The sequence below is a fragment of the Ruegeria sp. G10 genome (assembly GCF_056533645.1).
Genome location: NZ_JBQFOQ010000001.1, coordinates 56714 through 111439, shown reverse-complemented (window position 1 = coordinate 111439; position 54726 = coordinate 56714). Strand labels below are relative to the sequence as shown.

Sequence of the window (54726 nt, the reverse complement as noted above, 5' to 3'; positions counted from 1 at the left end):
GTTGTTTGGCCTGCTCTCGCTGATCGGCGCAACGCTGACGCTGCCGGGTATCGCAGGCATCGTTCTGACGGTCGGTATGGCGGTGGACGCCAACGTGCTGATCTTTGAACGTATCCGAGAAGAGCTCAAATCCGCCAAAGGCCCGGCGCGTGCTATCGAACTGGGTTATGAAAAGGCACTGTCGGCCATCCTGGACGCCAACGTGACCACCTTCATCACGGCGACCATCCTGTTTGCCATGGGCAGTGGCCCGGTGCGCGGCTTTGCAATCACACTGGGGCTGGGGATTCTGACCTCGGTCTTCACCGCGATCTTCGTGACGCGCCTGATGGTCGTCATGTGGTTCGAACGCCGCCGCCCGAAAACGATCGAGGTTTGACATGAGACTGAAACTCGTACCCCAAGGCACCTCGTTCGATTTCTTCAGCCGCTGGAAAGTCTGGTTAGGCATTTCCGGCCTGATGATGGTTATTGCGTTCGTGTCGTTCTTGCTCCAGGGCCTGAACTTTGGCATCGACTTCCGGGGTGGCACCACAATCCGAACGGAAAGCACGCAACCGATCGATGTCGGCACCTATCGCGACGCCATCGCGCCGCTGGAGCTGGGTGATATCACGATCACCGAGATCTTCGATCCGACCTTTGGCGAAGATCAGAATGTCGCGATGATCCGCATTCAGGCGCAGGACGACGCCGAGTCGGTGGCTGCAAGCACCATCACTGCCGTCGAAGGCGCGTTGCAGGTTGCCGTGACGGACATTCAGTTCGTCTCTGTCGAATCCGTAGGACCCAAAGTCTCGGGCGAACTGATCCAAACGGCCGTCATCGCCGTCGCTTTGGCGATCGGCGCGGTGCTCGTCTATATCTGGTTGCGGTTCGAATGGCAGTTTGCTCTCGGGGCCGTGGCCGCGCTGGTGCATGACGTGATCCTGACCATCGGTATTTTCTCGGAACTGCAGATCCGTTTCGATCTGGCCATCATCGCGGCGCTCTTGACCATCGTAGGCTATTCGCTGAACGATACCGTGGTCGTCTTCGACCGGGTGCGCGAGAACTTGCGGAAGTACAAGAAGAAAGACCTGAAAGAGGTTCTGAACATCTCGATCAACGAAACGCTCAGCCGGACGGTCATGACCTCGGTCACCACGCTGTTGGCTCTGATCTCGCTCTATGTGCTGGGCGGGGACGTCATCCGTGGCTTCGTCTTCGCGATGATCTGGGGTGTGATCGTGGGGACCTATTCGTCGGTCTTCGTGGCCTCGACCATCCTGCTGTGGCTGGGGGTGAAACGCGACTGGTCCAAGCCATCCAACACGGCAGGCAATCAGTTCGCCAATATCGATGCCTGAGTATTTCGGCCAGACCCCAACCGGTCTGGCCGTTCTCATTTCCGCGGCCCTGATTGGCGGCATCGTGCGCGGGTTCTCGGGCTTTGGCACAGCCCTGATCTTCCTGCCTATCGCCAGCCCTTATCTGGGCCCCTTCGGGGCGATCATCGCGCTGACCATCATGGACATCTTCGGCCCGCTGCCCAACCTGCGTCGGGCGTGGGCTGCTGTCGACAAGGCTGATCTGACACGCCTGTTGCTGGGCTGCGCCCTGATCCTGCCCGTTGGCCTGTGGCTGCTGACGCGGTCAGACCCTGAAGTGTTCCGCTATCTGGTCAGCCTGATCTCTCTGTCCATGCTGGCGACTCTGATCCTGGGCCTGCGGTACCGTGGCCGGGTTGGGCGCGGTATGGTCACCGCAATTGGCGGCGCGGCAGGCTTTCTCGGGGGCATAGCGGGGATCCCCGGCCCGGCGGTGATTCTGTTTTACATGTCACGCCCGCTGCCTGTTGCCGCTATCCGGGCCACGATTCTCCTGTTCCTGTTTGCCTTCGATTTCCTGATCCTCGGCTACCTCACCGGTATGGGCCGTGTCACTTTTTCGACCGTTGGAATGGGGCTGCTGCTGGCTCTTCCCAACATGGCGGGCAACTGGCTGGGAGGCTGGATGTTCCGGCCCGAACGCGAGAGGCTCTACCGCATAACCGCCTATATCGTGATTGCGGCGGCAGCCTTGTCCGGCCTGCCGGTTTGGGGTTAAAACCGCACCCATGCGCCTGAATGAGATTACCTACACCAACGCCCTGCCCATCGACGGCTATGGCCCGGGATTTTTCCGTATCGGTGGCCAAGTCCACCAAGGCGCGGTTCTGACCGGCCCCACGGGAACCATAGCCTGGGGCGGCTACACCGACGAAAGTCCGCTGCTGGCTTTGTCCGACCAGATCGATGTCCTCTTCATCGGCACCGGCAAAGACCTGACCCACATCCCGGCCACCCTGCGCACAAAGCTGGAAGAGGCAGGCATCGGCGTCGAAATCATGAACTCCCCCGCCGCCTGCCGCACCTATAATGTGCTTCTCTCCGAAGGCCGCCGTGTCGCGCTCGCCCTGATCCCCGCCTAAGGATCCATTCTTCATCTGGCTAAAAATATCCCGGGGAGCCGCCATTGGTGCGCCATTGGTTCAAGCGCCAATGGCGGCGGGCTGGCCCCTCGCTCCAACCTCACCACAAAAAACGATGCCAGCACTCTGCGGCATTTCCGACCTTTTGCCGACACCCACAATCCGCTAAGCGGGCACCATGACATTGAAAGTAACCGATCTGGCCATCGCCCGTGGCGGCGTTCCTGTGCTCGAAGGCCTGAGCTTCTCGCTCGAACCCGGGCGGGCGCTGATCCTGCGGGGCCCTAACGGAATCGGCAAGACAACCCTGCTGCGTACGCTTGCCGGGCTGCAGCCGCCGCTGACCGGGGAAATCGAAGGAGCAGAGGACCAGATCGCCTACGCCTCGCATTCCGACGGGCTGAAACCAACGCTCACAGTGGTCGAAAACCTCAACTTCTGGGCTTCGGTCTTCGGGACCAACGATATCCAGACCGCCCTGGATGCGTTCGCCCTGAACGAACTGGCGGATCGCCACGCGGGAAACCTGTCCGCCGGACAAAAACGCCGCCTCGGGCTGGCGCGGATGCTGGTCACCGGTCGCCCGATCTGGATGCTGGACGAACCCACGGTGTCACTGGACAAAACCGCAGTGCAGATGTTCGCGGACGCTGTCCGCGCGCATCTGGGGCAGGGCGGTTCCGCCCTGATCGCGACCCATATCGACCTTGGCCTAGACGGAGAGGTTCTGGATGTCGGCCCCAACAAGGCCAAACCCAAACCCATCGACGATTTCGACGGAGGCTTCCTGTGATCGCCCTTCTGCTGCGCGACCTGAAACTGGCCTTCCGCGCGGGCGGAGGGTTCGGCCTCGGTCTTGCGTTCTTCCTGATCGTCACCGTGCTGGTGCCCTTCTCGGTCGGCCCGCAATCCTCGCTGCTATCGACCATCGCCCCCGGAGTGCTGTGGTTGGGCGCGCTACTGGCCTGCCTGCTGTCGCTGGACCGCCTGCTGGCGCTGGATTGGGAGGACGGCTCGCTCGACCTGCTGGCCACTGCGCCGCTGCCGCTCGAGGCCGTGGTAACCATCAAGGCGCTGGCACATTGGCTGACCACCGGCCTGCCGCTGGTTCTGGCGGCCCCGTTTCTGGGCGTTCTGCTGAACCTGCCCGTTCCCGGCTTTTCATGGCTGGTGGTCTCATTGCTGATCGGCACCCCGGCCATGAGCGTCATCGGCACCTTCGGCGCGGCGCTGACTGTTGGCCTGAAACGCGGCGGCCTGTTGCTGTCGCTGCTGGTCTTGCCGCTTTACGTGCCAACCCTGATCTTCGGGGCCGAGGTCGCCCGCCGTGGCGCCACGGGGATGGAGACGCAAACACCGCTGCTGATGCTGGCCGGGATCACCGCGGCCACGGTCGCGCTGCTGCCCTTCGCCAGTGCCGCCGTTCTGCGTATCAATCTTCGGTGACGGGGAATGAAGATTGACCAAGGTCAATTGAGAACCACACCGACTCGGACTAGATAAGGCCCATGACAATCGCAGCCAAAGCCAATGCCCTCTGGGAATACGCCAACCCACGCAAGTTTCTTGCCACCAGCGAGCGTGTCCTGCCGTTTTTCTGGATCACGTCGACGGTTTGCATCGTCGTCGGGCTGATCTGGGGCTTTTTCTTCACCCCGGATGACTACAAGCAGGGCTCGACCGTCAAGATCATATACCTGCACGTTCCCGCCGCGCTGATGGCGATTAATTGCTGGCTGATGATGCTGGCGACATCATTGGTCTGGCTGGTGCGCCGCCACCACGTCAGCGCTTTGGCCGCCCGCGCCGCTGCTCCGATCGGCATTGTCATGACGCTGATCGCATTGGCCACCGGCGCGATCTGGGGCCAGCCCATGTGGGGCACCTGGTGGGCCTGGGACCCGCGCCTGACCTCGTTCCTGATCCTATTCCTGTTCTATCTGGGTTATGTCGCCCTCTGGGAAGCAATCGAAGATCCTGATACGGCGGCTGACTTGACCTCGGTCCTGTGTCTGGTGGGATCGGTCTTTGCTATCCTCAGCCGCTATGCGGTGAATTTCTGGAATCAGGGGCTGCATCAGGGGGCTTCGGTCATGCGCGCTGCAGCGATCACCGGGACCGATACCGAAGAGAAGGTCAGCAACATCTATTTCTATCCGCTGCTGTTGTGCATTATTGGCTTCGTTCTACTTTTTATCGCGCTGGTTTTCTACCGCACGGGCACGGAAATTCGCGCGCGCCGGATCAAGGCGCTGCTGGCACGGGAGAGGGCGAAAGGATGATCCCAGATCTTGGTAAATACGCCGATACGGTTCTGTGGTCCTATGTGGTTTCGATCGTGTTGCTGGTCGCGTTGGTCGTTTTCAGCGTGATCCGGGGCCGCAAGCTGCGGGCCGAGATGGAAAAGGTCGAACAGAGGATGTCGCGCCATGGCTAAAATCTCGCCTCTAATGATTGCGCCGCCTCTGATCTTCGGTGCTTTCGCGGTGCTGGCTGGCATTGGCATGTTTCGCGACGATCCCAACGCGCTGCCATCGGCGCGCGAAGGACAACCCGCGCCGCCGGTCGTTCTTACCGAGTTCGCGGGCAAACCGGGCTTTGATGACGCCACCCTGCGCGATGGTGAGGTCAAGCTCGTCAACTACTGGGCCAGCTGGTGCGCGCCCTGCCGCGTGGAACATCCCAATCTGCAGGCGCTTTCGGACGAAGGTATCGCGGTCTATGGCATCAACTACAAAGACCAACAAGACAACGCCGAGGCTTTCTTGACCGAACTTGGCGATCCCTACACCGGCATCGGGCGGGACGAACAGGGCCGCATGGGGCTCGACTGGGGTGTCTACGGTGTTCCCGAAACCTATGTGATCGACGGAGAGGGCACAATCATCCTGCGCTTCGCCGGACCGATCACTCAGCGCGTCATCGAAAGCACGATCCGCCCCGCGCTCGAGAAAGCGGCCGGCGGTTCATAACCGATAGCCGCCAGTGACGGCCAGTACCTCTCCGGTGATAAACGACGCGGCATCCGATGCCAAAAACCGCACCGCCTTGGCGATATCCTCGGGCCGCCCGGCCCGGGCGAGGGCTGTGTCCTTCACGAACAATTCTGTCAACTCGTCCGACCGCGGCGCTTCTGGAATGTTGATCGCACCCGGAGCCACCGCATTGACACGTATCCCGTCCGGCCCCAACTCCTTGGCCATGGCACGCGTCCACAGGTTCAGCGCGGCTTTGCTGGCCCCGTAGGTGACCGCGTCGCGCGGTGGCAACACCGCGTTCATCGATGAAATGCTGACAATCGCAGCATCCCTCTTCAGATGTGGCAACGCCGCCGCCAGCAGTGCGGCAGGCACCAGTAGGTTCAGGTCCAGAATGGCGCGATGCGCGTCCACCTGAAACGCCTCTTTCGGCGTTGATCGCACCAGCCCCGCATTGTTGACGATCACATCGATCCGCCCAAACCGTTTCATCACCTGCGCCACCACCGCAGCCGGCTGATCGGCTTCCGTCAAATCCGAACGTATCGCCAAAGCCCTCTCGTGCAGTAATGCGGGCACGGGCTCCGTGGAAAGCCACGTAAACGCGACCTTATGATCTATACTCAAATCCTCGACGATCGCGCGTCCAATGCCGCGCGCACCCCCTGTCACCAATACCACCTTTTCCATTCCAACCTCCTCAACGGGGATTCCGCACCGCTTCAACTTCATCTTTTCCAAAATACTTCGGAGCGCGAGGCAGAGCCTCGCAAAAGAAAAGGACGCCCGAAGGCGTCCTTTAATACTGTCCCTTTGACGAAACCTTAGCTCGCTTTCGCCAGATTCCGCAGCACGTAATGCAACACGCCACCGTTTTCGATGTATTCGATCTCGGGTGCGGTATCGATGCGGCACTTCAGGGTGATGGTCTTCTCGGTCCCGTCAGCATAGACGATTGTGCACGGAACCTCCTGCAGCGGCTCAATCGTATCCAGCCCGTGGATGGAAACCGTCTCATCCCCCGTCAGACCCAAGGACTTGCGGGTGTCGCCGCCGGTGAATTCGAACGGGATCACGCCCATGCCGACCAGGTTCGAGCGGTGAATACGCTCAAAGCTCTCGGCGATGACGGCCTTAACGCCCAGCAGCGCGGTCCCCTTGGCCGCCCAGTCCCGCGACGAGCCGGCACCATACTGTTCGCCACCAAACACAACCAGCGGAGTGCCTTGTTCCTGATAGGCCATAGACGCCTCATAGACCGAGGTCTGCTGGCCATCGGGACCCTTCGTATAGCCCCCCTCGACACCGTCCAGCATCTCGTTCTTGACGCGGATGTTGGCGAAGGTGCCGCGCATCATGATCTCGTGGTTGCCCCGGCGCGAACCATACGAGTTGAACTCGCGCGGTTGGACCTGACGGTCGGTCAGATACTTGCCTGCGGGTGTGGTGGTCGCAAACGAACCAGCGGGCGAGATATGGTCGGTGGTGATCATATCGCCCAGGATCAGCAGAACCTTCGCCCCGTCAATGTTCGAGATCGTGCCGGGTTCAGCGCCCATACCTCGGAAATAGGGCGGGTTCTGGATATAGGTCGAGGTCGCAGGCCAGTCATAGGTCTCCTGCTGCGGAACATCGACGCCCTGCCACTTCTCATCGCCTTTGAAGACGTCGGCATATTTCGACTGGAATGCCTCACGGGTCACTGTGGCCTCAACCAGTTCAGCAATCTCGCTCTGGGTAGGCCAGATGTCTTTCATGTAGACATCATTGCCATCCTTGTCCTGTCCGATCGGTTCCGAGGTCAGGTCAATATCCAAGGTCCCGGCGAGCGCGTAGACGACCACCAGCGGAGGTGAGGCCAGATAATTGGCGCGCACATCCGGAGAAATCCGACCTTCGAAGTTTCGGTTGCCCGACAGGACTGACGTCGCAACCAGATCGCCCTCGGCGATGGCATCGGAAATCTCGGCCTGAATCGGGCCCGAGTTGCCGATACAGGTGGTGCAGCCATAACCCACGAGGTTGAAACCGATCTTGTCCAGGTCTTCCTGCAGGCCCGCAGCCTCAAGATAGGCGGATACGACCTGAGACCCCGGAGCCAGCGAGGTTTTGACCCATGGCTTGCGATCCAGTCCCAAAGCAGCGGCCTTGCGTGCGACCAGACCAGCACCGATCATCACATAAGGGTTCGACGTATTGGTACAGGACGTGATCGACGCGATCACGACCTTGCCCGATTCCATCGTGTAGTCCTCGCCCTTGACCGCGACTTCCTTGCCCATTGGGCGCTTGAACGTCTCGGCCATTTCTTTGGTGAACGCGGCCTTGGCATTGGTCAGTGCGACATAATCCTGCGGACGTTTCGGGCCCGAGATCGCGGGGACGATGGTGCCCATATCCAGTGTCAGCGTATCCGTGTAGATCGGCGCATAATCCGCGCCACGCCAGAAGCCGTTTTCCTTGGCATAGGCTTCGACCAGTGCAATACGGTCTTCATCCCGTCCGGTGTTGCGCATGTAGCGCAAGGTTTCACCGTCGATCGGGAAGAAACCACAGGTCGCGCCGTATTCGGGGGCCATGTTGGCAATAGTGGCACGGTCAGCCAATGGCAGACGGTCCAGACCCTCGCCGTAGAACTCAACGAATTTGCCGACCACACCTTTTTCGCGCAGCATCTCAACGACCTTCAGAACAAGGTCAGTACCGGTTGTCCCTTCGACCATCGAGCCAGTCAGCTCAAAGCCCACAACCTCGGGGATCAGCATCGAGATCGGCTGCCCCAGCATCGCGGCCTCAGCCTCGATCCCGCCGACGCCCCAGCCCAGAACGGCCATGCCGTTGACCATGGTGGTGTGGCTGTCGGTACCAACCAGCGTGTCGGGGTAGGCGACTTCTTCGCCGCTCTGATCGGTATCGGTCCAGACGGTCTGGGCCAGGTATTCCAGGTTCACCTGATGACAGATGCCGGTGCCGGGCGGCACGACGCGGAAGTTGTTGAACGCGTTCTGGCCCCATTTCAGGAACTGGTAACGCTCCATGTTGCGTTCGTATTCGCGGTCCACGTTCATCTGGAACGCGCGCGGGTTGCCGAACTCGTCAATCATGACCGAGTGGTCGATAACCAGATCAACCGGGTTCAGAGGATTGATCTTCTGCGCGTCGCCGCCCAGACCCTTGATGCCGTCGCGCATCGCCGCAAGGTCCACAACCGCGGGAACACCAGTGAAATCCTGCATCAGAACGCGGGCAGGGCGGTAGGCGATCTCACGCGGGTTCTTACCACCATTCGCGCCCCATTCTGCAAAGGCCTTGATGTCGTCGACCGAGACGGAAAATCCGTCATCCTCGAACCGCAGCATGTTCTCCAGCACCACTTTCAACGCGGCGGGCAGGTTCGAGAAATCACCCAGACCGGCCTCTTGCGCGGCTGGGATGGAATAATAGGAGATGGACTTGCCATTCACGCTCAGGCTGCGGCGTGTCTTGGCGGTATCCTGTCCGACTTTGATGGGCATCTGATGGCCTCCCTCTCAAATGACTTGGAATAGGGGAATCGCTAACGCTTATCTGTATCACGATTGTTGACGGTTCAAGGACCAAGAGGCGATCTGCGTCAATTTTTGTATACCATCGCACACATATTTGCGAAATTCTGCTGCAGAACTCTCAAGAAACCTTGATTGGTGGTTGAGTGCAAACCGGTTTAGACATTTCCCAACGCCGACCAGACCGAGAGATTTCATGCTCAGATCCGCCGCACTCACCGCTATTGCCACACTCTTTGTTACCGCCGCCACGGCCGAGACAGATCCTGTGGTCGTCGAGCTGTTCACCTCGCAGGGCTGTTCATCCTGCCCGCCTGCGGATCGAATCATGGAGCAGCTGGCACAACGCGAGGACGTCATCGGTCTGGCGTTGCATGTGGATTATTGGGACTACATCGGCTGGAAAGACGAATACGCCAAACCGGATCACACCTTGCGCCAGCGCGCCTATGCGCGCGAGGGCGGGCGCTCGATGATCTATACGCCGCAAATGGTGGTGAACGGCCAGCAGGACGTTGTGGGGGCGAAAGCGGGTGAACTGGATCGTTTGATCACCGCCCATCTTACCGCTGCACCCGAGGCAGAGGTCAGTGCCAAACGCACCGGCGATGATCTGGTTGTGGATGTCGCCCCGGTCGAACTGCCTGCGGGCCAGACCTATGAGGTACGCGTGGTGCAATACTCGCCCATGCGCCACGCATCGATCCGGCGCGGAGAGTTGGCAGGGCACGAACTGGATTATGCCAATGTGGTCGAAAGCTGGCAGATCGCCGGGCACTGGGACGGTGTTGCACCGCAGGAATTCAGGACTTCCCTGACCGGAGATTTTCCCGCTGTCGTGTTGATCCAGCGGGTCGGCCACGGGCCAATCGTGGCCGCGACACGGGTCGAGTGATCAGGGCATGTCCTGAGGCTGAACCCCCAGCTTTTTCCACGCTTTCCAGCGGCGGTGAATCCAGAACCACTGACCCATGTTCTGCCGCACCATGGCCTCAAGGTCGTCATTGGTGAACTGGGTCATGGTCTTCGGATCGGTGTGGGGGACGGGGTCGTGCAACACGATCTCGAAATCGATACCGTTGGGCTGACGCACGGCGTAAACCGGGATCAGCACCGCGTTGTACTTGATGGCCAGTTCGGCATTCAGAACCGAGGTGACGGCGGGTTTGCCAAAGAATGTCAGCTCTTCTCCGCCATGGGCGTGCAGGTCTGACACGATCGCAATGATGCCGCCCTTTTTCAGCGACCGGACCATCTCGACCATGCCGCGGCGACCCTGTTCGAACATCGGGGCGCCGGTCTGATAGAAGGCGTCGACATACATTTCGTTGAAATAGGGATTGGCCATGCGCCGATAGAGACACCCGATCGGCTGACCGCTGCGCGCCTGCAGCGCGACGCGTGCAGCCAGATAATGCCCGAAATGCGCGGTGATCATCATCACCGGCTTGCCCTCGGCCACCGCCTTGTCAAACGCCTCAATCCCCGAGCCAGATACTTTGGCCTTGCTCTGCCGGTCGATGAACCCATCGGCCGAGAAATGTTCCATGATGGCACGCCCGGCGTTGTCGGGTACGGCGCGGCAGATACGCTTGACCTCATCCTCGGGCAGATCGGGGCAGGTGAGTTTCAGATTGCGCCGCACCCGTGTGCTGAACCCCACGACAGGAGCCAGCCAGCGGGTCAAAGCCCCCATCGCACCAATGCGCCGCTCATAGGGCAACAGGCGCATTCCGCCGATCACAGCTTTCAGAAACAGGTTGGCAACGTAGTATTTTCCAAGCTCAAACCGGCTCAGTTCCGACTTTTCGACGGGCATGGGGAGGGACACCTGGGTGTTGTGAACTGCGCGACCAGACATACAGGCCCCGTTGTTTGATCACAAGTGGGGCTAGGCGTCGTCCTCGGCAGTCTCGACAAGCGCAATGGTCCCGTCGTCCAGCAACGCGCGAATGGCCGCTACGATCTGTGCCATGGCCTCTTCTGCCTCGGATTGCTTGACCTTGCCGCGATCCGCCATCTCTTCGCGCAGATTGTCCGCCATACGCGACGACATGTTCGACAGCATGAATTCGACCGCAGCTGCATCGTCTTCGGTGCTTGCCCCCGCTAGGGCGGTGACCAACGCCGGCTGGTCCACGCCGCGCAGGATCGCCGGAATGTCGCGCGACTGAATGCGGCTGGGGATATGCGCAAAGATAAATATCGACTGCCGCACGCTGCTTGCGAAATCGGCGTCTTCTTCATCCAGCGCGGTCAACAGGCCATCGCGAGTCGCGGCGGCGGATTGGTTGAGAATCGCCCCGACGCGCGCGCCCGGGCCATCGCGAAACGCGGGTGTCGGGCGCTGGTCCAACTGCGCGGCCAGCGACCAGCCGATGCGTTCCACTGCCTCCGGTGTGACATTCGCGGTTTTCGAGACCGCATAGGTGATACGCCGCGCCGTAGGCCCGGGCAGGTGGCTCAGCAATTGCGCCGCCGAAGCTGTTTCCAGCTTCGAGAGCATCACCGCCGCCACCTCGGTGCTTTCGGCCTTGGCCATTTCAGCGAGTTCTTCGGGTGGAACTTCGCGCAGGCGTTGCCACGGATCGCCGATTTGGCGCACACCAGCCAGCTTGCGCAGCCGAGCGGCGGTGGCTGGTGCAATTTTGCCATTTACAGCATCCAAGGCCCCTGCCAAGCCATGCGGGAAAGACAGTCCCACACCGTCAAGTGCATCCGCGAATTCCTGTGCGACAGCGGCCAGTGTCACCCGGTCAACAAGACCCATCTGGCCCAGTTGGTGGGTCAGCTTTTCTTGCAGGGCATCGGGCAGTTCCTCAAGCGGGATATCCGCGCCTTCGTTCAACAGCAGTCTCACCACGACCGCCGCTTTTTCCCTGCTGCTCAGCGTACGGGGCACGACCCGTGGTGGCCCGTCATCCCGATCAGCAACAGGGGCCGCAGCCCCCGGTGCCATCTGTACCAATGCGTGTGTATCCTGCATCTGCCTGCAATGCCTAATTCGCGTTGCAGGCAGGATAGAGCGAGTCGGGTAAAGAAACCCTGAAACTCAGTAGCTGTAAGTCAGCCCGGTGCGGATCGCCTCGCGCAGGGACGCCTCGGCCCAGGTGCCTTCGCCGCCACGGGCCTTGATTTCGCGCCACTGGGCGATGGCCAGCTCGGTCTTGCCCTCGGCGACAAAGCCCTGACCCATGTAGCTGCGGGCCAGAATGTTGTCAGGGTTGCTGTCGATGGCTTTCTGGTAGAAGGCATTTGCCAGCTCAAGCTCGCCCATCTTGCGATAGGTGAAGCCCCAGTAGGTCTGAACCCGGTCATCTTCCTGATCCATGATGCGTAGAATACCCTGAGCATTCTCGAACTGCCCGTCATAGGCCAGTTCGCGCACGGCTTCGTACAGCTGATCTTGGGTGAAATTGGATTGGTTCGGCTTCACACACCGGCCAGCAGCTTCGTCGTAGACGCGGCCGAACAGGCATTTCTTCGTGGTGTTGGTCGGCTTGGGCGGGCTGCTGTCGCCGCCGCCTGCGGCATGAACCATGGGGGCGAAAGTAAAGGCCTGAAGGGCAATGGCGGACGCGAGTACGAGGCGCATGGTTGGTCTCCGTTCGTTGAGCTGCTTAGGTGAAGCATAGTGTGTTCTGTACAAAAGCTAACAACTCGCTGATCGCTTTTATTCACAACCGGGCAAATCCCAAAGGAAACGGGTGCTTTTCTACGGAAAAGACAAAGGCCCGCGCAGCGCGATGCAACGCGGGCCATTGCTTTAAAAATTAGCCCTTAGTCACCGAAAACACGAGAGAAAATGGTGTCGACGTGTTTGGTGTGATAGCCCAGATCGAACTTCTCCTCGATCTCTTCGGCGCTCAGCGCGGCGGTCACGTCTGCGTCAGCCAGAAGCTCGGTTTTGAAATCTTTGCCTTCTTCCCAGACCTTCATCGCGTTGCGCTGGACCAGACGATAAGCGTCTTCGCGGCTGACACCGGCCTGGGTCAGGGCCAGCAGCACGCGCTGGCTCATCACCAGACCGCGGAACTTGTTCATGTTGGCCAGCATGTTTTCGGGGTAGACGACCAGCTTGTCTACCACGCTGGTCAGGCGCGCCAGCGCGAAGTCCAGCGTGATCGTGGCGTCGGGGCCGATGTTGCGTTCGACCGACGAGTGCGAGATGTCACGCTCGTGCCAGAGGGCCACGTTCTCCATCGCGGGCACGACGGCCATGCGGACCAGACGCGCCAGACCGGTCAGGTTTTCGGTCAGAACAGGGTTGCGCTTGTGCGGCATCGCGGATGAGCCCTTTTGACCTTTCGAGAAGAACTCCTCGGCCTCCAGCACCTCGGTCCGCTGCATGTGGCGCACCTCGATGGCGATATTTTCGATGCTGCTGGCGATCACGCCCAACGTGGCAAAGAAGGCCGCGTGACGGTCGCGGGGGATGACTTGCGTGCTGATTGGCTCGGGCACCAGCCCCAGCTTGTCGCAGACGTGTTCCTCGACCTGAGGGTCGATATTGGCGAAGGTGCCAACCGCGCCGCTGATCGCGCCGGTGGCGATTTCCGCACGGGCATCGCGCATGCGGGACAGGTTGCGGTCCATCTCGGCGTAGAAACGGGCGAAGGTCAGGCCCATCGTGGTCGGCTCGGCGTGGATGCCGTGGCTGCGTCCGATGCGGACGGTTTCCTTATGCTCGTAAGCGCGGCGTTTCAGGGCGGCCAGCAGACCTTCGAGATCGGCGATCAGAATGTCGGCGGCGCGGGTCAGCTGCACGTTGAAACAGGTGTCCAGCACATCCGAGCTGGTCATGCCCTGATGCACAAAGCGTGCCTCGTCGCTGCCCACATGCTCGGCCAGATGGGTGAGGAAGGCGATGACGTCATGTTTGGTGACGGCCTCGATCTCGTCGATGCGGGCTACGTCGAACTCAACATCCTTGGCTTTCCAGACGGCCTCGGCATTTTCGCGCGGGATCACGCCCAGATCGGCCATGGCGTCGCAGGCATGCGCCTCAATCTCGTACCAGATGCGGAACTTGGTCTCGGGCGACCAGATGGCGACCATGTCAGGGCGGGAATAGCGGGGAATCATTGGCGGCAGCACCTTTTTGTGATTGGGATGAGGCGTTGGCGCGGGGTTTAGCCGCGCATTCAGATCGGAACAAGGCGCGAGTGCTGTTATGAGACGGTTTGCCCTGATTTTTTCCCGCTCGGACCGGCAAGACGGGCGCTCGGCATGACAGCCCCGGCCCGATTATCAGAATTCGAGGGGCAGTGGGCGCTGACGCGCGTTATAAACGACAGACGCGCGGGGCAGGTGGTTCACGCCGACGGCAGCGCGGTTCTGCGACCTGAGGGCGACGGCTTGATCTATGACGAGACCGTCACGCTGCGTATCCCTGGGCAGCCCGAGATGACGGGAACGCGTCGATACCTGTGGCATCAGGCGGCGGGCCGGATCGCGATACATTTCGACGACGACCGGTATTTTCACGCGCTGCAACTGGGACAGGACCGGGCCGAGGATCATCATGATTGCCCGCCCGACAGCTATGATGCATTATACGACTTCTCGGGATGGCCGCGCTGGACGGTCCGCTGGTCGGTGTCGGGACCGCGAAAATCCTATGAAATGGAGACCAAATATACGCGGCGATAGCGTAATCATCTTGCAGCATCGGCCCGGAACGGGCATTGCTGCACTGCAAATAGGTCCGCAACTGGAGAAAACAAAATGAATGCGAACGTATTGGCCAACGCGATTGGCCCGCGCGAGGGGACGGCGCTGCGCGTCAAACAGGCTGTACTGGTTGTTCTGGGCATCGTTGCCCTGGCCGTTGCCGCCAAGATCAAAGTTCCGATGTGGCCGGTTCCGATCACCATGGGCACCTTTGCAGTGCTGACCATTGGCACCGCCTATGGCGCGCGTCTGGGTCTGGTCACCATGATGGGTTACCTGCTGGTTGGCGCGCTGGGCTTTGACGTGTTCGCAGGCTCTTCGGCTGAGAAATTCGGCCTGACATACATGATGGGCGGCACTGGCGGTTATCTGGTCGGGTATGTCCTCGCCACCTTGGCCCTGGGAACTCTGGCCGCGCGCGGCTGGGACCGTTCGGTTGGAAAACTGGCGCTGGCGCTGGTTCTGGCCAACGTACTGATCTATGTGCCCGGCCTGCTGTGGCTGGGTCAGCTGTATGGCTGGGACAAGCCGATCCTGGAATGGGGCCTGACACCGTTCCTGCTGGGTGATGCGATCAAGCTGGCGCTGGCCGCGCTGCTGATCCCCGCCGTGTGGAAGCTGGTGGGCAACGCCCGCGCCTGATCCACACCGGATCGTGACATCGAAACCCGCATCCGAGATACCTCGGGTGCGGGTTTTTTCGTGCCGGTTCAACGTCATGCTGGACAACCGCAACAATGAAGGTTCAATCTGATCCCCGAGACATCATCAGGTTATTGAGATATGCATATTCGATTGTTTTCAACATCTGCTCTTTGCGCAGCGCTTTGGGTTGCGGGTGGCGCCGCAGCAGACACGCCGGTGACCTACACCGACGATGGACGCGCTCTGTTTCGGTTTGAAGTGCCAGATTTCTGGGCCGTCCGCACGGGTGGTCCGCGCGAGATTGAAGATACCGAACTGGGCGATACCCGCGCCGTTACGCGCGTGATGGGGATCAGGCCGTTAACGGATGACAGCGTCTGGATGGGTTTTGTCTCACCCGCCGGGGTGGCCGATATTCAGGGCGGCATTCGGTATCTCGAGGATATCGACAAGTTTCTGGTCAACGCTCCTGCCATCACCAGCACCAGCGAAACCAGTATAGGTGGGCGTCCGGCGCGTGTGATCCGGGGGACTGGCAGGCGCGATGGGCGCGGGGTCAATTTCACCGCTGCTATCATTGATCTGCCAGGCGACCGCGTGGCCGTAGCGGTGTCAATCCTGCGCGACGGGGCTGATCCGGCATATGTAGATGATCTGAACGATGTCTTTGCATCGTTCCGACCCGTGCAGTGACGGAGGTTCGGATGACACGCAAATTGTTCAAACGCTCGGTCATTGCGCTCGGGCTTGGCGTTGCAACCCTTACGCTGAGCGCGTGTGACGGTGTTACGGTCGGGGTCGGATATGGGTATGACCCGTTCTACGACTCGATGCTTTGGAACGACTATTATCATGATCGCAACGTGAACGTTGACGTGGATATCAACCGTCCAGATCGGCCCGACCGCCCAAAGCCGCCGGTTTCGAAGCCGCCCCAGCGACCAAAGCCGCCGATCGGGAAACCCCCGTCGCGTCCGCGCCCGCCCGTCGCGCGCCCCCCTGCAGCGCGCCCGCCGATCCATCGTCCGACACCCCGGCGACGTTGACCCACAGGGGCTGCATGCGCGACCCCTGACCCGGACCCGCCCGCGTGTTTTGAGCGAAAACCACCATCTGTGGTACTATACCCTATGGGCGGGTCCGGCTGACCACCTGTAGGGTCAGATCAGCGCGTGAACCAGCGGCCCGCTCGATCCCAGTAAGATGGAGTCGACGATGCTGACTGAAGAACAGTTAAGAGCCATAGCCGCAGCGTTCTGCGGTATACTTATTGTGCCTAATATCGGGTTTCCCAACCCGTATCGGATCAATCTGACCCCGCAGGCTCTTCCTGAGGACACCGTTGAAGAGATCGAAGAACGCATGGGCGAATTCGGCTTTGCCGGTCGCCCCGGCGGACCTTTCGGTAAAGATATCCGACGCGCGTATATAGAGGTCACCTACGATCAGCGCGGCTGCCATTACAGGATCACCGCCGTGGGACGCGTGAAACGCGGGCTTGGTGCGAATAGTCGTAGAGAGCGCCACCACACCGAATGGAAGGCGCTCTGAGTCGCGCGTTGCAGGCGCTACGACAGCAATTCGGTCGTGATCTGCGCTGATCCTTCCAGAGTGCGATGCACCGGGCATCTGTCGGCGATCTCCAGAAGTTTCGCCTTTTGCTCTGAATCGAGGGGACCTTCGAGCCTGATTTTCCGGCGGAACAGATCCACCTTGCCCGCATTCGCAAGGCCCGCATCCTGTGCATGTACCTTGTCGTGGCAGACATCCACGGCGATCCCGGTCAGGGGCCAGCGTTTGCGACGCGCATACATGCGGATTGTCATCGAGGTGCAGGCCCCCAAGCCCGATGATACGAAGCCATAGGGTGACATGCCCCGATCGGTCCCGCCATAAGAGGCAGGTTCATCCGCCACCGCGTGATGACGTGGGCCGGACTGGATGTCCTGCAGAAAACCCGCAGGATCAGCCTCGGTCACCCGGACGACTCCTTCGGGTGCCCCCGGCGGCGGGGCAGGCGGGCTGAGTTTGACATAGCGCGACACCCATGCCGCAATGACATCAGCGGCATATTCTGCGTCCGCAGCGCGTGTGATCAGGTGGTCGGCGTCATCAAGTGTAACAAAGCTTTTGGGGTGTTTTGCGGTCAGAAAGATGGTGCTGGCATTGTCGATACTGACGGTCTCATCGCGCGGGGCGTGCAGGATCAGCAGCGCGGCCTTCAACTCGGCGATGGCGGTGTTCAGCGCCGCCTCCGAGATGTCGTCGACAAAGGCTTTGCCGATGCGGAATGGGCGTCCGCCCAGCGAGACCTCGGCGCTGCCTTCGGCCTCGATCTCGGGTAAGGCAGCTTCGAAGTGATGCGAGACATGGCCGGGATCAGCAGGAGCACCCAGTGTCACCACGGCCTTGACCGAAGGAATGCCAGCGCGCGCGCGCAGCACCGCAGCCCCACCCAGCGAATGCCCGATCAACAAAGCGGGGGCCATATCGCGCCCGGCCAGATACTGCGCCGCCGCGATCAGATCTTCGACATTCGAGGTGAATGTGGTGTTCGCGAACTCCCCTCCAGAATGACCCAGCCCGGTAAAGTCAAAGCGCAGCACAGCGATGCCCATGGCCGCAAGGCGCGCCGAGATGCGCCGTGCCGCCGGGATATCCTTGGAGCAGGTAAAGCAATGTGCAAACAGGGCTGTTGCCAGAACGGGCCCGTCCGGCAGGTCAAGGCGCGCGGCCAATTGGCTGCCGTCGTGACCGGCAAAGGTAATGCGTTCGGTGGCCATGGGTATTCCTTGGTGTTGGGACCGGGCCAATACTGTGTCCTAGCGCAGGTTCTCTCAACCCCTATGTCAGAAGCGTCACGGTAAGGTGAGGATTTGACATTTTAGCTTTGTGGCTGACCGAGAGATTGCAGTTTTTGTATCATTATTGGTGATGTTAAATTCAAAAAACATTCATTTTAATAATCTATCGATACAGCCCAAGTTATATTCAGCCAACAGACGTGAAACGGAGGTTTTCATGGCATACGCACCGAATATATCGTCCAGATCAACACTGCATCCGGGGATCATTGCTGCGCTTTTGCTTGCGGGCGCAGTTGGTTTTGCGCTTGGGCAGAGCTGGCCGGTTGTGGAGCCTTCTCAAGGCGCTGTGACCGCACCAGAGGACTGGCACGGCAATGTCAAACGGTCGGATTGGGGCCGGAACGGTTCGTTTTAGCCCAAGCCCATCAGTTGTGTGTCAAAGGGGTACTTGGTCAGGTTCTCATACCCGTCCTCGGTGATCAGAACCTGATCTTCCAGCTTGATCGAGAAATCCCCACCGACTTCGCCCACGGCGGCTTCGACGCACAGGACCATGCCGGGTTCGAGAGGATAATCATACGCCCCCTCGACGGCCTTGTCGGGATAGGCGACCAGCGGCCATTCATCACACAGGCCCACCCCATGCATCAGGCAACCATATTTCTGAGCCTGAAACTTTTCGTCCAGACGATGTGCATTCGCGGTTAGTTCCGGGATCATGACACCGGGTTTCAACATCTCCATGTTCGTCATGATGTGTTCATGCGCATGCTGCATCGCGTAGATCATGTCCGGGCGCGGCTTCTGATCGCCGATCCACCAGGTGCGTGAGATATCGACGCAAATGCCGTACGAGCCGATCAGATCGGTATCAAAGGCAATAATCTCGTTCTGTCGCGTGATCCGGGGGCCGCATTCCTGAAACCAGGGGTTGGTCCTCGGCCCCGATGCCAGCAGTCGTGTTTCGATCCATTCACCGCCACGCCGGATGTTCTCGGTGTGCAAAACGGCCCAGATGTCATCCTCGGATGTTTTCCCGTCGCCGACATTGGCGCGGGCAAAGCGCTCCATTTCAGCCACGGCCGTTTCGCAAGCGTGGCTGGCGCAGCGCATGGCAAGGATTTCGTCTGGCCCTTTGATGGCGCGGGTTTTTTCGGTGAGTTCTTCACCTTCCATGACGTCGAAGCCCTGCGCCTCGAGCGCGCGCAGCCCGTGCAGCATGATCTTGTCCACGCCCAGCCGCATATTGCCACCGCCATGTTCGTTGATCAGCGCCCGCACCTCGTTCGAGAACACATCAGCGGCGATGTCGATCTTGTCGCCGCGGTCGAAATAGAACAGGTCCGCACCCGAGCGTTGCTCACGTACCAGCGGGTTGAATGTCGTCAGGAAAGGTGAGTTCTTATAGTCCCAGATCACCATATATCCGTCGGCACAGACCAGTACCGCCCGAAACGGGTTGTGGGTGTTCCACAGCTGCATATTGGTGCTGTCGGTTGCATAGCGGATATTCAGCGGGTCAAAAAGCAGTACTCCACCCCAATTCCGATCGACGATGCCCTGCGTCAGTCGTTCCCATCGAAATCTGCGCATCTGTTCCAGGTTCGGAAGCGTCAGCCCGGCGGCCGCCCATTCGCCGAAGGCCAGCTGAGTCGGCCCGATCTCGATCCGGTCATTGTCGTTGGGGGTGCCATCCCCAAGGGTGGCGCCTTTGGTCGGGTCGATTTTGCGGGTATCGCGATAGGGGCTGTTCACGGCTGGGCCTTTCTGCATGCCAGACCAGCCTGCAAAGCGCGCAACGCGGCGTCTTGAAAATTTGCGACCGCAAGCGGGTCGCTTTTTGACCGACAGGCCAGGGAGGGACTGCTATGGCTTGGTCATGACGGTGATTTTACAGCAAGATATCCCCTACGACCCGCTGGCCCCGAACCCTTTGCCGGGTATACGACCCGCCGACCCTGACACTTGGCTGCACCGGGACGACGCTTTTGCGGCACAGATGCAAAAGCGGGCGGAGCTTCTGGCCAACCGCAAGCCCGAGGTTCTGGCGCAAAGCCCTGCGGCCTTGGAACCGGCGCAAGAGCTGCTGAATCTGGTTCTGAAACAGACCTATCCGGGCGGCTCTGATCTGGTGCGCCGACCCGACGGTGTTCAGGTCACGCTGGACAGGTCGCGGCCGCTGGAAACGCTGTGCCAATTGGTGCAGGAGGATTTCTGTATTCTGCAGAAGCAAGACGACGAGCATATGTTGACGGGTGCAATCCTGTGCTTCCCGGCCAGTTGGTCCTTGTCCGAGAAATTCATGCGCCCGCTGGTTGCGATACATCAGCCGGTGGACACTTACGACGCCAATATCGCGCGGCGGGTGCAACGGTTGTTTGATGGCATCCAGCCCGGTCGCCCGCTGTGGCGGTTCAACGCGTTGTGGTATCACGATGCCGAACTGTTCCAGCCCCGCAGCATGCATCAGCGCCGCGACCCGCGCGGCAGGGGCACGGCCCGCTATCTGCGCAGCGAGCGCCAGACTCTTCTGCGCTTGCCCGAGACGCGGGCCGTCGTCTTTGCAATCCACACTTATGTTTTGCCGGCCAGCCGCTTCCGGGAAACGGAAGACCCCGCCTGACGGCGGGGCCTCCTAGGAGGGTCTTGGGTCGTTTCTTTAGATGCCAAGGACGCTGGCCACCTCGGCAAAGGCGTTGGTCGAATGCAATCCGAAGATGGCCATGGTGAACGCCAGCACCTGTGTATTCAGGCGAAAGTCCTCTCCGCGGATCAGATTAACGGCCGCCAGAGAGATCGCGATGGGTGCCGAGACACTGGCGACAGCACCTGTCATTCCCCAGCTTGTGAGCCTGAGGATATCGCTGGGCCGTTCACTGGTTTCGGCAATCTGGTCCGGATCATTCGCGGGCGTTGGCACCTCTGTTTCAGTGCGAAAGGCGATGCTGAGCAGCTGTTCATCGCTCAACTGGATTGGGCGGGCGGCTTGCACTTTGGGAGCGGGCGCGGGTTCATCGAAGTCCGAGAGGCTGAGCCCCGCAAACGGACCGCTGATGGCTTCGAAAATCTGCTTGCGATCTCGCGGTTTACGCGGAGCAATTGAATCGAACGCACTCATGAATTGCTCTACTGTCAGCACCGTTTTCGGCGACAGCCATTCGACGCGCTGGGTCGAACAGATATCCACCATCCGATAAAGAATGACGACCAGCATCAGTTCAGAGATTTCAGTGTCATCCAGCAGGGAAGAGACCGGGCAGATTGTTATTGCCAACCGGTTTTCCGGCAGCGTCACAACGGGGCGATCCATGGTCTGCAATCCCGCTGCACGGTCCATCCGCTGGTGATGGGACCCTTCAGCTTCGTCCTGGGTCGCGTCCAGTGTCAGACGCACCAGGTACTGGCTGGTGACAATGCTGGTCTCGTTGGCGCTGAGGTCGGTTTTGCGTTCGATCAGGTGGCCGTAGTCCTGAAGCGTTGTGGTAACGACCTCGCAGAACCGTTCGAGCGCGCCGTCTGCAGGGCCATCAAACTGCAGGCCACCATGATACATCAGCTTTGCGGTCACAACGTGTTCCTTTGCCGTAGTCATTCTCAGCCCAGATTAACGGGCGATGTGGGGCAAATTTTGGCAATGCGGGAGAAAAGTCAGAAATTTCCGACATTGATTACGCTTTGGAAACCAAGAAACTAAAGGGTCCGGTTAATGTCTGTGGCAGGAATGTGGCTGAAATCGGGTTCGCCTATGTCAGAGCTTGGGCGCGGTCAGTTGTCGATTCGCCATGCCATGATTGCGATGGATTGCTGATAGACTGACGCGGCGTTCCACTGTTGGATCACCGCGAAATTCGGCTCTCCGGGCTGGTAGCCTTTTCCTGGCTTCCACCCTTTCTTGCGAAGAAAATTTGCGGTCGATGCCAGTGCATCGGTCATGTTGTAAAAGTCGACCTGACGGTCCCCGGTGGCGTCAACGCCATAAGTCAGGGCATTGCCGGGCAGGAACTGCGTGTGGCCCAGCTCGCCATGTTTTGCCCCTTTTGTCGCCATTGTGATGCTGCCCCGATCAACCAGTTTCAGCGCCCCGATGGCATGCGGGATGAAGAAGTCGGACCGTCGACAATCATAGGCCAAAGTGGTGATTGCTGAAACAACTGGGCTGTCGCCCATGAAGTTCCCGAACCCGGTTTCCATACCATGGATGGCAATCAGAACGCCGGCGGGCACCCCATATTGGCGTTCGAGCGCCGCGTAGAATTGGGGGTTGCGGGCTTTGCGCTTGCGCCCCTGTGCGACGATCGTATTCGCGCCCCTTACCTGCATGAACTTGTCGAGCGAGTATCTGAAGCTTTTCTGATTGCGATCCGCCGCGATGGTTCGCGTTTCGTATCTGGTCTGAGCCAGCGCCTGCAGGCCTTTCTTTTTCACACCCGCGCGTTTGGCCTGTTTTGCAAAATCCTGTTTCCAGGCATTGAACCCGGCGCTGGTATTGCCGCATGGGGCAGCGATCGCAAGGTTCGGGCTGATCAGTGCGAGTGTAAGAAGGAAAAGGCGAAGCATGATGAGATCCAACGTACAAAAATGAAAGGTTAATAAAGGTCCAATTCCCCGGCGGCTTTCAGGCTTTCGAACCATTCATCCGGGGTTTTGTCGATTTTGGCGTGTTTGACCATCATCGCATTCATATTGGGCAGGCCGGAGGAGTCTGGCCAGGCCTCGGGCTGCCACAGGTTCGCGCGGACGACGCATTTGGGGCAGTGCGCAAAGACGGTCTGGACGCGGATCAACAGTGCCAGCTTGGGCGCGTGCACGTTGACAGCCATCGACTTTAGAAGGTCAGGGTCGGCGCATATCTGGGCCGTGCCCCGCAGACGCAGTGTCTCCATCTTGCCGGGAACAAAGAAAATCACGCTGACTCTTGGGTCCTGCAGAACGTTGTGAAACGTATCCACGCGCTTGTTGCCAGGGCGATCCGGGATCGCGATCAAGGTGTCAGAGTGCACCCGAACGAAACCCGCGGGATCACCGCGCGGTGAAATATCAAGGTGTCCGGCCGGATTGGCCGATGCGATCAGACAAAATGGCGAGGTCGCGATGAAATCACGACACATCTGATCCAGTGCGGGCACTTCCTTGGCGATGATTTGCGGCAGGGGCGCGCCGGTGATGCGCTCGAGCTCTTCTGTGGTGGTCACGAAATTCGAGAATTCAGCGTCCATGCGATCTCCTCCTGCGGAGCAGTGTGGAAGATCGTGTCAAATGAAACAAGGGCGTCCGATTGGACGCCCTTGCAAGAATTTTCGTCGAAAATTCTGGATCAGCAGCTGTAGTACAGACCGTATTCTACAGGGTGCGGAGTGTGCTCGTAGGTTTCGACCTCTTCCATCTTCAGTGCGATGTAGCCGTCGATCTGGTCTTTGGTGAACACGTCGCCCTGCAGCAGGAAGTCGTGATCGGATGCCAGAGCTTCCAGAGCTTCACGCAAGCTGCCGCAAACGGTCGGGATGTCGGCCAGTTCTTCGGCAGGCAGATCGTACAGGTTCTTGTCCATGGCTTCGCCCGGATCGATCTTGTTCTTGATGCCGTCCAGACCTGCCATCAGCAGCGCGGCAAACGCCAGATAGGGGTTTGCTGCCGGATCGGGGAAGCGAGCCTCGACGCGCTTGGCTTTCGGGCTTTCGGTCCACGGAATACGGACACAACCCGAACGGTTGCGGGCCGAGTAGGCGCGCAGAACGGGGGCCTCAAAACCGGGGATCAGACGCTTGTAGCTGTTGGTCGCCGGGTTGGTGAAGGCGTTCAGCGTTTTGGCGTGCTTCAGGATGCCACCGATGAAGTACAGCGCTTCGTCCGACAGATCGGCGTATTTGTCACCAGCGAACAAAGGCTTGCCGTCTTTCCAGATCGACATGTTCACGTGCATGCCGGTGCCGTTGTCACCTGCGATCGGCTTCGGCATGAAGGTGGCCGATTTGCCGTAGGCGTGTGCAACGTTGTGGATGACGTACTTGTACTTCTGCAACTCGTCGGCCTGCTTGGTCAGGCTGTCGAAGATCAGACCCAGTTCGTGCTGACAGGACGCGACCTCGTGGTGGTGTTTGTCCACTTTCATGCCCAGACGCTTCATGGTCGACAGCATTTCCGAACGCAGGTCCTGGCTTTCGTCAATCGGGTTGACCGGGAAGTAGCCGCCCTTGACGCCAGGGCGGTGGCCCATGTTGCCCATTTCGTATTCGGTGTCGGTGTTCCACGACGCGTCGGTCGCATCAACTTCGTAAGATACCTTGTTGATACTGTTCGAGAAGCGGACGTCATCGAACAAGAAGAACTCGGCCTCGGGACCCATATAGGCGACGTCGCCGATACCGGACGCTTTTAGGTAGGCTTCGGCCTTCTGCGCTGTACCACGGGGATCGCGCTCGTAGGCCTCGCCGGTGTCGGGCTCAACAACCGAGCAGTGCAGGCAGATGGTTTTCTCTGCGTAGAACGGATCGACATAGGCGCTGTCGGTGTCGGGCATCAACTTCATGTCGGATGCTTCGATCGACTTCCAGCCCGCGATGGACGAGCCGTCGAACATAAAGCCCTCTTCCAGAAAGTCTTCGTCGACCTGATCGGCCATGATCGTCACGTGCTGAAGCTTGCCGCGCGGATCGGTAAAGCGGATGTCGACGTAATCTGCGTCTTCGTCCCGGATCAGCTGAAGAACTGCGTCCTTGCTCATTCTCTTGTTTCCTCTGATTTGAAGATGATACGTTACAGGGCTTCCGAACCGGACTCGCCGGTACGGATGCGAATGGCTTGTTCGACGGGCGAGACAAAGATTTTGCCATCCCCGATCTTGTCGGTCTTTGCGGCACCGACGATGGCCTCGATCGCGGCGTCGACCTGGTCGTCATCCAGCACGACTTCGACCTTCACCTTGGGCAGGAAGTCGACAACATACTCTGCACCACGATACAGTTCGGTGTGACCTTTCTGGCGACCGAAACCCTTCACCTCGATCACGCTGAGGCCCTGGATGCCCACGTCCTGCAGCGCCTCTTTCACTTCGTCCAGTTTGAACGGTTTGATGATCGCTTCGATCTTTTTCATTCCGGGTCACCTTGCATGGTTGTCTGGACCGCACTGATCACGTCTGGGATTGTGCAGCAATCCGATTACTGTATTGCTTGGAAAGAGGTGCGCGGAATATGTGCGAAAGATTAATTTTTGAACTCTTTGCATAAATAGTAATCAAAACTGAATCGCGCGAGGATTTGGGATGACAGAATTGCTGACCGCTGCACAGATGCGCGCTTGTGAGCGTGCGGCGATTGACGCGGGCGAGGTGACCGGGCTTGAACTGATGGAACGAGCCGGACGGGGCGTTTTGGATGCGATTTTCGAGGAATGGCCGGAGCTGGCGCAAAGCGACGGTCGCGCGACGGTGTTGTGCGGGCCGGGGAACAATGGTGGCGACGGTTTTGTCGTGGCGCGCTTGCTGAAAGACCTGGGCTGGGCGGTTGAGGTCATTCTTTACGGTGATCCGGCCAAGCTGCCACCGGATGCCAGGGTCAACTATGAACGTTGGGCCGGACCCACATTAAACCCGACGGACCCGATTAGCCCGCAGGCTCAGCACCCCGACCTTTCGATCGACGCACTGTTCGGCACTGGCCTGGCGCGGCCAATCGATGACCCGGTGTTGTGGGAGCATCTTTGGCTGCACGATGATGCGGCCGATGCGTGGGACATGCGAGAGAATGGGGCAGGCAATCAGATCACGGCTCCGCGAACGGTGGCCATTGACCTGCCATCGGGGCTGTGCTCGGATTCGGGGAAAGTGCTGGGTGGTGCATTTCCTCAGCACGGGCGCCGATGTGCGCGCTCTGCTTTGACGGTTTCATTTCATGCGCGCAAGCTTGGGCATGTCTTGGCGGACGGGCCAGCGATGTGTGGCCGGTTGGTTGTCAAAGACATTGGGCTACACCATGGCTCAGACGATGCAGAAATTGCGCGCTCTGCCAAACGCCCGACCGGTTCGAACCTCGGCAAGACCGAACATGATCATAAATATGCGCATGGCCACGCGTTCCTCCTTGCGGGGGGTATGGGCAAGACTGGTGCTGCCCGCCTTGCTGCGCGGGGCGCTTTGCGGATCGGGGCGGGCTTGGTGTCGCTTGGTGTGCCGCCTTCGGCGCAGATGGAGGTTGCCAGCCACATCACGGCATTGATGATGCAGCGCGTCGAGGATGCTGACGGCCTTGCAGAGATCTTGGCGGACGCACGCTTGAATGCGCTTTGCCTGGGACCCGGTCTGGGGCTGGAGCGTGCGCGAACACTGGTTCCGGTCGCCCTGGCCGCGCAGAGGCCCATTGTTCTGGACGCAGATGCATTAACCGCGTTCGCCGACGATCCGCAGAGCTTGTTTGGGCAGTTGCACGCGCTTTGCGTAATAACCCCGCATGCGGGCGAATTCGCGCGCCTATTTCCTGATATTGCGGAAAAGATGAAGGCCGTCGCGGATATCGGGCCGGGGTATTCAAAAGTCGATGCAACCCGCGCTGCGGCGCGGCGCGCAGGGTGCGTCGTGCTTTTCAAAGGCGCCGATACGGTCATCGCTGCGCCGGATGGGCGCGTCTTTGTGAATGCCGCCATGTACGAGCGGGCGGCACCGTGGCTTGCCACTGCGGGCTCTGGCGATGTGCTGGCCGGGTTTGTCACGGGTTTACTTGCGCGCGGGCAAGCGCCGATCGATGCGGCCACCGCAGCTGCGTGGCTGCATGTCGAGTGCGCGCGGCTGTTTGGATCTGGGCTGATCGCGGAAGACCTGCCTGAGCAAATGCCCATATTATTCAAACAACTTGATATTTAATTATTTTGTGAAAAGAATGTTCTGGCACGTAGGGTGCCAAAACCACCTGTGTGGCTGGTTTGCCCAAGGTGTCTCGCGGCTATCTGCTGGACCAAGGGCGCGGTGGCGAAATCTGTAACAGGTAAGTCGACCGCACGGCGCAAGCCTGACCCTTGACCGACATATGACCGCCTGCATTTCAACTGCCGCGTTTCGGGCCGAGCGCGAAATGCGGAATTTTGATGGTGATCGATATGGCGCACATATTCCAACGTTCTACGGTGGCTACATTTCTGGTCGCGACTACCGCGATGCCGGCTTTGGCCGAACTGAAATATGAAAACAACTCGGGCGGCTATGTGCTGCTGTACGGACAGTTGCACCCGGCGATCGTGTCGGTAGATGACGGAGCCGAGACCGAGACGCGGCTGCTGGACAATGACCTGTCCAACAGTCGGGTGGGTCTTCGATTGATGCAGCCTTATGGTGCCAATGAGTTTATGTTCCGCTTTGAAACCGGCCTGGGTTTGCCGAGCACAGGAACGGCCAATCAGGACGGAACCAACGCGGATGGTTGGTCACGGGAAGACATCCGCCATGTCGATTTCTCTTTGGCGGGTGCATATGGCCGGTTTTCAGCCGGGCAGGGCAGTATGGCCTCGGATGGTGCTGCTGAAACGGATCTGTCTTATGTCGGAACAGCCCTGTATTCCTTCACCAACGACGAAAACGGCGCGTTTTTCTATCGTGGCTCGGATGGTGTGCTGAGCGATATCACGGTGGGCGATTCAGCAAGCAACTTCGATGGCGCGCGCCGCGGGCGCATCCGCTACGATACGCCGGATTTCAATGGGTTCTCGGCAGCGATTGCCTATGGTCAGAACATCCTGTCCAGCAGCGATGGCGATGACTACTACGACATCGCTTTGTCGTACGGCAACACTTTCGCCAATGGAGTCGAGTTCGCCGCGAGCCTCGCCTACGCAGTGCGCGACTTTGACGACGGATCGGGCGAGCGGAGGGATACGATCGGGTCGGCCTCGGTCCTCTTGCCAAGCGGTTTCAGCGTCACGGCTGCGTTGGGATCGCGTGATGACACGGCTGCTGGCGCAAGCGATCCGGACTATTGGTATGCGAAACTGGCTTACGAAGCCGACTGGGTGGCCTGGGGCAAGACAGGTATTGGTATCGACTATTTCGACGGGTCGGATTTTGAGAACGCCGGCTCCAGCACCAAGTCCTGGGGCATTGCCGTTGTGCAGCGGATCGACAGCATCAACACAGACGCCTATCTGAAATATCGCAACCACGATTTTGACGACACCATCGACTTCGACGAGAACGAGGCGTGGGTTCTGGGCGCGCGCTGGAGGTTCTGAGCCTGCGTCCTCTGCGAAGTTTGCGCATCCTCTGCAGCCGGGGCGTTTTTTTGTTCAAATCGGCGGCAAAACAAGACCGATAAGGGCATTGCCCCCTTGCACGTAGGGGGCTGGGCAAATAGAAGGCGTCAAATTTGCCCGGCGCGCCCGTTTTGCGCGCCCCGAATCCTATGGGGACTACCATAATGCAGGTTACCGAGACGCTGAACGAAGGTCTGAAACGCGGTTACAACATCGTCGTTACCGCAGCCGAGCTGGACGACAAGGTCAACGAGAAACTGACCGAAGCGCAGCCGGAAATCGAAATGAAGGGTTTCCGCAAAGGCAAGGTGCCGATGGCGCTGCTGAAAAAGCAGTTCGGCCAGCGTCTGTTGGGCGAAGCCATGCAGGAAACCATCGACGGTGCGATGAACAAGCACTTTGAAGACAGCGGTGACCGCCCTGCGCTGCAGCCCGAGGTCAAGATGACCAACGAGGACTGGAAAGAAGGCGACGACGTTGAGGTCGCAATGTCCTATGAGGCGCTGCCTGAAATCCCGGAAGTTGACCTGAAATCGGTCGAGCTGGAAAAGCTGGTCGTCAAAGCCGACGATGCAGCCGTCGAAGAAGCGCTTGGCAATCTGGCCGAGACCGCTCAGAACTTCAAATCGCGTCGCAAAGGGTCCAAGGCGAAAGACGGCGACCAGATCGTATTCGACTTTGTGGGCAAGGTTGACGGCGAAGAGTTCGAAGGCGGTTCTGCGGAAGACTATCCGCTGGTTCTGGGCTCGAACAGCTTCATCCCAGGCTTTGAAGAGCAGCTGGTTGGTGTGAAGGCCGAGGAAGAAAAAGATGTTAACGTCACCTTCCCCGAAGAATACGGGGCCGAGCACCTGGCCGGCAAAGACGCCGTATTCACCTGCACCATCAAGGAGGTGAAGGAACCCGTTGCAGCTGAGATCGACGACGAGCTGGCCAAGAAATTTGGCGCCGAGGATCTGGACGGGTTGAAGGCGCAAATTGCTGAACGTCTGGAAGCCGAATACGCTGGCGCGTCGCGCGCGGTGATGAAGCGCGGCCTGCTGGATGCACTGGATGTCAAAGTGACCTTTGACCTGCCGCCGTCGCTGGTGGAAGCAGAAGCCAAACAGATTGCACACCAGCTGTGGCACGAGGAAAACCCGGATGTGGAAGGCCACGACCACGATCCGATCGAGCCCACCGACGAGCACAACAAACTGGCCGAACGCCGCGTGCGTCTGGGCCTGCTTCTGGCCGAACTTGGTCAGAAGGCAGAAGTTGAAGTGTCGGATGCCGAGATGACGCAGGCGATCATGAACCAGGCACGCCAGTACCCGGGCCAGGAACGCCAGTTCTTTGAGTTCGTGCAGCAGAATGCCCAGATGCAGCAGCAACTGCGCGCACCGATCTTCGAAGACAAGGTCGTCGACTACGTGTTCGAACTGGCGCAGGTCACCGACAAAGAGGTCAGCAAAGACGACCTGCAAAAAGCCGTGGAAGCGCTGGAAGAGGAATAATCCTCTTCCTTCCCCGCAAGGGGGGCATAAAAAAAGCGGAGCCGTCTGGAAATAGGACGGCTCCGCATGGGTGGCTTTGTACTATGAGGTGAGGGGGTCAGGCCTCATGAGCAAAAGCACGGGGGGTCTGTAACAGAGCGGTCTTTTGCTCTGTGGTGAACGTATCTGACAGGGCCTCGATCAGTTTCAGCACTGCCTGCCGTTCTTCTTCCGTTTTTGCCGCACTCATCTGCTCGACAAAGTACTTCTCGAGATCTGTGAGCGGCTTGTGGTCTCGGTTCGCCGGGCTGAGCTTTTCGGCCTTCTTGGCTTCGAACATTTCCAGCGCAGCATCTTCGTCGATAAAGACATCGTGGTGGATGTCTGCAAAATCACGCAATCCGGAAATCCGTTCCTCGCTGCAATCAAGCAGGGCTGCCATGGCCGGAACTTTGCCCATCGGAACGGTCTCGCCGACATAGTCGTACGGCGCACAGTTCGACCGTTTCAGAACACGGTTCATGACCGGGTCGATGACGGTGATGATGTCCTGGATACCTGCGTTGCGGCAATATTCCAGTGATCCGATCATCAACTCACAGGTCGCATAAGAGACCGAGTTTTTCTCTTTCCCGCGTGTCAAGCGCTGCGTGTCGACGCAGAAGCGCGTGGATTCCCACATGGTCGCACTGCGCATCGGCGCCTCGCCGCAAAGAATATCCGAGAACACATCCGATAGCATGTGCGGCCCGGTGGTCTGCAATGCACGTACTGCGGCCACGACGTTCCCCTCATCGTCGAGACCGATTACGTATGCAGGATCCAGATGGTCGAACTGGTCGATTTCTTTACCGTCTTCAATGTGAACGTCCCATCCAAGACGTCCGCCAAAAACACGGGCGCGCAGTTCGAACATATCGTCAAGAACTTCGGTGAACAGATGTCTGTTCAGCCCATCAACTACCAAAATCATTGTAACCCCCTTCGAGTGATCTGTCTGTGGATAAGACGTTACTCGGATTTCAGGGCGAATCTATTGGGGGTTTCCCGTAATCTGGGCTTTTTTGGGTCAGATTTTGGCAGAATTTTGCTTTAGCCCGGGTAGATTAGCCCGATTCCAATCGCGCGGCCCACGGCCTGCGGCGTTGTGAGTGCATTAAGCTTTTCGCGCGAAGAGCGCAAGTGGACCTCAACCGTTCGGTGTGAAATCGACAGAATGTCACCAATATCCTGTTGCGATTTGCCTGCAGCGGCCCATTGCAAAATCTCAAGTTCGCGACTTGAGAGCGTCGGGTGGTACAACATCCGACTGATGGTGTCCGATGTCATCACGTTGTCATGAATGTGGACAGCCAGAGACTGCAGATCGCTGATCACATTTGGCACAAGCTTCTTCCATTCCTCGCGGCTGCAATCGCGGGTCGCACTGAGCAAGCCGATGTCACCATATGGGCCGCGTACAGGAATGGTAACGCCCTGATCTGGGATGCCAAAATCATGCGCGTCACGAAACACGCGCTGGAAATCCTTGCCGCGTTCAAGGCGGCTCCAGTCGACGGGCGCGATGCTGCGTTGGCTCATGTGCAGGGTCGGGTCGATCAGGTGCAGGCCTTGCTCCTGATAGTGGTTTTTCCAGTCATCGCCATAGGTCACATGGCCATGGATCGTACCCGCTGCAGGGTTCATGCCGGCATAGGCTGCGTGGTCCATCTCGTATTTGTCACAGACCTGGCGCAGGAACTCATCATAGCGAGAGTCCTGTTCGGGAAGGGTGCTGAGATCAACAATATCCATACGGTAACGACCAGCTAGACCCGAGTGAGCGGGCGGATCCCTTTGGCCAGGAAAAAGGATAGTGCTTTCCCTGACGTCACATAGCACATCACATTTCCCAAATTATGACAAGAAGATGTGGGAAATGTCTGCCTTTTAGGGGAAAATGTGCCATTCATGCACATCTATTTTTCCCCCACATAGGGGATTTGTTGGGGTTTGTCTGTGTCAGCCATGGTGTCCGCTGCTGTATTTGAGTGGTTATGTACGAGCTTTAATCATTAAATTCGCGAAAATGATGCCTATTTTGTGGCGGAAACCAGACCTGTTTCGACCAACATGCCGCGTGCTTTCGCCTCAGGGTAGTATCCTTTGGCGTAAAGAAAGATCGCGCGTTTCTGATCTCCGTCCGACAATAGCCAGGCCCCGCGCAGGTATTTTCCCGCAAACTCTAGATTGGTATCCGCGTCCAGCAGGCCTTGCGCATTGCCGGTGTAGCCCATCGACCGGGCGGTGGCGGGTAGAATCTGCAGCAGCCCGTAATAGGGGCGGTTCACGGCCCATGGGCGGTGTGTGCTTTCGCGGATAGCCAGTTTGTGCACCAATTCGCGCGGCAGTTCGTAATGATCTGCCCATTTGTTGATCGAGGCACGCAGCTCAGGCGTTTCGTTGGGATAGAGCGGTGGATCGAAGGTATCCTGACGCGTCGGTGTGTCAGGACCGCCGCAGGCAACGAGGGGGGCTGCAATCATAAGGGCCAGCACTTTACGACGAAGAAGAGGGGGCATAGGGGAAACTCCGGTTTTGCAAGGGCCGATGATATGGATCATGCGACCGATCGCAAGGTCGTGCTGACGTTCGGGGCCGATTTCTGCCGTGCCGGTAGCTATGAAAGAAAAGAGCCACGCAAACGCGTGGCTCTTGCAAAGTGCAAAGCTGTGTCAGATCAGGCTTTAGCTTCGTCTTCCTCAGCCGGTGCTTCTTCTGCAACCAGCTCTTCGTCGTCCGAAGCGGCCGAGCCGATATCGTCGAACAGTTCGGCGATCTCGAATTCAGCAGCGGCTTCTTCTTCAGCAGCCAGTTCCTGAATCGATTTACCCGATGCCTGCAGTTCGGCTTCTTCTTCCGAACGGGCAACGTTCATCTGGATCTCGACCTCGACCTCGGGGTGCAGTTTGACTGCCAGCGAGTGCAGACCCAGTTCCTTGATCGGTGCGATCAGGGCAATCTGTTTCTTGTCGACGGTGAAACCAGCTTCGGTTGCAGCATCTGCCGCGTCACGCGGGGTGACCGAGCCGTACAGAGCGCCGGCATCCGATGCCGAGCGAATCACGATGAACTGCTGGCCGTCCAGCTTTTCAGCCAGTGCTTCAGCTTCTTTCTTGGTTTCCAGGTTGCGGGCCTCAAGCTGTGCTTTCTGGGCTTCGAACGAGGCGATGTTCGACTCGGACGCGCTCAGCGCTTTGCCTTGGGGCAGCAGGAAGTTGCGGGCGTAGCCGGGCTTGACGTCAACGACGTCGCCCATCTGACCCAGTTTCGCAACGCGTTCCAGCAGGATAACTTGCATGTCAGTCTCTCCTTACTTCACGGCGTAGGGCAGCAGGGCGAGGAAGCGGGCGCGCTTGATAGCACGGGCCAGTTCACGCTGCTTTTTCGCCGAAACGGCGGTGATGCGCGAAGGTACGATCTTGCCACGCTCAGAGATGTAGCGCTGCAGCAGACGGGTGTCTTTGTAGTCGATCTTCGGCGCGTTGTCGCCCGAGAACGGGCAGACCTTGCGGCGGCGGAAAAATGGTTTTGCGGCCATGGTTTAAGTCCTTTCGTCAGGCGTTGATCAGCGGCGCTCGCGGCGGCCTTCGCGCTCATCGCGCTTCTGCATCTGGACCGAGGGGCCCTCGGCATGCTCGTCGACCTTGATGGTCAGAACGCGCATGACGTCTTCATGCAGGCGCATTAGGCGCTCCATTTCCTGAACCGCACCCGAGGGGGCATCGGTTTTCAGGAAGGCATAGTGGCCTTTGCGGTTCTTGTTGATCTTGTAAGCCATTGTCTTGACGCCCCAGTACTCGCTGTCGACGACGTTGCCGCCGTTGTCAGCCAGAACGGTGCCGAAATGTTCGACAAGGCTTTCTGCCTGCGCGTTGGACAGATCCTGACGCGCGATCATTACATGCTCATACAGTGGCATGTGCACTCCTGTTTATATCAAGGCGCATTTCAAAGGCGGGGCCATATGGTCCTTCGCGACCCTGCCACGAGAGGCTGCGCGATTCATAACTCCTGCGAAGGATGGCCCCGTATACACGTTTGAGCGGACGGGGCAAGCCCCGCCACAGATGCCTTTGTGAAGTCGCCCAATTTCCTCTGACGCGCCCAATTCCTGACTTTTTTCGCGGCGAGGTTGTTCCACAAGTCGGGAACACCCGGATGATTGAGAAACCATAGACAGGGCAAGACAATGGCCGTCATGCAAACAAATACTTTTGAAAAGACAGCGCCCGGCGCAGTGTTCGATAAATCCGTTCCCGTTCTGATTACGTTTGCTCCGAACTGGCGTGCCCGGATGGTACTGCTGCGTGTCGCTGGCGCGTTTCTGATCCTCTCGGCTTTTTCGATGTGGCTCATGCCCGGCTCAGTCATGAGCGCCGAGGTCTGGCCGCTGAAACTGGTGGCGTCGCTGATGATGCTGATCGTGGGTGTCAGCCTGCTGACCATTCAGGTGATGGACGCGCGCCCCGACGCTTATTTTGACCCGATCCGCCGCGAAGTGCGTATCCTGCAAAAGAACGAAAATGGCCGCCCGCAGACGGTCCTGCGCCGCAGCTACGACTCGCTGGGCGGTGCACGTTTTGCCGATAATCAGGTCGAATTGTTCGACGTGGATGGCAGCCTGCTGATGAAGCTGCCTTTGGAATCGGCGGATGTCGGCGCAGCGCTGAAAGGGCAACTGAGCCAAAACGTAACAATTTTCGCCTGAATTCTATTCTGTTCAAATAGGAACAGAGTTTGTGAATCAAAAAAACTTGTCTGCCGCCCTTGGGCGGCACATTTTATTTCATGAGCAACCCACCCGGTTTGCAAAACCAACTTTGCGGAGATTGTTATGAAATCCACCCTTCTCGCCGCCGCTCTGGCTGTATCTGCCACGACCGCCTTCGCCAGCGCTGAAAAATACGTATTGGACCCAAGCCACAGCCAGGTGATCTTCAACTACAATCACCTTGGTTTTTCGACCACCTATGGCATGTTTTCGGGCTTTGAAGGCGAGATCATGTTCGATCAGGAAAACCCAGCCGCTTCCAGCGTGACCGTATCAATGCCGGTGGTCGAGATGTTCACCGGCTGGAAACCGCGCGAAGATCACTTTATGACCGAGGATTTCTTTGGCGTGACCGAAGGCGATCTGATCAGCTTTACCTCGACCAGCATTGAAGTGACTGGCGAGGACACCGCCAACATCACTGGTGATCTGACGATGAACGGCGTGACCAAGTCGGTGGTTCTGGACGCCAAGCTGAACCAGGTGGGTGAGCATCCGATGGCAGGCAAGCCCTGGGCCGGTTTCGATGCAACCACAACTTTGGTGCGCAGCGATTTCGATTTGGGTCAGTTTGCTCCGTTCGTAAGCGATGAGGTTCAGGTACAGATTTCGGTCGAAGCACAGAAGGCCGAATAAACCCTATTCGATAGACGCAACAAAGACCGCCGGGGTTGAACGCCCCGGCGGTTTTTTTATTCTTCGTCTCGCTCGGCTGTTAGTTCGACATCGACGTCGACGGTAAAGCCAAGCGAGTCTTCGGTGGGCTGTGACGTTCCAACGTCGAAATCCATGCGGTTGAGCGAAAGCCCGCCGGACATGGTGGCCCGATCATCCACCAGTTCCAGATCGAAAGGTAGGGTGACCTCGACGGATTTGTCGCGGATGGTGAGCGGGCCGCGGGCTTCGTATCCGGTTTCCGTTTTGAACAGATCGGCCTTGAAATTGGCCGTAGGGAATTGAGCGCTGTTAAAGAAGTCCGCGCCCATCGCCTGGTCACTGACGGTGCCCAGGCTGAGCGAGGCAATGGCGATCGTTACATCGACTGATCCCGCCAGCCCAGTATCTGCAGGATCTTGGAACGTGATCGCGGCGGTCCAATCCCGGAACTGTCCGGTGACGGGGCTGCCCAGCTGGGAGATCGTGATCGAGAGCGTGCCATCCTCGACCTCCCATTCGGATTGAACCTCGTCCAGCTCGGCGGTGTCCAGCGTGGCTTTGGAGTGATCGTCGAAGATGCCGGTGCTCCAGCCACCAACCAGCACTGCGGCCCAGATCACCAACGCAGCGAAAGCAGGCAGTGCCGAGTGGTGTTGTGCTGGCGGCTCGGGCGCATTTGCTTGGCCGGGCAGCATACGGCGTAGGGTGCTGTCCTTGTCCACGACATGGTGCTTCATTGCGCCCGCGATATGCAGAACCAGTGACCCGCCCAGTATCCAGACGAACAACCAGTGCAGGCTGGCCGTGAGTTCAGCCAGAAGCGCGGATTTTGGAACCAGCGGCAGATTTTGGCCAAACGGCCACAGGATTGGCGCGAAACCATCTGCTGCTGCGTGGTGGATCCAACCGCTGAGCGGAACCACCACAAGTGACCCGTAGAGAAGCCAGTGCACGGTTTCGGCGGCAAAAGCCTCGGGCTTGTTATCTGCGTTGAGCAGGCCGGGTTTGGTCTGTGTCATAGCCCACAGGATTCGGGCCAAAGCGACGAAGAACACGGCGACACCGATGGTCTTGTGCAACGAGAAAAGCCGAGCGGCGCGTGCGATGTCATCCTCGGTGGTTGCGACATCCGGGTTGTAGATCGCATGGGCCAGTTCGTTTGCGAACCAACCCAGCGGAATGGCGGCCAGGATCAGCAGGGCAGTCAGCCAGTGAAATGCCTTGGTTATGCCACCATAGCTCGATCGGGTGTTCGTCAGGGACATTGCGTGACTCTCTGCGTTATCATGTTGGGGACAACCTAAAGTGCTGGTGTGCCGACACAAGGCGGAGAAATGCACAGTAAGGGTGTCCTGATGCAGAACGCAGGCAATGCTTGTGCCGCGCCGTTTGTCAGTTTACACCCCGCCGAAACCTGACGTCACGCAAGAGGCACTTATGACACGCGCGTTTGTTTTCCCCGGGCAGGGTGCCCAGACCATCGGAATGGGCAAGGCTCTGGCCGATGCCTATCCCGCAGCCCGCGCCGTTTTTGATGAGGTCGATGAGGCTTTGGGTGAGAAGCTGAGCGATCTGATCTGGGACGGCGAGATCGCGGATCTGACCCTGACACAGAATGCGCAACCGGCGCTGATGGCGACCTCGATGGCGGCGATGCGCGCGCTTGAGGCCGAGGGGGCATCGATCTCGATGGCGTCATATGTGGCAGGGCATTCGCTGGGTGAGTACTCTGCCTTGGCCGCTGCCGGGGCTTTGTCGGTCGCTGACACCGCACGGCTGCTGCGGACCCGTGGACAGGCAATGCAGAGCGCCGTGCCGGTGGGTGAGGGCGCGATGGCGGCTATTCTGGGTCTTGATCTTGAAGCCGTACGCGCCGTGGCCGAAGAGGCCGCGCAGGGTGAGGTCTGTCAGGCCGCCAATGACAACGACCCAACACAGGTCGTGGTGTCGGGCGCGAAGGCCGCCGTAGAGCGTGCCGCCGAGATTGCGAAGGAAAAAGGCGCCAAACGCGCGGTTATGTTGCCGGTAAGTGCTCCATTTCACTGTGCGCTGATGCAGCCTGCGGCAGATGTGATGGCAGAAGCTTTGTCTGCTGTTGAAATCAAGGCACCTGCCGTGCCGCTGATCGCCAATGTGCGCGCCGAGGCTGTGACTGATCCGGATGTGATCCGCCAGTTGCTGGTCGAACAGGTCACCGGGTCGGTCCGGTGGCGCGAAAGCGTGCAGTACATGGTCGCGCAGGGCGTGACTGAGGCGTGGGAGATCGGCGCGGGCAAGGCTCTGTCTGGGATGATCCGCAAGATCGACCGTGCGCTGACGTGCACGGCGGTCGGGTCGCCTGATGATGTACAAAAAGCCGTTAATCCCGGCGCGTAAACGAAGGACAGTCGCCGGTTTCGGCGGCCAGAGAGGAATGCTAAATGTTTGACTTAACAGGTAAGAACGCGCTTATCACGGGTGCCTCGGGGGGTATCGGTGGCGATATTGCCCGTGCTTTGTATGAGGCAGGCGCGACCGTCGGCCTTTCCGGAACACGTGTAGAGCCGTTGCAGGCGCTTGCTGAGAGCCTCGGAGAGCGCGCGCATGTGTTGCCGTGTAATCTGAGCGACCCGGAGGCCGTCGAGGCGCTGCCGAAACAGGCGGCTGAGGCGATGGGATCGGTCGACATTCTGGTCAACAACGCTGGCATCACGCGGGACAACCTGTTCATGCGCATGTCCGATGAGGAATGGCAGAGCGTCATTGACGTGAACATGACCGCGACCATGAAACTGTGCAAAGGCGTGATCCGGGGCATGATGAAGGCGCGCTGGGGGCGGATCGTGAATATCTCGTCTGTGGTGGCGGCAATCGGGAATCCGGGGCAGGCGAACTATGCTGCGTCCAAGGCCGGTATGATCGGGTTTTCGAAGGCACTGGCGCATGAGGTTGCGACGCGTGGGATTACCGTAAATGCGGTGGCTCCGGGCTTTATCACTACGGCCATGACCGAGAAGCTGACGGACGAGCAAAAGAAGGGTCTGCTGCAGAAGGTTCCTGCAGGGCGCATGGGTGATCCGCAGGAAATCGCCGCTGCTGTGTTGTATCTGGCCAGCCCCGAAGCAGGCTATGTGACCGGAAGCACCTTGCATGTGAATGGCGGCATGGCCATGTTGTGATCGCAATTCGGGGCGGATGCGAAAGCGTTTGCCTTACGCGTTGTCTGTGCTATAGGCGGCGCGTATGCGCAGGGACCGGTCGGAAGGCCGGTTCTCTGATTTCCCGGGGACCCGGGACCCAAACCGCCCGGAACGGGCAAAACCAGTCCACCCCGAACGGGCAAGGGCAGAACCGGGCGAACCGCCCTGAAATTGAAATGAGGAATAGACATGAGCGACGTCGCAGATCGCGTTAAGAAGATCGTTGTTGAGCACCTGGGTGTTGAAGAGGACAAGGTTGCTGAAAACGCCTCGTTCATCGACGATCTGGGCGCAGACAGCCTGGACACAGTTGAGCTGGTAATGGCGTTTGAAGAAGAGTTCGGCATCGAAATCCCTGATGACGCAGCCGAGACCATCCAGACCTTTGGCGACGCCGTCAAATTCATCAGCGAAGCTTCCTAAGCTTATCGTTCTGAGACAAAAGCGGCGCTTCCGGGCAACGGAGGCGCCGTTTTTTATGCGCTGATGAAATTCGGGCTTGCCCCAAGGGGGTTACGCTCCGCACTCTGACCCCCGAGGCAAGTTATCGAGCGGGCAAGGGCATGATAAGATCCACCCCGATGATCAATACGGCGCGTCTGACCCTGTGTGCGATGCGCCCCGAGGATTTCAACCGGTTCGCCGAGATTTGGGGCGATCCGGATGTGGTGCGGCATATCGGTGGCACTCCGCTGAGCCGCGGCGAAGCTTGGGACAAGTTTTTGCGCAACGCCGGGCACTGGCAGATGACCGGTTTCGGGCAATGGGGCGTCATGCTGCAATCGAATCGCAAATTGATCGGTCAAGCCGGGTTCTTCTATGGTAATCGCGCCTTGGGAGAAGACTTTGACGGCTTCCCCGAAGCGGGTTGGGTTTTGATGACAGACATGCAGGGCCAGGGCTATGGTCATGAGGCCGCGCACGCGGCACATGACTGGTTTGATCGTGTCATACCCGGCCCTCTGGTCGCGTTGATCGACGCCGGGCACACAGCGTCACGCCGGTTGGCTGAGAAGCTGGGATACAAGCTTCTGCGTGAGACCGAATACCGCGATACCGCAGTGCATCTGTTTCGACGTGATGGTCCGCCTGCAAGGTTTTGAACGCGGCTTTTATTGCTGCGATGCCGCAAAATGCATGAACTGTGCCGATCCTGAGAAGTGATGGGCGTTACCAAAGTGATATGGTAATGTCGAACTTCCATTTGTCTGGGCGGAGGAAAAGGCACATGAGAATTTACCCTACGATGGAGCTGCAGAACGGTCGTTGTGTCACTCTGGACAAGGGCCGTCTTGAGGACGCGATGATCTGGCACGTGGATCCGGTGGAGACTGCGCGCAGCTGGTCGGCGGCAGGTGCCGAATGGATGCATCTGACCGATTTTGACGCGATTGAAGGGCGTGATACCAACGCGGCGCTGGTGGAAGAGATCATTCGCTCGGCGGAGATGCCGGTGCAATTGGCTGGCGGTTTGCGCAATCGCGAACAGGTCGAGTACTGGATCAACAAAGGCGCGGGGCGAATCGTGATCGGCACGCTGGCTGCCTGGGATCCGCAACTGGTGAAGGAACTGGCCAAGCTTTATCCCGATCAGATCGTGTTGGCCGTGGATGTGTGGCAGGGGCAGGTGATGACCGAAGGTTGGCGCAGCCAAAGTGCGTTTACGCCCGACGCTTTCATCGAAGCCTTCGCAGAGACGCCTTTCGCTGCGATTCTGGTCACCGATATCGACAGCGACATGGAAGATGTCGAGGCGCAGCTGGGTCTGATTTCTGGTCTGGCCGAGAAGTCACGCACTCCGATCATCGCCAGCGGTGTCGTGCGGACCGTCGACGATATCTCGCGGCTGGCCTACATTCCCAACATCTCGGGCGCGATTGTCGGCCGTGCGTTGTTCCGCAAGACCGTGGACCTGAGCGCGGCGCTGGAGGTCGCGAAAACTGCGCACGAACCGGTCGCAGAATTTCAGTAAGCTGTCTTTTGGCAATTGAACCCGCCCGCCGCAGAGATGCCGGGCGGGTTCTTTCGTGCAGCCATAGGCAATCACTGATGATGATCCGTTGGCAAAAATCCGGGCGCTGGTGCGTTGCCGGATCAGAATCCGCCGTTGCTCTTGCCCCCGCACCCCGGGCCGGGGTATGAGCGGTTCTCATAACAGGAAGCAGGCAAGAGGCACTTCATGCGCAGAGTCGTTGTAACCGGTCTGGGATTGGTCACTCCCCTGGCCAGTGGGGTTGAGGAAACCTGGTCGCGTCTGCTGGACGGTGAGTCCGGCGCGGGCCCCATCACGCTGTTTGATGCCGAAGGCAGTGGCGTGACCACGACCTATGCCTGCGAAGTGCCGCGCGGAGACGGTACCGACGGAACATTCAACCCCGATGATTGGATGCCGCCGAAAGAGCAGCGCAAGATCGAGGACTTTATCCTTTATTCGATCGCTGCTGCCGAGATGGCATGCAAGGATGCGAATTGGCTGCCCGAGGATGAAGAAGACCGTCTGCGCACAGGCGTATTGATCGGTTCGGGTATTGGTGGTCTGGGATCGATTGCCGAGACCGCGAACCTGATCCGCGACAAAGGTCCGCGCCGGGTGTCGCCCTTCTTTATTCCCGGCGCTCTGATCAATCTGGCCTCGGGTCAGGTTTCGATCCGCTTTGGATTCAAAGGTCCCAACCACTCGGTCGTGACTGCCTGTTCTACGGGTGCGCATGCGATTGGAGATGCCAGCCGGATCATCCGCTCGGGCGATGCGGATGTGATGATCGCAGGTGGTGGCGAGGGCTGTATCTGCGAGATCGGCATTGCCGGTTTCAACTCATGTAAGGCGCTGTCGACGAAATATGCCGACGATCCGAAAAAAGCGAGCCGCCCCTACGATATTGACCGTGACGGCTTTGTCATGGGCGAGGGTGCGGGTATCGTGGTTCTTGAGGATTATGAGCATGCCAAGGCGCGTGGAGCAAAGATCTACGCTGAAGTGCTGGGCTACGGCATGTCGGGCGATGCATATCACATCACTGCGCCCTCTGAGGACGGCGACGGGGCCGAGCGTTCGATGAAAGCTGCGCTGCGCAGCGCTGGGCTGGAGCCCAAAGATCTGGACTATATCAACGCTCATGGCACCTCGACCATGGCGGATACGATTGAGTTGGGTGCGGTCGAGCGTTTGCTGGGGGATCACGCCGGAAACGCCACCATGAGTTCGACCAAATCCGCGACAGGGCATCTGTTGGGCGCAGCGGGCGCGATTGAGGCGATCTTCTCGATCCTTGCAATCCGCGATCAGGTGGCCCCGCCGACGATCAACCTTGATAACCCGGCTGTCGAGACGCCGATTGATCTGGCGCCGAATGCCAAGCGTGAGCGTGAAATAAATGTTGCGCTGTCAAATTCCTTTGGCTTTGGCGGCACAAACGCGAGCGTGATCTTCGGAAAGGCCAGCTAAATGTGGCGGGCCTTGGCGTCGAACGCGCTGACCGTATTGGTCGTTGGGCTGTTCCTGTTGGGCGGCGTCGTCGTATGGGGGCAGTCTCAATACACGTCCGAGGGCCCGCTTGAAACTGCAATTTGTCTGCAGGTCAGGCCCGGTTCCAACATGACCCGCGTGAGTCAGGAGTTGGAAGATCAGGGGGCGATCAGCAGCGGGCTTATCTTCAGATTGGCCGCAGACTATGCCGATAAATCCCAACAGCTGAAAGCCGGAAGCTTTCTGGTGCGCGAAGGTGCGTCGATGGAGCAGATCATCGATGAGGTCACCCGCAGCGGTGCCAGTACCTGTGGGACCGAAATTGAATACCGCATTGGTGTCACCCGGATGCAAACACGGGTGCGCGAGCTTAATCCCGCCACACTGGACTTTGATGAGGTCGCATCTTTTGTGATCGGTGAGGAAGACGCCCCTGCAGTCTATGAAGAAAAACGCGGGGAGGCGGACACACGCTATCGCATTTCTTTGGCGGAAGGCGTTACCAGCTGGCAGGTTGTAGAGTCGCTCAAAGCGATGGATTTGCTGACCGGTGAGGTTGCCGATCTACCGGCTGAGGGGATGCTTGCGCCTGACAGCTACGAGGTCACGCCGGGTGCGGATCGCAACGCGATTCTTGCAGATATGAAGGAAAAACAGCAGCTAAGGATTAATGCGGCTTGGGAGGGGCGGCAGGACGGCTTGCCCTTGAGCAGCCCCGAAGAGATGTTGATCCTGGCCTCGATCATCGAAAAAGAGACCGGTGTCCCGGATGAACGCGGTCAGGTGGCCAGTGTGTTCGTCAATCGCCTGAATCAGGGTATGAAGTTGCAAACGGACCCGACGGTAATCTATGGTGTTACCAAAGGCCAAGGCACACTTGGCCGTGGCCTGCGCCGCAGCGAACTGCGCCGTGTAACGCCTTGGAATACTTACGTGATCGACGGGCTTCCGCCCACGCCGATTGCCAATCCGGGCATGGCCAGCCTTGAGGCTGCGGTTGCTCCGGCAAGTACAGATTTCATCTTCTTCGTTGCAGATGGAACCGGTGGGCACGCCTTCGCTGAAACACTTCAGGAGCACAATCGCAACGTCGCCAAATGGCGCGAGATTGAGGCCGAGCGAAACTCGGGCAACTGACGCAGCCCGTCTTGGTGAGCTTGTAATAGCGGCCTGATGGATCATCAGGCCGCTCGTTTTTTTGCTCAGGCCGCTTTCGAGCGCCGCGGACGGCGGCGTTTCTGGCCACCGGGTTTGGGCGCGCCGGAGTTTTGCGGTTTTGGTCCACGACGACGATTTCCCTGACGCCGGGCGGGTTTGGCCGGGGTGATCGCTTCGGGCATTTCACCGCTCGCCGTCGGAATTTCGATCTTCATCAGCTTTTGAATCTGGCGCAGCAGATCGACTTCTTCGGCCGAGCAGAACGCGATGGCTTCGCCCTCACGCCCTGCGCGTGCGGTGCGGCCGATGCGATGGACGTAGTTATCGGGCACCTCGGGCAAGTCGTAGTTGATCACATATGCCACACCGGGGATATCGATACCGCGCGCGGCAACGTCCGTGGCGACAAGAATGCTGATCTCGCCGTCGCGAAAGGCCTTGATCGCGCGATCTCGTTGACCCTGGCTTTTGTTGCCGTGGATTGAGGCCGCGTTATAGCCATCAGCCACGAGGCCTTTCATCAGCTTTTCGGCCCCGTGTTTGGTGCGGGAAAAGACCAGTGTCAGCGCATCGGGGTCGGTTGACAGAATTTCGCGCAGCTTCGCCGGTTTGCCGGGCTTGTCAACAAAATGGATCGACTGGGTGATCTTGTCCGCGGCTTTGCCGGGGGGCGAGACCTGCACGCGTTGCGGGTTGGTTAGGTAAGCGCGGCTGAGTTCTTCCATCTGTTTCGGCATGGTAGCCGAGAACAGCATGGTCTGGCGCGGTGTACCCAGTTCAGGCGCGATGCGGCGCAGGGCGTGGATGAACCCCATGTCCAGCATTTGGTCAGCCTCGTCCAGTACCAGATGGCGGACCGAGCTCAGGTCAACGGCCTTGCGTTCCATCAGGTCGATCAGGCGGCCCGGTGTCGCCACCAGGATATCAGTGCCGCGCGACAGGAACATGATCTGCTTGTTGATCGACTGACCGCCGACCACGGTGGCAACGCGCAGTTTGGTCTTTTTGGTGAGGTTGCGCAGGCTGTCGGCGATCTGGTTAACCAGTTCGCGGGTGGGCGCAAGGATCAGCGCCTTGGCGGTTTTGGGGTCGGGCTTGCCGGGCTGGGCCAGCAGGTGATCAATCAAGGGCAGGCCGAAAGCCAGCGTCTTGCCCGTGCCGGTTTGCGCGAGCCCAAGGATATCGTGCCCGTTCAGGGCCAGCGGGATCGCCTGGTTCTGAATTGGGGTGGGCTGAGTGAAATTGGCGCGTTTCAGCGCGTCATTGAGCGCGGGCGCGAGGCCGAGCATGTCGAAGTCGAACAAATAACTATCCTTTGTGGCCCCTTGCGTCGGCGCAGGGGGCGAAATGGGCCGCATCCGCGACCGGCAGGGGTTGTGCGAGACCTCAGGACAAGCAGGCGGTTCCTGCCTTATCCGGCCGTCGCGTCAAGAACCCTGCGTGATGGGGAACTGGGGTGAATCGGGCGCTGTAAGGGCGGGGCGAACCCGCCGATGCTCACGCTTCAGCGCTGCTTGAGGGGCACATGCGCTTTGCGGCCGGGATTGTCAAGCGTCGCGTAGCGAAACGCTTGCGCAAATTGCGCGTTTGCCAGATAGGGGTTCAGAGCGATTTAGGGATAGATCATGACGTTCAGAGCCCTGCAGAGTTCGGATTTGAGGACGGCCAGCATCGCCCTTGTCATCGGTGGGATGATGTGGGGGTTGTACTGGATTCCGGTTCGGTATTTCGTCGACCAAGGGCTGAGCGGTCCATGGCCGGGGATCGTCATGTATACTGCAGCTTTGATCGTGTTGACGCCCTTCCTGATGCGAGAGAGGCGAGCGCTTCTGAGAGACTGGCGCAAGCTGGTCTATAGCGGGATGTTCACCGGTGCAGCGTTTAGCTTGTTCACCATCAGTCTCGTCTATACGGACGTCGTCCGATCAATCCTGCTGTTCTATCTGACACCGGTCTGGGGAACGATCCTGGGCATGTTGTTCCTGGGCGAACGCCTTGGCGCGGCCCGGGGTCTTGGCTTGCTATGTGGTCTGGGCGGCATGTTCATTGTGCTCGGTGGAGAGCAGGGGGTTCCATGGCCGCGCAATATCGGGGACTGGCTGGCCCTGATCTCGGGCATGACCTGGGCTTTGGGGTCCATGGGGCTGTATCGGGCATCCGGTATATCGGTTTCCGGGCAGGTTTTTGCCTTCCTGTCCGGGGCTCTGGCCTTGTCGCTGCTCAGTCTGCCGTTTGCCGTTAGCCTGGGATCACCCGAGAGGGTCGGAGAGATTTTTATCGGCGTCGGGCCGGTAGCGTTGTTGTCGGTCCTCTACACCTTGCCAATGTTCTTCCTTACGATTTGGCCCGCAACAAAGTTGACTCCGGCGCGCGTAGGCCTGCTGCTGATGAGCGAGGTCGTGGTGGGTTTGATCTCGGCTGCGGCCTTTTCTGGCGAACCCTTTGGGATGCGAGAGTTTGCCGGTGCAGCGCTGATCGTAAGTGCCGCTTTTCTAGAGGTGATGCGGAGCTGATCGTAAACGGATCGGACGCTGGGTGTTGCGTGTATGTTGCGTAACACATTGACTTTGCGCACTTAATCGCGTACACCTTATGTCATGCTAGAAGAAGTGGGCGACGGCCCCGGGGCGACCCGGTGGCCGTTTTTCGTTTCTCTCGTGCGGAGAAAACTCACGCATGAGGTCAAAAGCCAAACATGACTTTGATTACCCCGGAAGAGCGGATTTCTCAGACGGCTGATTTGTTGCAGTCGCTTGAACGATCCATTCGCGATCTGCGTCAGGCAGCGGAAGAACTGCGAAAACAGATCACAGCCGGGGAGGATGCAGACCTTGCCGGAACAGGCAAGCAACTGGGTCAGCTAGAGGGGCTGATCCGCAGTTGTCAGAAAGTGGAGACAAGCTTTGTCGAACAACATCACAGACAAGCCGGAATTGCCCAAGGGGGCTATGCGCTCGACCTTGATCGGGCACGATCTGAGATCGGGTGCAGGCTGGCTCGCCTCCGCGCCTGCTGCGGTGCAGGACAGGTTTCTGAGTGAGATCGGGGAGGGAGGGCTGTGCGCCCTCCCTTTTCTGTTCGAGTTCTGGGCGCTGCCGCATCAGTTGCCGCCCGAGGGCGACTGGCGGTCATGGGTGATCATGGGTGGACGCGGCGCGGGCAAGACGCGGGCCGGGGCTGAATGGGTACGGTCTGTGGTCGAGGGGTCTTTGCCGTTGGATAAGGGTGAGGCGTGTCGGGTGGCCTTGGTCGGTGAGACATTCGATCAGGTGCGCGACGTGATGATCTTTGGCGATAGCGGGATTTTGCAGTGTTCGCCGCCGGATCGGCGGCCCGTGTGGAAGGCATCGGAACGCAAGCTGGTCTGGCCCAACGGGGCCGAGGCGCAGGCGTTTTCGGCGCATGATCCCGAGGGGCTGCGCGGGCCGCAGTTCGATGCGGCCTGGGTGGATGAACTGGGCTGTGCTGCGGTAGACAAGGGGACCAACCAGCCCAATAAGTTTCTGGATCCCAAGTCTTCGGAATCGGAATTGCCGAAGTATTCGAATGGGATGCGAGACGACTTTATTTCGGTTCAATATCTTCGGGCGATGCTTGGGTATTGGGGGGATCCGCAGATCAACCCGGTGTCCGAGATTTACGGCGGTCCAATGGTCGATATGTCGAACGCCTATGTCTGGGCCTGGGATGCGCGGCCCTATCCAACCTTCCCTAACTTGCGGTCACAATGGGCTGATGGTGACAACTATGCGCGTGGGCATTGGCTGAACGGGCGATCCGGGTCACGGACGCTGGCTTCGGTGGTGACCGAAATCTGCCATGGGGCCGGCGTGACGGATATTGATGTCTCGGCGCTCTACGGTGTTGTTCGCGGTTATGCAGTCGAAGACGTCATGAACGCGCGCCAGGCCCTGCAGCCGCTGATGCTGCGATTTGGGTTCGACGCGATTGAACGCGACGGGGTGCTGGTGTTTCGCACACGCGATGGGCGGCGTGCGCATGTGCTTGACCCGGACCAAATCGCCATCAGCGCAGATATTGAGGGATCGGTTGAATATCGCCGGGAGGCCGAGGCCGAGATGACAGGCCGCGTGCGCCTGCGATTTGTCCAGTCGGATGCCAATCATGACGTGGTTGCCGAAGAGGCGGTTCTGCCAGACGACAGGACGCATGCGGTCGCAGTGAACGAGATGCAGCTGTCGATGACGCGAGCGGAGGGGCGGCAAACGGTCGAACGATGGTTGAGCGAGTCGCGCATTGCCCGCGAGACGGCCAGATTTTCGCTGCCGCCGTCGCTGTCGCATGTGGGCGCAGGGGATGTCGTAAGCTTGACGGGCGCTGGGCAAGACATGGGCGCGTTGTATCGGATCGACCGTATGGAGCACGCCGAAATGCAGTTGGCCGATGCGGTTCGGATCGAGCCGGGCGTCTATGCGCATGCAGACGTGCAGGATGATGGTGTAACGGCGCAACCCTTCGCAGCGCCGGTTCCGGTCTTGCCAGTGTTCATGGATCTGCCTCTGATCACGGGGTCAGAGGAACCCCATGCGCCGTATCTGGCGACCACCGCCGATCCTTGGCCCGGCAACGTAGCCATCTACGCCGCTGCGCAGGATGAGGACTATAACCTGCAAGAGGTGATCGCTGGTCAGGCCGTGATTGGCTTTACCGAGACACCGCTGCGGCGTGCGAGTGCCGGAATTTGGGATGAAGGTCCAGCGCTGCGGGTCAACCTGATCGATGGTCTGCTCGAGTCGCGCCCACGCGCGGCGTTGCTCAGCGGGGCCAATTTGGCCGCCATCGGGGACGGCACACCCGGTAATTGGGAGCTGTTCCAGTTCTCTGATGCCAACCTCGAGGAAGCAGGTATCTATCACTTGTCGGGGCGTCTGCGCGGCCAATTGGGGACCGACGCTTTGATGCCGGATGTTTGGCCTGAAGGCTCGAGTTTTGTCTTGTTGGACGAACGTGTGTATCAGACCAGTCTGCAGCGTACCGAGCGGCGTATAGCCAAGCACTATCGCATAGGTCCCGCGACGCGCGGTTACGAGGATGCGGCCTATGTGCATCTGGTCGAGGCGTTCGACGGCAACGGGTTGAGGCCTTATGCGCCCGTGCATTTGCGTGTGTCATCGTCAGGCTCGGGGGACGCGTTCACATGGATCAGACGTACGCGCATTGATGGGGACGGTTGGGACGGCCTTGAGGTCCCCGTGGCCGAAGAAAGCGAAACCTATCTGGTCCGTATCCTAACCGAAGGTAGGCTGGTAAGAGAGGTGGTGGTCTCGACGCCCGCATGGTCCTACACATCGGCGATGCAGGCCGATGATGGCCTGAGCGGAGCTTATGAGATTGCAGTGGCACAGGTCTCGGCCGCCTATGGACCGGGGCCGGCTGCCCGGTTTGTAGTGGGCTAAGGCGCTCATGCGTCCAGTGTTACACGGCGATATCAGCGCGGCGGCGCGGGCTTTGTTGGCCGCGCCGCAGCCAGAGCGTTGGCGCCTGTGCGCCCGGATGATTTCCGAAACCGAGCTGGCGGACCGGCATGTGCGCGCAACCGGGCGATTGCACCCGCTATATGGCAACGGAGCGTTGATGAGTGTTGCGCGCACCCGCAGGCTTGCGGATGAACCGTGTTTTGACGATTTGCAATATTGTCAGTGTTTTGAGATGGTTCTGCGCGCCCTGATCCGGTTTCACACTAGCCAGAGGCGCAACTGACGCATTTGGTGGCGGCCAGATCAAGCTCTAGCCGCCCCCGTGCGATGCCTTCGCCGCAATCCTCGCAGTAGCCAAATTCATCTTCGGCCATACGGGCCAACGCGGCCTTGAGACGTAGGATCTCGCTGTCTCGGCGCGCCTGCTGCGCCTTGGCCATCGCCTGGTTCTGCAGGGCATCCATCCGACTAAGACGTCCGATCGCCTGCTGATCCAATTCGACCACCGCCTGCGCCTGCCGTCCGCTCTCGGACTGGGCGTGCAATTCGGCGAGGCGCTTACCGATCAAATCTTCAAAATGCTTTCGATCTTTCGCGTTCATTTTTTGTTGTGCGGTGCATCAAGGGTTTGCGTTTGGAGTTTTTACCTCTAGATGGCATTCTAGGCGCAGCAAAGGATGAAAAGCCATGTTTGAAAAGCGCAGCCAAGTCACACCGGTCGATCCGGTTTGGGATCGCATCACATCAGAAGCCCAATCCGCCGTCGAGAAAGAGCCGCTGATGGGCGGCTTGGTACATGCCTGCGTCCTGCATCATCGCAGTCTGGAACGCGCTTTGTCTTATCGGATTTCGGCTAAGCTGTGCTCGAATGAAATGTCGATGATGGTTCTGCGCGAAATCGTGGATGAGGCTTACGAAGACGACAAATCCCTGATCGCTGCGGCACGGGCTGACCTGATGGCCGTTTACGAGCGGGACCCGGCGTGCCACCGTTTGTTGCAGCCTATCCTGTATTTCAAGGGTTATCAGGCCATGCAGGCCTACCGCGTGGCCCACTGGCTGTGGCGCAAGGGACGTCATGATCTGGCTTATTTCTTCCAGATGCGATCCTCTGAGATCTTCGGGATCGACATCCATCCCGCGGCGAAGATTGGCAAAGGTATCATGATTGATCATGCCCATTCGATCGTGATCGGTGAAACCGCTGTGGTCGGGGACAATGTCTCGATGCTGCATTCGGTGACATTGGGTGGGACCGGCAAGGAAGAAGAACAGCGCCATCCTACAATTGGGGATGGTGTTCTGATCGGAGCCGGAGCCAAGGTGCTGGGCAACATCCAAGTGGGGCACTGCAGCCGCATTGCCGCAGGATCGGTTGTGCTGCAAGAGGTGCCGGCCTGCAAGACGGTCGCGGGAATACCGGCAAAGATCGTGGGCGAGGCGGGCTGCGATCAGCCCTCAATCTCGATGGATCACATGCTTGGGAAAGACCAGTAGCACTTAGTTTGATTGGCTGTTGCGTCGTTCTTGCCGGGCGCGCTTTCGCTCTTCCCGACGTTGCTTGCGCAGCTCAATCCGCCGCTCACGTTCGGCCTTTTGTTGCGCGATCACGGCGGGGTCGCTTGACCTGAACTTTGAATTCTCGCCGGGATAGCTGTTTGGTTTTGCGATGGCAGTAGCCGGAACTGCGGTTGCAGTCAGGACCACCAGAAGCAGGGTTTTGGTCAGATCAGAAACGCGCATGGCCCACCTTTGGATTGCATTCTGTTTGCATCCAAGGTGGTGAAGTCAGGGTGTTTGGGCAACTGCACGGACGATCACGCTTGCTCACATCGTGGCGGTGATCGTGAGAGCACCCGCCGAGGTTAGACCCCGGCGGGTGATGTTTAATCAGGCCAGCATGACCATCGGGTTTTCCAGGTTTTCCACGATGGCTTGCAGCAGTTGAGCCCCCAGTGCGCCGTCGATGACCCGGTGATCGACCGACATGGTAACGGACATCACGGTGGCGACCGTCAGCTCTCCATCATCGCCCACAACCGGTTTTTTCAGCCCGGTGCCGACCGCAAGGATACCGGCGTGCGGTGGGTTCACGATGGCGTCGAAATTGTCGATGCCGAACATGCCGAGGTTCGAGACCGCAAACGTGCCGCCCTGATACTCATGCGGGGCCAGCTTGCGTTCGCGGGCGCGTCCGGCGAGGTCTTTCATCTCGGTCGAGAGCGCAGACAGAGACTTGGTGTCGGCATCCTGCAGGACCGGGGTGAACAGACCGCCTTCGATGGCGACCGCGACGGCCACATCCGATGGTTTCAGTTGCAGAACCCGGTCGCCCGCCCAGACGGCGTTGCATTCGGGAACCTGCTGCAGCGCGTTGGCAACGGCCTTGATGATGAAGTCGTTGACGCTGAGCTTGACGCCCCGGCCTTCCAACTGCTTGTTCAACTGGCTGCGGAACTTGAGCAGCGCGTCCAGCTTGATATCGCGGCGCAGGTAGAAATGCGGGATGGTCTGTTTCGCTTCGCTGAGGCGCGCGGCAATGGTCTTGCGCATGCCGTCCAGCTTGACCTCTTCGTAGTCGCGACCCTCGTACATTTTCGCCACGGCATCCGCAGAGGGACCAGCCGGAGCTGCGGCTGCCGGGGCGGCTGCGGCAGGTGCTGCGGCGGGGGCCGGAGCGATCGCGGTTGCGCCTTCGACGTCGGCTTTGACGATGCGACCATGCGGGCCGGTGCCTGTGATCTGTGCCAGATCCAGGCCCTTTTGCGCCGCGATGCGACGCGCCAGCGGTGAGGCGAAGATACGACCACCATCGGCCTTGGCCGGTGCTGCCGGAGCAGGGGCAGGCGCCTCGGGCGCCGCTGGCGTGGCAGCCTCGTTACCCGCGGCGGCTGCGGGAGCAGCCGCTGGTGCTGCTGCAGGTGCGGTGCCAATGTCATCGGCGCTTTCGCCGTCCTCCAGCAGGACCGCAATCGCAGTGTTGACCTTGACCCCTTCGGAACCCTCGGGGATCAGGATCTTGCCGATGGTGCCTTCGTCAACAGCCTCGAACTCCATCGTGGCTTTGTCGGTTTCGATCTCGGCCAGCAGGTCGCCGGAGGAGACGGTGTCGCCTTCTTTGACCAGCCATTTGGCAAGTGTGCCTTCCTCCATTGTGGGCGAAAGGGCGGGCATCAGAATTTCGGTGGGCATCTGTCTGTCGCTCCTTACCGGTAGGTCACTTGTTTGACGGCGGCGATCACCTCATCGGTGGTGATCAGGGCCAGCTTTTCGAGGTTCGCGGCGTAAGGCATCGGAACATCCTTGCCGGTGCAGTTGATCACCGGCGCATCGAGATAGTCGAACGCTTCCTGCATCACGACCGAGCTGATGTAGCTGCCGACCGAGCCTTGCGGCCAGCCTTCTTCGACGGTCACCAGACGGTTGGTCTTCATCACCGAGTTGATGATTGCGCCGGTGTCCATCGGGCGGATGGTGCGCAGGTCAATCACCTCGGCGCTGATGCCGTCTTCAGCCAGCTTGTCGGCGGCTTCCAGAGCATATTGCATGCCGATGCCGAAGCTGACGATCGTCACGTCCGAGCCTTCTCGCCAAATGCGGGCTTTGCCCAGCGGGATGGTCAAGTCATCCACTTGTGGCACGTCGAAGGACCGCCCGTAGAGGATTTCGTTTTCCAGGAAGACCACCGGGTTGGGATCGCGGATCGCCGATTTCAGCAGGCCCTTAGCATCGGCTGCCGAGTAGGGCATGACAACTTTCAGACCGGGGATTTGCATGTACCACGCGGCGTAGTCCTGGGAGTGCTGCGCGGCTACGCGGGCGGCAGCACCGTTGGGACCACGGAACACGATCGGGCAGCCCATCTGACCGCCAGACATATAGAGCGTCTTGGCGGCGGAGTTGATGATCTGGTCAATCGCCTGCATGGCGAAGTTGAAGGTCATGAACTCGACGATGGGTTTCAGGCCGCCAAAGGCCGAGCCGACGGCGATACCGGCAAAACCATGTTCGGTGATGGGCGTGTCGATGACGCGTTTGCCACCGAATTCATCCAGCAGACCTTGAGAGACTTTGTAGGCGCCTTGATATTCGGCGACTTCTTCACCCATCAGGTAAACGTCTCCATCACTGCGCATTTCTTCTGCCATCGCGTCGCGGAGAGACTCGCGGACCGTTTGCTGCGCCATCTCGGCGTCTGCGGGCCAGTCGGGGGACAGGTCCACGACCGGCGCGGCAGGCGCTGCTGCTGCAGGAGCGGAGGCCTCAACCGCCGCAGGGGCGGCCTCGGTCACCGCTGCGGCTGCGGGCGCAGCCGCGGGCAGGGCGGAGGCGTCTTCGCCTTCTTCGACCAGGATCGCGATGGGGGTATTGACCTTGACCCCTTCGGTGCCTTCGTCGATCAGGATCTTGCCGACGATGCCTTCATCGACGGCTTCGAACTCCATCGTCGCTTTGTCGGTTTCGATCTCGGCCATGATATCGCCCGAAGATACGGTGTCGCCTTCCTTGACCAGCCATTTGGCCAGCGTGCCCTCTTCCATTGTGGGCGAAAGGGCGGGCATGAGAATTTCGGTTGCCATGTCTTAGTCGTCCTCTCAGGCGTAAATGTCGGTCCAGAGCTCTTCGACAGAAGGCTCGGGGCTTTCTTTTGAGAATTCGGCGGCCTGATTGACGATCTCTTTGATCTCTTTGTCGATCGCTTTCAGGTCATCCTCGGTCGCGTGTTTGCCGGTCAGCAGCAGCTCGCGCACGTGTTCGATCGGATCGCTTTGTTCGCGGACCTTCTGAACTTCTTCGCGGGTGCGGTACTTGGCCGGGTCGGACATCGAGTGGCCGCGGTAGCGGTAGGTTTTCACCTCAAGAATATAAGGGCCCTTGCCAGCGCGGCAGTGGGCCACGGCCTTTTCGCCTGCGGCTTTGACAGCCAGAACATCCATGCCGTTAACGATCTCACCGGGGATGCCGAAGGCCTCACCGCGGTGGTAGATGTCCTTGGTCGAGGTCGAACGCGCCTGCGATGTGCCCATAGCGTATTGGTTGTTCTCGATGACGAATACGACTGGCAGTTCCCAGATAGCCGCCATGTTGAAGGTCTCGTAGACCTGACCCTGGTTGGCCGCGCCGTCGCCGAAGTAGGTGAAGGTGACGCCACCGTTTTCCTTATACTTGTCGGCGAAGGCCAGACCCGCACCCAGCGGGACCTGCGCGCCGACGATGCCGTGGCCGCCGTAGAAATGCTTTTCTTTCGAGAACATATGCATCGAGCCGCCCTTGCCCTTGGACAAGCCGCCCTCGCGCCCGGTCAGTTCGGCCATCACGCCGCCCGGGTCCATCCCGCAGGCCAGCATGTGACCGTGGTCGCGGTAGGAGGTGATGCGTTTATCACCCTCTTTCGCTGCAGCCTCGAGCCCGACGACAACCGCCTCTTGTCCGATGTAAAGGTGGCAGAACCCGCCGATCAGACCCATACCGTAAAGCTGGCCCGCCTTTTCTTCGAATCGGCGGATCAGTAGCATCTCGCGGTAGTATGTAGTCAGTTCTTCCGCAGAAACATTTGGTTTCTTTGTGGTTTTTCGCGCAGCCATTGTGGCGATCTCCCCCTTTCGGCAAGATAGTTTAGCGTTAAACTATCTTCTAAGGCATTTCGCTTCATCTGGCGAGGGTAAAAGTGACGCGGGGGCAGGGCGCGCATCTTTCCAGGATGCAGCGCTTGTTTCATGGGCGGAACGGTGCGGAGATTTTTCGTCGAAAAATCTTGTCAGCGGATGACGATTTCGTCGGCGCGGATCATGCCGAGCACCGAGCGCGCTTGCTGATCCAGCAAGTCGAGATCCAGATAGGTGTCGGACAGGCGGCGGGTCAGGTTCTCCATCCGGGCGATTTCGGAATTCAGCCGTTCCAGATCATGCGAGAGCGCTGTGCGTTCTGCTGCAATCTCGACACGGCGAAACAGGCCGTAATCCCCCTGCACGGCGGCAAAGGTGAAATAGACGCCGAGCATGAAAGCAACCGAGAAAAAGATGAAAGCCCCCAGACCGGGCCGATGGGAACGGGTCACTGTGTCAACCGCCGTGTAACAAACTGCCTCAGAAACGCATCCTTTGCGGATGTCTGCACGCACTATGTCACAGCTGATTCGGCTTGTGAATCCCCCTCCGCGCAAAATGCTGCGCCGGGCGGCTTACTGGTCCAGTGCGGCCACACCCG

At 59.3% G+C, this 54726-nt stretch carries 61 protein-coding genes (2 of these 61 only partly in view); 32 read left to right on the top strand and 29 right to left on the bottom strand.

The window, feature by feature from the left end; genetic code table 11:
• The 9 genes from secD to ACR0KM_RS00510 form a co-directional block, all read left to right on the top strand.
• On the top strand, positions 1–379 hold the final stretch of the coding sequence (gene secD / locus ACR0KM_RS00550; protein ID WP_480857239.1) for a protein translocase subunit SecD. It extends 1283 nt beyond the left edge of the window; the window shows 379 of its 1662 coding nt (coding positions 1284–1662); the start codon falls outside the window, past its left edge; the stop codon is at positions 377–379.
• Between the two features lies 1 nt (position 380).
• A complete protein-coding gene (gene secF / locus ACR0KM_RS00545) occupies positions 381–1349 on the top strand; it encodes a protein translocase subunit SecF (protein WP_480857241.1) in 969 nt (322 codons plus the stop codon).
• A complete protein-coding gene (locus ACR0KM_RS00540; protein ID WP_480819622.1) occupies positions 1342–2088 on the top strand; it encodes a TSUP family transporter in 747 nt (248 codons plus the stop codon). The genes secF and ACR0KM_RS00540 overlap by 8 nt, the downstream gene beginning before the upstream one ends.
• Positions 2089–2098: 10 nt before the next feature.
• Positions 2099–2452 carry an Mth938-like domain-containing protein gene (locus tag ACR0KM_RS00535; protein ID WP_480857243.1) on the top strand — a complete coding sequence of 118 codons (354 nt, stop codon included), beginning with the start codon at positions 2099–2101 and terminating at the stop codon, positions 2450–2452.
• Positions 2453–2630: 178 nt separating this feature from the next.
• Positions 2631–3245, top strand: coding sequence for a heme ABC exporter ATP-binding protein CcmA (gene ccmA / locus ACR0KM_RS00530; protein ID WP_480857244.1), 615 nt, complete (start codon positions 2631–2633; stop codon positions 3243–3245).
• A complete protein-coding gene (gene ccmB, locus ACR0KM_RS00525) occupies positions 3242–3898 on the top strand; it encodes a heme exporter protein CcmB (RefSeq protein WP_480819625.1) in 657 nt (218 codons plus the stop codon). The genes ccmA and ccmB overlap by 4 nt, the downstream gene beginning before the upstream one ends.
• 62 nt (positions 3899–3960) lie before the next feature.
• Positions 3961–4734 carry a heme ABC transporter permease gene (locus ACR0KM_RS00520; protein WP_480819626.1) on the top strand — a complete coding sequence of 258 codons (774 nt, stop codon included), beginning with the start codon at positions 3961–3963 and terminating at the stop codon, positions 4732–4734.
• Entirely contained in the window at positions 4731–4889 is a 159-nt protein-coding gene (gene ccmD, locus ACR0KM_RS00515; RefSeq protein WP_480819627.1) for a heme exporter protein CcmD, read from the top strand. The genes ACR0KM_RS00520 and ccmD overlap by 4 nt, the downstream gene beginning before the upstream one ends.
• The gene (locus ACR0KM_RS00510) at positions 4882–5424 is read left to right on the top strand and encodes a DsbE family thiol:disulfide interchange protein (RefSeq protein WP_480819628.1); all 543 of its coding nucleotides are present in this window, start codon (positions 4882–4884) and stop codon (positions 5422–5424) included. Before ccmD ends, ACR0KM_RS00510 begins: the two co-directional genes overlap by 8 nt.
• Here ACR0KM_RS00510 and ACR0KM_RS00505 read toward each other — a convergent pair.
• Positions 5419–6120, bottom strand: coding sequence for an SDR family NAD(P)-dependent oxidoreductase (locus tag ACR0KM_RS00505; RefSeq protein WP_480857246.1), 702 nt, complete (start codon positions 6118–6120; stop codon positions 5419–5421). The two genes, ACR0KM_RS00510 and ACR0KM_RS00505, sit on opposite strands and share 6 nt — an antisense overlap.
• Before the next feature lie 134 nt (positions 6121–6254).
• Entirely contained in the window at positions 6255–8945 is a 2691-nt protein-coding gene (gene acnA / locus ACR0KM_RS00500; protein ID WP_480857248.1) for an aconitate hydratase AcnA, read from the bottom strand.
• A 226-nt stretch (positions 8946–9171) separates the two neighbouring features.
• On the opposite strand from acnA, the gene ACR0KM_RS00495 reads away from it, so the two are divergent.
• Positions 9172–9870, top strand: a complete 699-nt coding sequence (locus tag ACR0KM_RS00495; protein ID WP_480857250.1) for a DUF1223 domain-containing protein — start codon at positions 9172–9174, stop codon at positions 9868–9870.
• On the opposite strand, the gene ACR0KM_RS00490 is transcribed toward ACR0KM_RS00495, so the two are convergent.
• The 4 genes from ACR0KM_RS00490 to purB all read right to left on the bottom strand — a co-directional run bounded on the left by ACR0KM_RS00490 (position 9871) and on the right by purB (position 14060).
• Entirely contained in the window at positions 9871–10794 is a 924-nt protein-coding gene (locus tag ACR0KM_RS00490) for a lysophospholipid acyltransferase family protein (protein WP_480819632.1), read from the bottom strand.
• A 72-nt stretch (positions 10795–10866) separates the two neighbouring features.
• A complete protein-coding gene (locus ACR0KM_RS00485; RefSeq protein ID WP_480819633.1) occupies positions 10867–11961 on the bottom strand; it encodes a flagellar motor switch protein FliG in 1095 nt (364 codons plus the stop codon).
• Positions 11962–12027: 66 nt separating this feature from the next.
• On the bottom strand, positions 12028–12570 hold the full coding sequence (locus tag ACR0KM_RS00480) for a tetratricopeptide repeat protein (RefSeq protein ID WP_480857252.1): 543 nt from the start codon (positions 12568–12570) through the stop codon (positions 12028–12030).
• Positions 12571–12755: 185 nt separating this feature from the next.
• A complete protein-coding gene (gene purB, locus ACR0KM_RS00475) occupies positions 12756–14060 on the bottom strand; it encodes an adenylosuccinate lyase (protein ID WP_480819635.1) in 1305 nt (434 codons plus the stop codon).
• Positions 14061–14204: 144 nt separating this feature from the next.
• Between purB and ACR0KM_RS00470 the strand changes: the two genes are divergently transcribed.
• From ACR0KM_RS00470 to ACR0KM_RS00460, 3 genes are all read left to right on the top strand, one after another.
• Positions 14205–14627 carry a DUF6314 family protein gene (locus ACR0KM_RS00470; RefSeq protein ID WP_480819636.1) on the top strand — a complete coding sequence of 141 codons (423 nt, stop codon included), beginning with the start codon at positions 14205–14207 and terminating at the stop codon, positions 14625–14627.
• A gap of 75 nt (positions 14628–14702) precedes the next feature.
• A complete protein-coding gene (locus ACR0KM_RS00465) occupies positions 14703–15290 on the top strand; it encodes a biotin transporter BioY (RefSeq protein WP_480857254.1) in 588 nt (195 codons plus the stop codon).
• Between the two features lie 219 nt (positions 15291–15509).
• A complete protein-coding gene (locus ACR0KM_RS00460; protein WP_480819638.1) occupies positions 15510–15986 on the top strand; it encodes a hypothetical protein in 477 nt (158 codons plus the stop codon).
• Positions 15987–16175: 189 nt separating this feature from the next.
• Here ACR0KM_RS00460 and ACR0KM_RS00455 read toward each other — a convergent pair whose 3' ends face one another.
• Positions 16176–16355, bottom strand: coding sequence for a hypothetical protein (locus ACR0KM_RS00455; RefSeq protein WP_480857256.1), 180 nt, complete (start codon positions 16353–16355; stop codon positions 16176–16178).
• Between the two features lie 153 nt (positions 16356–16508).
• On the opposite strand from ACR0KM_RS00455, the gene ACR0KM_RS00450 reads away from it, so the two are divergent.
• Complete coding sequence (locus tag ACR0KM_RS00450) at positions 16509–16844, top strand: hypothetical protein (protein ID WP_480857257.1); 336 nt, start codon at positions 16509–16511, stop codon at positions 16842–16844.
• A gap of 17 nt (positions 16845–16861) precedes the next feature.
• On the opposite strand, the gene ACR0KM_RS00445 is transcribed toward ACR0KM_RS00450, so the two are convergent.
• The gene (locus ACR0KM_RS00445) at positions 16862–18076 is read right to left on the bottom strand and encodes a bifunctional alpha/beta hydrolase/OsmC family protein (protein ID WP_480819641.1); all 1215 of its coding nucleotides are present in this window, start codon (positions 18074–18076) and stop codon (positions 16862–16864) included.
• A gap of 238 nt (positions 18077–18314) precedes the next feature.
• Here ACR0KM_RS00445 and ACR0KM_RS00440 point away from each other — a divergent pair, with 238 nt between their 5' ends.
• On the top strand, positions 18315–18515 hold the full coding sequence (locus ACR0KM_RS00440) for a hypothetical protein (protein WP_480857259.1): 201 nt from the start codon (positions 18315–18317) through the stop codon (positions 18513–18515).
• Here ACR0KM_RS00440 and dddP read toward each other — a convergent pair.
• Positions 18512–19855, bottom strand: coding sequence for a dimethylsulfonioproprionate lyase DddP (gene dddP / locus ACR0KM_RS00435; protein ID WP_480857628.1), 1344 nt, complete (start codon positions 19853–19855; stop codon positions 18512–18514). The genes ACR0KM_RS00440 and dddP overlap by 4 nt on opposite strands.
• Positions 19856–19979: 124 nt before the next feature.
• Here dddP and ACR0KM_RS00430 point away from each other — a divergent pair, with 124 nt between their 5' ends.
• Complete coding sequence (locus ACR0KM_RS00430) at positions 19980–20723, top strand: heme-dependent oxidative N-demethylase family protein (protein WP_480857261.1); 744 nt, start codon at positions 19980–19982, stop codon at positions 20721–20723.
• 36 nt (positions 20724–20759) lie between these two features.
• Here ACR0KM_RS00430 and ACR0KM_RS00425 read toward each other — a convergent pair whose 3' ends face one another.
• The 5 genes from ACR0KM_RS00425 to ACR0KM_RS00405 all read right to left on the bottom strand — a co-directional run bounded on the left by ACR0KM_RS00425 (position 20760) and on the right by ACR0KM_RS00405 (position 25192).
• The gene (locus tag ACR0KM_RS00425) at positions 20760–21692 is read right to left on the bottom strand and encodes a hypothetical protein (protein WP_480857262.1); all 933 of its coding nucleotides are present in this window, start codon (positions 21690–21692) and stop codon (positions 20760–20762) included.
• A gap of 173 nt (positions 21693–21865) precedes the next feature.
• Entirely contained in the window at positions 21866–22657 is a 792-nt protein-coding gene (locus ACR0KM_RS00420) for a lytic murein transglycosylase (RefSeq protein WP_480857264.1), read from the bottom strand.
• 29 nt (positions 22658–22686) lie between these two features.
• Positions 22687–23316: an MSMEG_1061 family FMN-dependent PPOX-type flavoprotein gene (locus ACR0KM_RS00415; RefSeq protein WP_480857266.1), complete on the bottom strand. Its 630-nt coding sequence runs from the start codon at positions 23314–23316 to the stop codon at positions 22687–22689.
• A gap of 98 nt (positions 23317–23414) precedes the next feature.
• Positions 23415–24821 carry a type I glutamate--ammonia ligase gene (gene glnA, locus ACR0KM_RS00410; protein WP_480819647.1) on the bottom strand — a complete coding sequence of 469 codons (1407 nt, stop codon included), beginning with the start codon at positions 24819–24821 and terminating at the stop codon, positions 23415–23417.
• A 32-nt stretch (positions 24822–24853) separates the two neighbouring features.
• Positions 24854–25192: a P-II family nitrogen regulator gene (locus tag ACR0KM_RS00405; RefSeq protein ID WP_480819648.1), complete on the bottom strand. Its 339-nt coding sequence runs from the start codon at positions 25190–25192 to the stop codon at positions 24854–24856.
• A gap of 169 nt (positions 25193–25361) precedes the next feature.
• On the opposite strand from ACR0KM_RS00405, the gene ACR0KM_RS00400 reads away from it, so the two are divergent.
• From ACR0KM_RS00400 to tig, 3 genes are all read left to right on the top strand, one after another.
• Complete coding sequence (locus tag ACR0KM_RS00400) at positions 25362–26954, top strand: NAD(P)H-hydrate dehydratase (RefSeq protein WP_480857269.1); 1593 nt, start codon at positions 25362–25364, stop codon at positions 26952–26954.
• A gap of 233 nt (positions 26955–27187) precedes the next feature.
• On the top strand, positions 27188–28312 hold the full coding sequence (locus ACR0KM_RS00395) for a porin (protein WP_480857271.1): 1125 nt from the start codon (positions 27188–27190) through the stop codon (positions 28310–28312).
• 185 nt (positions 28313–28497) lie between these two features.
• Positions 28498–29829 (top strand): trigger factor, encoded by a 1332-nt coding sequence (gene tig / locus ACR0KM_RS00390; protein ID WP_480819651.1) that lies wholly within the window; start codon positions 28498–28500, stop codon positions 29827–29829.
• A gap of 97 nt (positions 29830–29926) precedes the next feature.
• Here tig and ACR0KM_RS00385 read toward each other — a convergent pair whose 3' ends face one another.
• From ACR0KM_RS00385 to rpsF, 6 genes are all read right to left on the bottom strand, one after another.
• Positions 29927–30781 carry an acyl-homoserine-lactone synthase gene (locus ACR0KM_RS00385; protein WP_480819652.1) on the bottom strand — a complete coding sequence of 285 codons (855 nt, stop codon included), beginning with the start codon at positions 30779–30781 and terminating at the stop codon, positions 29927–29929.
• Positions 30782–30900: 119 nt separating this feature from the next.
• Positions 30901–31602, bottom strand: a complete 702-nt coding sequence (locus tag ACR0KM_RS00380) for an autoinducer binding domain-containing protein (RefSeq protein ID WP_480819653.1) — start codon at positions 31600–31602, stop codon at positions 30901–30903.
• A 281-nt stretch (positions 31603–31883) separates the two neighbouring features.
• Positions 31884–32333: a transglycosylase SLT domain-containing protein gene (locus ACR0KM_RS00375; RefSeq protein WP_480857631.1), complete on the bottom strand. Its 450-nt coding sequence runs from the start codon at positions 32331–32333 to the stop codon at positions 31884–31886.
• Between the two features lie 194 nt (positions 32334–32527).
• On the bottom strand, positions 32528–33148 hold the full coding sequence (gene rplI / locus ACR0KM_RS00370; RefSeq protein WP_480819654.1) for a 50S ribosomal protein L9: 621 nt from the start codon (positions 33146–33148) through the stop codon (positions 32528–32530).
• A gap of 12 nt (positions 33149–33160) precedes the next feature.
• A complete protein-coding gene (gene rpsR, locus ACR0KM_RS00365; RefSeq protein WP_005982441.1) occupies positions 33161–33388 on the bottom strand; it encodes a 30S ribosomal protein S18 in 228 nt (75 codons plus the stop codon).
• A gap of 27 nt (positions 33389–33415) precedes the next feature.
• Positions 33416–33769: a 30S ribosomal protein S6 gene (gene rpsF / locus ACR0KM_RS00360; RefSeq protein WP_480819655.1), complete on the bottom strand. Its 354-nt coding sequence runs from the start codon at positions 33767–33769 to the stop codon at positions 33416–33418.
• 270 nt (positions 33770–34039) lie between these two features.
• Here rpsF and ACR0KM_RS00355 point away from each other — a divergent pair, with 270 nt between their 5' ends.
• Positions 34040–34558, top strand: coding sequence for a hypothetical protein (locus ACR0KM_RS00355; RefSeq protein ID WP_480857273.1), 519 nt, complete (start codon positions 34040–34042; stop codon positions 34556–34558).
• 126 nt (positions 34559–34684) lie between these two features.
• Positions 34685–35257 carry a YceI family protein gene (locus ACR0KM_RS00350; RefSeq protein WP_480819657.1) on the top strand — a complete coding sequence of 191 codons (573 nt, stop codon included), beginning with the start codon at positions 34685–34687 and terminating at the stop codon, positions 35255–35257.
• A gap of 56 nt (positions 35258–35313) precedes the next feature.
• Here the strand turns inward: ACR0KM_RS00350 and ACR0KM_RS00345 are convergent, their stop codons facing one another.
• Positions 35314–36543, bottom strand: a complete 1230-nt coding sequence (locus tag ACR0KM_RS00345; protein ID WP_480857275.1) for a cytochrome b/b6 domain-containing protein — start codon at positions 36541–36543, stop codon at positions 35314–35316.
• Between the two features lie 172 nt (positions 36544–36715).
• Between ACR0KM_RS00345 and fabD the strand changes: the two genes are divergently transcribed.
• The 7 genes from fabD (at position 36716) to mltG (ending at position 43060) form a co-directional block, all read left to right on the top strand.
• Positions 36716–37654 carry an ACP S-malonyltransferase gene (gene fabD, locus ACR0KM_RS00340; protein ID WP_480857277.1) on the top strand — a complete coding sequence of 313 codons (939 nt, stop codon included), beginning with the start codon at positions 36716–36718 and terminating at the stop codon, positions 37652–37654.
• A gap of 44 nt (positions 37655–37698) precedes the next feature.
• Complete coding sequence (gene fabG, locus ACR0KM_RS00335; RefSeq protein ID WP_480857278.1) at positions 37699–38436, top strand: 3-oxoacyl-[acyl-carrier-protein] reductase; 738 nt, start codon at positions 37699–37701, stop codon at positions 38434–38436.
• Between the two features lie 210 nt (positions 38437–38646).
• Positions 38647–38880 carry an acyl carrier protein gene (locus tag ACR0KM_RS00330; protein ID WP_008756330.1) on the top strand — a complete coding sequence of 78 codons (234 nt, stop codon included), beginning with the start codon at positions 38647–38649 and terminating at the stop codon, positions 38878–38880.
• Positions 38881–39020: 140 nt separating this feature from the next.
• Positions 39021–39560 (top strand): GNAT family N-acetyltransferase, encoded by a 540-nt coding sequence (locus ACR0KM_RS00325; protein ID WP_480857280.1) that lies wholly within the window; start codon positions 39021–39023, stop codon positions 39558–39560.
• A gap of 125 nt (positions 39561–39685) precedes the next feature.
• Positions 39686–40429 (top strand): 1-(5-phosphoribosyl)-5-[(5-phosphoribosylamino)methylideneamino]imidazole-4-carboxamide isomerase, encoded by a 744-nt coding sequence (locus ACR0KM_RS00320; RefSeq protein ID WP_480819662.1) that lies wholly within the window; start codon positions 39686–39688, stop codon positions 40427–40429.
• Between the two features lie 207 nt (positions 40430–40636).
• Positions 40637–41902, top strand: a complete 1266-nt coding sequence (gene fabF, locus ACR0KM_RS00315; protein WP_480819663.1) for a beta-ketoacyl-ACP synthase II — start codon at positions 40637–40639, stop codon at positions 41900–41902.
• Positions 41903–43060, top strand: coding sequence for an endolytic transglycosylase MltG (gene mltG, locus ACR0KM_RS00310; RefSeq protein ID WP_480857282.1), 1158 nt, complete (start codon positions 41903–41905; stop codon positions 43058–43060).
• A gap of 65 nt (positions 43061–43125) precedes the next feature.
• Here mltG and ACR0KM_RS00305 read toward each other — a convergent pair whose 3' ends face one another.
• A complete protein-coding gene (locus ACR0KM_RS00305; protein ID WP_480857285.1) occupies positions 43126–44385 on the bottom strand; it encodes a DEAD/DEAH box helicase in 1260 nt (419 codons plus the stop codon).
• Between the two features lie 321 nt (positions 44386–44706).
• Between ACR0KM_RS00305 and ACR0KM_RS00300 the strand changes: the two genes are divergently transcribed.
• From ACR0KM_RS00300 to ACR0KM_RS00290, 3 genes are all read left to right on the top strand, one after another.
• Entirely contained in the window at positions 44707–45594 is an 888-nt protein-coding gene (locus ACR0KM_RS00300; RefSeq protein ID WP_480819666.1) for a DMT family transporter, read from the top strand.
• Positions 45595–46029: 435 nt separating this feature from the next.
• Complete coding sequence (locus tag ACR0KM_RS00295; RefSeq protein WP_480865446.1) at positions 46030–48498, top strand: phage tail protein; 2469 nt, start codon at positions 46030–46032, stop codon at positions 48496–48498.
• A gap of 7 nt (positions 48499–48505) precedes the next feature.
• Positions 48506–48802 carry a DUF7742 family protein gene (locus ACR0KM_RS00290; RefSeq protein ID WP_480857286.1) on the top strand — a complete coding sequence of 99 codons (297 nt, stop codon included), beginning with the start codon at positions 48506–48508 and terminating at the stop codon, positions 48800–48802.
• On the opposite strand, the gene ACR0KM_RS00285 is transcribed toward ACR0KM_RS00290, so the two are convergent.
• Positions 48783–49121 (bottom strand): TraR/DksA family transcriptional regulator, encoded by a 339-nt coding sequence (locus tag ACR0KM_RS00285; RefSeq protein WP_480857289.1) that lies wholly within the window; start codon positions 49119–49121, stop codon positions 48783–48785. The two genes, ACR0KM_RS00290 and ACR0KM_RS00285, sit on opposite strands and share 20 nt — an antisense overlap.
• A gap of 85 nt (positions 49122–49206) precedes the next feature.
• Between ACR0KM_RS00285 and cysE the strand changes: the two genes are divergently transcribed.
• Entirely contained in the window at positions 49207–50016 is an 810-nt protein-coding gene (gene cysE, locus ACR0KM_RS00280; protein WP_480819669.1) for a serine O-acetyltransferase, read from the top strand.
• Positions 50017–50019: 3 nt separating this feature from the next.
• On the opposite strand, the gene ACR0KM_RS00275 is transcribed toward cysE, so the two are convergent.
• The 6 genes from ACR0KM_RS00275 to ACR0KM_RS00250 form a co-directional block, all read right to left on the bottom strand.
• Complete coding sequence (locus tag ACR0KM_RS00275) at positions 50020–50262, bottom strand: hypothetical protein (protein WP_480857291.1); 243 nt, start codon at positions 50260–50262, stop codon at positions 50020–50022.
• A 147-nt stretch (positions 50263–50409) separates the two neighbouring features.
• Positions 50410–51711 carry a pyruvate dehydrogenase complex dihydrolipoamide acetyltransferase gene (locus ACR0KM_RS00270; RefSeq protein WP_480857293.1) on the bottom strand — a complete coding sequence of 434 codons (1302 nt, stop codon included), beginning with the start codon at positions 51709–51711 and terminating at the stop codon, positions 50410–50412.
• A gap of 14 nt (positions 51712–51725) precedes the next feature.
• Positions 51726–53099, bottom strand: coding sequence for a pyruvate dehydrogenase complex E1 component subunit beta (locus tag ACR0KM_RS00265; protein ID WP_480857295.1), 1374 nt, complete (start codon positions 53097–53099; stop codon positions 51726–51728).
• A gap of 15 nt (positions 53100–53114) precedes the next feature.
• The gene (pdhA, locus tag ACR0KM_RS00260) at positions 53115–54104 is read right to left on the bottom strand and encodes a pyruvate dehydrogenase (acetyl-transferring) E1 component subunit alpha (protein ID WP_480819672.1); all 990 of its coding nucleotides are present in this window, start codon (positions 54102–54104) and stop codon (positions 53115–53117) included.
• A gap of 173 nt (positions 54105–54277) precedes the next feature.
• On the bottom strand, positions 54278–54577 hold the full coding sequence (locus tag ACR0KM_RS00255; protein WP_480528784.1) for an FtsB family cell division protein: 300 nt from the start codon (positions 54575–54577) through the stop codon (positions 54278–54280).
• Positions 54578–54700: 123 nt separating this feature from the next.
• Positions 54701–54726, bottom strand: partial view of a phosphoglycerate kinase gene (locus ACR0KM_RS00250; RefSeq protein WP_480857297.1) — the end only. Its footprint extends 1165 nt past the window's final position; 26 of the gene's 1191 nt are visible here — the last part of the coding sequence; its start codon lies off the right edge, out of view; the stop codon is at positions 54701–54703.

Excerpts from the sequence above, each read along its gene's own strand:
- fabD (WP_480857277.1), top strand. The coding sequence starts at position 36,716 with ATGACACGCGCGTTTGTTTTCCCCGGGCAGGGTGCCCAGACCATCGGA.
- pdhA (WP_480819672.1), bottom strand. The coding sequence starts at position 54,104 with ATGGCTGCGCGAAAAACCACAAAGAAACCAAATGTTTCTGCGGAAGAA.
- ACR0KM_RS00350 (WP_480819657.1), top strand. The coding sequence starts at position 34,685 with ATGAAATCCACCCTTCTCGCCGCCGCTCTGGCTGTATCTGCCACGACC.
- acnA (WP_480857248.1), bottom strand. The coding sequence starts at position 8,945 with ATGCCCATCAAAGTCGGACAGGATACCGCCAAGACACGCCGCAGCCTG.
- ACR0KM_RS00520 (WP_480819626.1), top strand. The coding sequence starts at position 3,961 with ATGACAATCGCAGCCAAAGCCAATGCCCTCTGGGAATACGCCAACCCA.
- ACR0KM_RS00300 (WP_480819666.1), top strand. The coding sequence starts at position 44,707 with ATGACGTTCAGAGCCCTGCAGAGTTCGGATTTGAGGACGGCCAGCATC.
- ACR0KM_RS00450 (WP_480857257.1), top strand. The coding sequence starts at position 16,509 with ATGCTGACTGAAGAACAGTTAAGAGCCATAGCCGCAGCGTTCTGCGGT.
- secF (WP_480857241.1), top strand. The coding sequence starts at position 381 with ATGAGACTGAAACTCGTACCCCAAGGCACCTCGTTCGATTTCTTCAGC.
- ACR0KM_RS00430 (WP_480857261.1), top strand. The coding sequence starts at position 19,980 with ATGACGGTGATTTTACAGCAAGATATCCCCTACGACCCGCTGGCCCCG.
- ACR0KM_RS00485 (WP_480819633.1), bottom strand. The coding sequence starts at position 11,961 with ATGCAGGATACACACGCATTGGTACAGATGGCACCGGGGGCTGCGGCC.
- rplI (WP_480819654.1), bottom strand. The coding sequence starts at position 33,148 with ATGCAAGTTATCCTGCTGGAACGCGTTGCGAAACTGGGTCAGATGGGC.
- tig (WP_480819651.1), top strand. The coding sequence starts at position 28,498 with ATGCAGGTTACCGAGACGCTGAACGAAGGTCTGAAACGCGGTTACAAC.
- ACR0KM_RS00535 (WP_480857243.1), top strand. The coding sequence starts at position 2,099 with ATGCGCCTGAATGAGATTACCTACACCAACGCCCTGCCCATCGACGGC.
- ACR0KM_RS00290 (WP_480857286.1), top strand. The coding sequence starts at position 48,506 with ATGCGTCCAGTGTTACACGGCGATATCAGCGCGGCGGCGCGGGCTTTG.
- ccmA (WP_480857244.1), top strand. The coding sequence starts at position 2,631 with ATGACATTGAAAGTAACCGATCTGGCCATCGCCCGTGGCGGCGTTCCT.
- ACR0KM_RS00495 (WP_480857250.1), top strand. The coding sequence starts at position 9,172 with ATGCTCAGATCCGCCGCACTCACCGCTATTGCCACACTCTTTGTTACC.
- ACR0KM_RS00375 (WP_480857631.1), bottom strand. The coding sequence starts at position 32,333 with ATGATTGCAGCCCCCCTCGTTGCCTGCGGCGGTCCTGACACACCGACG.
- purB (WP_480819635.1), bottom strand. The coding sequence starts at position 14,060 with ATGATTCCCCGCTATTCCCGCCCTGACATGGTCGCCATCTGGTCGCCC.
- ACR0KM_RS00385 (WP_480819652.1), bottom strand. The coding sequence starts at position 30,781 with ATGATTTTGGTAGTTGATGGGCTGAACAGACATCTGTTCACCGAAGTT.
- ACR0KM_RS00490 (WP_480819632.1), bottom strand. The coding sequence starts at position 10,794 with ATGCCCGTCGAAAAGTCGGAACTGAGCCGGTTTGAGCTTGGAAAATAC.
- ACR0KM_RS00275 (WP_480857291.1), bottom strand. The coding sequence starts at position 50,262 with ATGCGCGTTTCTGATCTGACCAAAACCCTGCTTCTGGTGGTCCTGACT.
- ACR0KM_RS00470 (WP_480819636.1), top strand. The coding sequence starts at position 14,205 with ATGACAGCCCCGGCCCGATTATCAGAATTCGAGGGGCAGTGGGCGCTG.
- ACR0KM_RS00270 (WP_480857293.1), bottom strand. The coding sequence starts at position 51,711 with ATGCCCACCGAAATTCTGATGCCCGCCCTTTCGCCCACAATGGAGGAA.
- cysE (WP_480819669.1), top strand. The coding sequence starts at position 49,207 with ATGTTTGAAAAGCGCAGCCAAGTCACACCGGTCGATCCGGTTTGGGAT.
- ACR0KM_RS00330 (WP_008756330.1), top strand. The coding sequence starts at position 38,647 with ATGAGCGACGTCGCAGATCGCGTTAAGAAGATCGTTGTTGAGCACCTG.
- fabG (WP_480857278.1), top strand. The coding sequence starts at position 37,699 with ATGTTTGACTTAACAGGTAAGAACGCGCTTATCACGGGTGCCTCGGGG.
- ACR0KM_RS00395 (WP_480857271.1), top strand. The coding sequence starts at position 27,188 with ATGGCGCACATATTCCAACGTTCTACGGTGGCTACATTTCTGGTCGCG.
- ACR0KM_RS00380 (WP_480819653.1), bottom strand. The coding sequence starts at position 31,602 with ATGGATATTGTTGATCTCAGCACCCTTCCCGAACAGGACTCTCGCTAT.
- ACR0KM_RS00505 (WP_480857246.1), bottom strand. The coding sequence starts at position 6,120 with ATGGAAAAGGTGGTATTGGTGACAGGGGGTGCGCGCGGCATTGGACGC.
- ACR0KM_RS00425 (WP_480857262.1), bottom strand. The coding sequence starts at position 21,692 with ATGACTACGGCAAAGGAACACGTTGTGACCGCAAAGCTGATGTATCAT.
- ACR0KM_RS00405 (WP_480819648.1), bottom strand. The coding sequence starts at position 25,192 with ATGAAAAAGATCGAAGCGATCATCAAACCGTTCAAACTGGACGAAGTG.
- ACR0KM_RS00510 (WP_480819628.1), top strand. The coding sequence starts at position 4,882 with ATGGCTAAAATCTCGCCTCTAATGATTGCGCCGCCTCTGATCTTCGGT.
- ACR0KM_RS00345 (WP_480857275.1), bottom strand. The coding sequence starts at position 36,543 with ATGTCCCTGACGAACACCCGATCGAGCTATGGTGGCATAACCAAGGCA.
- ACR0KM_RS00540 (WP_480819622.1), top strand. The coding sequence starts at position 1,342 with ATGCCTGAGTATTTCGGCCAGACCCCAACCGGTCTGGCCGTTCTCATT.
- ACR0KM_RS00420 (WP_480857264.1), bottom strand. The coding sequence starts at position 22,657 with ATGCTTCGCCTTTTCCTTCTTACACTCGCACTGATCAGCCCGAACCTT.
- fabF (WP_480819663.1), top strand. The coding sequence starts at position 40,637 with ATGCGCAGAGTCGTTGTAACCGGTCTGGGATTGGTCACTCCCCTGGCC.
- ACR0KM_RS00480 (WP_480857252.1), bottom strand. The coding sequence starts at position 12,570 with ATGCGCCTCGTACTCGCGTCCGCCATTGCCCTTCAGGCCTTTACTTTC.
- ACR0KM_RS00415 (WP_480857266.1), bottom strand. The coding sequence starts at position 23,316 with ATGGACGCTGAATTCTCGAATTTCGTGACCACCACAGAAGAGCTCGAG.
- ACR0KM_RS00400 (WP_480857269.1), top strand. The coding sequence starts at position 25,362 with ATGACAGAATTGCTGACCGCTGCACAGATGCGCGCTTGTGAGCGTGCG.
- ACR0KM_RS00440 (WP_480857259.1), top strand. The coding sequence starts at position 18,315 with ATGGCATACGCACCGAATATATCGTCCAGATCAACACTGCATCCGGGG.
- glnA (WP_480819647.1), bottom strand. The coding sequence starts at position 24,821 with ATGAGCAAGGACGCAGTTCTTCAGCTGATCCGGGACGAAGACGCAGAT.
- ACR0KM_RS00325 (WP_480857280.1), top strand. The coding sequence starts at position 39,021 with ATGATAAGATCCACCCCGATGATCAATACGGCGCGTCTGACCCTGTGT.
- ACR0KM_RS00285 (WP_480857289.1), bottom strand. The coding sequence starts at position 49,121 with ATGAACGCGAAAGATCGAAAGCATTTTGAAGATTTGATCGGTAAGCGC.
- ACR0KM_RS00455 (WP_480857256.1), bottom strand. The coding sequence starts at position 16,355 with ATGCAGCCCCTGTGGGTCAACGTCGCCGGGGTGTCGGACGATGGATCG.
- ccmD (WP_480819627.1), top strand. The coding sequence starts at position 4,731 with ATGATCCCAGATCTTGGTAAATACGCCGATACGGTTCTGTGGTCCTAT.
- rpsR (WP_005982441.1), bottom strand. The coding sequence starts at position 33,388 with ATGGCCGCAAAACCATTTTTCCGCCGCCGCAAGGTCTGCCCGTTCTCG.
- ACR0KM_RS00295 (WP_480865446.1), top strand. The coding sequence starts at position 46,030 with ATGCGCTCGACCTTGATCGGGCACGATCTGAGATCGGGTGCAGGCTGG.
- ACR0KM_RS00265 (WP_480857295.1), bottom strand. The coding sequence starts at position 53,099 with ATGGCAACCGAAATTCTCATGCCCGCCCTTTCGCCCACAATGGAAGAG.
- rpsF (WP_480819655.1), bottom strand. The coding sequence starts at position 33,769 with ATGCCACTGTATGAGCATGTAATGATCGCGCGTCAGGATCTGTCCAAC.
- ACR0KM_RS00465 (WP_480857254.1), top strand. The coding sequence starts at position 14,703 with ATGAATGCGAACGTATTGGCCAACGCGATTGGCCCGCGCGAGGGGACG.
- ACR0KM_RS00320 (WP_480819662.1), top strand. The coding sequence starts at position 39,686 with ATGAGAATTTACCCTACGATGGAGCTGCAGAACGGTCGTTGTGTCACT.
- ACR0KM_RS00445 (WP_480819641.1), bottom strand. The coding sequence starts at position 18,076 with ATGGCCACCGAACGCATTACCTTTGCCGGTCACGACGGCAGCCAATTG.
- mltG (WP_480857282.1), top strand. The coding sequence starts at position 41,903 with ATGTGGCGGGCCTTGGCGTCGAACGCGCTGACCGTATTGGTCGTTGGG.
- ACR0KM_RS00355 (WP_480857273.1), top strand. The coding sequence starts at position 34,040 with ATGGCCGTCATGCAAACAAATACTTTTGAAAAGACAGCGCCCGGCGCA.